Genomic DNA, 57,671 nt, shown 5'->3' on the forward strand with positions numbered 1-57,671 from the left:
AGAGAAACTTAAATCTGTTTTGACATTATCACCCAAAGCATCAAAGATAGAATCGAAACGAGTTAGAGTGGAGAGACTGGCTCCTTCATTAATGACAGCTTGTATGATTTGACGTTGACGTAATTGTCTGCCGAAGTCTCCTCTTGGATCCTCTTTACGCATACGTGAATAGGCTAAAGCTTTTTCTCCATTAAGTTCAAGAGTTCCTTCAGCAAAATGGTATCCCTCATAAGTAAAATCGAGATCATTTACGACCGTAACTCCGCCTACAGCATCTACAATTTCTTTGAAGCCTTCCATATTAATTTTTACATAGTAATCGATTGGAATATCGAGGAAATTTTCGACTGTATCCATCGACATTTCGACACCGCCAAAGGCGTAGGCATGATTTATTTTATCCTGTGTGCCTCTTCCAATAATCTCTGTCCGTGTATCCCTCGGAATACTTACCATCTTAACAGACTCAAGTATCGGGTTAACTGTAAGGACAATCATCGTATCTGAGCGTCCGCGATCTCCAGCTCTTTCATCTACTCCAAGTAGTAATACTGAAAACGGCGTTTTATCTTTTAAACTTACTTTTTCGGTCCTTTTGGATGACCCATCTCGTCCTGAAGGATCGTGCATATTGTTAACAGCACTGTTTAATGAATGATAAACGGTATAAGCATACACTCCACCGGCTACTAATAAAAGGCCAATAACGATGAATAGTACTTTAACCCAGGTCCGTTTCTTCTTCTTTCTTTTTTCTGTGCGCATACAGCAACCTCACGTTTTCATTAATTTTGTATATTTTTTATTATAATACATAACTTGATTTGATAATATATGTAAATTTATAGATTATCTTGTAGAAAAAAGGATAATGATATTACATTTAAAGCAATAAATAAAGAATGAGTCTTGTAGATGGTAGAATGGATGCAAGATTAGGCAGAAATATATGGAGCAGAATAGTATTTTATAAGTTTGATATATTAGAATTATGTTATGATTATTAATGTATATCTATTGCTGCAACTGAATGCATGCTGGTAGGTATATATAACTTTAAAAATAATAGCTGGTCATTAAATTGATGGATGGACATGGAATATTATATAAGTAACAGCTATTCGAGTCAGTGTGATTTACCGATTTATTTGTACTTATATATATTATTTGATATCATTATGCCCATAAAATAAATAATCTTTCTGTAGAATCAAGTTGAATGCAGAGATAAAAGTCGACCATGTATATTATGTTTCATACTATCTTATAGGGAGTGCATATAGTTGAAAAAAAAGTTAAAAGTTATGACTGTATTCGGAACAAGACCAGAAGCAATCAAAATGGCTCCATTGGTTAAAGAATTGGAGAAATATACTGATAAAATTGAACCAATCGTAACAGTAACGGCACAACATAGACAAATGCTCGATCAAGTATTGGAGATTTTTGAAATTAAGCCGGATTATGACTTGAATATAATGAGGGACAAACAAACTTTGACTGGTATAACTACACGTGCATTGGAAGGTTTGCATAATGTAATGGAGGAAGTTAAACCGGATCTTGTGCTCGTACATGGTGATACTACGACAACTTTTGTTGCTGGACTTGCAGCTTTTTACCAATCAATTTCAGTGGGTCATGTCGAGGCTGGTTTAAGAACACATAATAAATATTCTCCATATCCTGAAGAAATGAACCGCCAGCTTACTGGTGTATTGAGTGATTTACATTTTGCTCCTACTCCTAAATCAAAAGATAATCTCTTAACTGAAAATAAAAAATCAGAAAACATATATGTAACAGGCAATACAGCAATTGATGCTTTGTCAACTACTGTCAGGGATACATATTCTCATCCTATCCTGGAGCAACTTAATGGGGATAGATTGGTATTAATGACAGCCCACCGCCGAGAAAATCTGGGTGAGCCAATGCGACATATGTTTAAAGCAATCAAAAGGTTAACGGAAACTCATGAAGATATTCAAGTAGTTTATCCAGTTCATATGAATCCAGTTGTACGTGAATTGGCTAATGAAATTCTTGGCGATAATAACCGTATCCATTTAATTGAACCATTAGATGTGATCGACTTCCATAACTTTGCTTCAAGAGCTTATTTGATTTTAACAGATTCCGGTGGTGTTCAAGAAGAAGCACCTTCACTTGGAGTACCAGTATTAGTGTTACGTGATACAACTGAGCGTCCAGAGGGTATTGAAGCGGGAACTTTAAAACTTGCAGGTACAGATGAAGATCGAATTTTCGACATGGCAAATGAGTTGTTAACAGATGAAAATGCTCATGCTAAGATGTCAAAAGCATCTAATCCTTATGGTGATGGACAGGCTTCAAGAAGAATTGTAGAAGCTATTCTGTATTCTAATGGACTAATTGAAGCTAAACCGCAGGATTTTACGATTGAAAAATAAGCGAAATATTAATTCTTAATAATGTAGTAATAAGAACACCTACCCAATGTTGCTGTATCCAGTGCAATGGGTAGGTGTTTTTCCTTTTCTGTGTGACGGCAGCATTAATGTTTTACTCGAAAGTATTGGGGAGAATAAATAGAAAAGCTGCCTTAGTTCCAGAAAATCTGGTTCTAGGCAGCCTGATTGAGGACTAAGAAATAATTAGGTGAATTCACTAAGTGAATTTCCACTTTTATTAAATGATTTCATCGTCCTTTAAGAATTGAACAATTCTATCTGTATTTTTTCCATCATGGAATGAATTGATCATTCTATATTTCTGGATATATTCATCTTCAAGTTTATAATTACGTGCGATGGCGTGTTGAACTAATTTCATCAACTCATTCACATCCCAAGCAATAGGACCTGAAGCTGTTTCTTCATTTAATGCAGGTATGGCTTTGTATTGCTCAATTAAATAATCTCTTTCTTCCCAATAAAAGATTGGATATGCTCCCCTGTATTGAGCATCATAAATAGCAGAAGAATAATCTGTTATGAAAATCTGCGCTTGTTTTAATGCTTCAGAAGGGTTATCGCTAATTATATTTTCATACTCAGGCATATTTTTATAAATAAACTCTGAGAATTTATTGTGAGGTACAATTAATAATCGATCTAAGAGACCTGCCTTTTCAAAAGCACGAATAACCTTGATTATAGCCTTATAGTAGCTAGTGTTTTCGATATTATTATTATAAATTAAGGACTCTTCCCAGTAACGGTAGGTTGGCATATAAGCGATTTTATTAGCATCTTCATTAAGCTTGGCATAATCAAAGGTAGCTAGCCCAGTTAATATTAGATCTTCAGGGTCGTACTTCATTTTGTAAAATTCCCCTGCTTCCAATTCGGAAGAAATGACATTTTTGTATATATTATAAGCATTTTTATCTTTATGGAACCCAAAAGCCATCGGGTTATCTACAGGTTTTGCAAACATGATTCCATGTTGTAAGAAAATCAATGGAGTAGCCATCAATTTACTGCGAATACTATCTATATAAAGTCTATCATTTAATAAATGATTAGATAATTCGCTGGAAATAAACATGTTAGCTTGAAAAACAGAGAAATAATGTTTGAAACTATACTTTTCTATAACATTTTTACCATACTTTTCTTTTAAAGCTGGATAATGCTCAGATTCTTGGTTTATAACGAAATAGTTACTTGATTTAAGATCTTTTTCAGACATAACCTTTTCAAATACCCTGAATCCGGACTCATCAGCTTTAGAGCTTTTTTTCTCAAAGTATAAATTTACTTTTCTTTGAGACTTATAGAAAAATGATAGTACACGAGCTGCATTTATTTTTAAACGGTTAGCTAACGTATACTCGGGTGCCATAGGAATTATAGTGGAAGAAATATTTCCGGCTAAATTTGTACGTAATACATGGATATTTTCATTGTTTTGTACAACGTTTAAAGTTTTAGCCTTTTTATCTCTAGATTTTCTGTGTAAATTATGAATAATATTCTTCTCATTCCCGATATGAAAGTTATTATGAATCCTATCATTTATGCATAAGCTATCAATTGGGAATTTAAAATATCCAAACCTTTTCAAAAAGCGGATATTTGCGAATGGTCTTTTGAATTTAGCTATATGATTATCGCTATTATATAAATAGAGATGCTCAAATTTTTGGCTGGCATTGTATGAACGATGTACCATTACTCCAAAGATAAAAATATTCTTTTTAGTAGCCATTGTTTTTAAGTAACTTCCGTATCGGGTAGCGCGTTTACCATTACTTTTAATGATATAGATACCGCTTTTCCTCAAGAATACAAAATAATTAGTTTGGTTAATTGTATAAAAACCAATGATATTTCCACCCTTGAAGTGGGAGAGTTCATTTTCGTCAAATAATTTAGTAGCTTTCTTTTTACCAATCTTCGTAAATTTAACTACTGTGGAATTACCAGTTATATTATTTGTGATAGCTAAATCATGGCGATTCTCTAGATTCACACTTAGATTCTTGTGTTCTTCCTTCACTTCTAACATAACTTTATAGAAGTTGATTTCCTTTAAGAAATCATCATAAACCGCAAAAATATTATACCTATCATAAGAGATCTTACCTACAGGTAAAAAGCGAGTTCGGTTGTTTTCCAAAAATAATTTAAATTCCACTATTCCTGTATTTATTTTCCTCGATAAAGCCTCAGTATATGTCCCGATAATATTGTTCTCTGAATCGATACAATTTATTTTAATAAGACCTTCTTGTTGGAGAATTATATCTTCTCTTTCTAACTCAATCTTCAGTGGGAAAGTTGGATTATCATGTAAATAACCAACGCTAGTACTGTCCTCGAATAAAATATAACAGGAGCCGTTAAAGGAATATAAATAGATTGAACTTGTTTCGCTGACATTATATTCGAATAAAATCTGATTAGGCTCTTCTGTCTCATAAAGTTTCATGGGCTGATTTGATGTAAGATTAGCCAATTCAAAATAAATATCTTCGCCGCTTTCTTTGGAATATACATGAAAAACTGTTTCGTTTATATTCACTACTTCCAAACAGGTGTTGTATACTTTATATTTACTTTTATGATCTTCATCTATTATCAAGTCTTTTTTTAAAATCTCATCTTTAATTAGTTCAGACATATTATCCTCCTTGATGTTCGCTCGTGTGATGCCATGATATAATTTTGCATCAGGCATATTTTATAATACCATTTTAGAATATCTTAATAGAGTATAATAAGCAATATTCCTCAATAATGCAAAAAAAGATACATTAATGATGCTGAATCCCTGGTTATTTCCTCTTTGATTTAAATTGTAATTAATAGAATTCCTTATTTCTGAAAGATCTATTTACAAACTATTAATCAATCTATTTCTTAGATAAATCATAATAGAGGGATGAGAATATGCTCTTATTATATATTGTTTTGTATATAAATATGCTATGTCAATAATTGTAATTAATAGAAGGTTTTTGCGGGGATTTTGAAGACCAAACCATTTTATGGTTTGGTATAATGAGTGCGTTTAAGAACAAGTTAATTAAAAATGAATTGATCAACGGCAAAGCAAAAAGCCACAGAGAAAAGTGTTATTTTTTATAACAGATTTTCAAAAATGATCGAAAAATAGTGCTCGAATGATCATGAGCCACGATTATGGTTTATTCTGAGCGTATCTGATTATTGCCTGGGCTATTTATTCAGGAGACAGAGGAAGTGGAATTGCAATTAAAAAACTATCCAACAGCTGGATAGTTTCAGTTTCAATCTTTTAAATTATTTATTTACTGCAAATAAGTCATCTTTAATTTGAGATGTTGAGATACCAATTGTACGTGGTAAATACACGACTTCACAGTATTCCTTAAGGAAATCGAATTTACCTTCCCAATCATCACCCATGACAAAGATATCAATGTCATGATCAATAACATCCTGCACCTTTTGTTCCCAAGTGTTTTCAGGGATTACTTCATCTACATATCGAATTGCTTCAAGTATCATTTTACGATTTTCAAAGCTATGATAGGATTTCTTATTTTTTAATTTATTGAATTCATCAGATGAGATAGCTACAACCAGGTAGTCGCCCATTTCTTTTGCTCTTCTTAATAAATTGATATGTCCCCAATGCAGCAAGTCAAATGTTCCATATGTGATTACTTTCTTCATTGATGGGTCTCCTCCCATGTTCGTAGTTTTATAATCCAATCATTGTATATATAACCAAAAGCCAAGAGACGAAACCAAGTCAAACAATTATATAAACTTATATCAAACTCTGCCAATTTTTGCAAGTGATACTATACTAAATTAACCCTATATTACATATAATATTTATTTTAGACGGTTTCAAGTCTATTGTCTATGTTAGTAAATGGTAAAAAAGCACCGTAATCGGTGCTTTTTGAATGTATATCCTATTAGTAAAATCTCTTAAAGCTTGAAAAATGCTTCTTATAATAAGAATTACTCAAACTGACGATTCTGACTCCGCTGTTATCAGCATTAATGAACTGATTGTTCCCGATATAAATGCCTAAGTGAGAAATTCCCTTTTTATAGGTGTTTTCAAAAAAGACAAGATCACCTGGCTGCGGAGTGTCTACATAATAAGAACGGTCATAATAACCTGCAGCTGAATAGCGATTGATGCTATGTCCCGCTTTGTTAAACACATAATAGATGAACCCACTGCAATCGAATCCCTTAACAGTAGTTCCTCCAAATACGTATTTAACACCCAATACCTTTTTGCTCTCTTCGATCAATTTCTTTGTAAAGGCAGACGATCCAATTAACTCATCCTTTTCCTTTGTCACTGGAGTAGCAGGTTTTGTGACTGCCCCACTTGAGAGAATCAGTTTTTGACCGATATAAATCATATCAGATTTAAGGTTGTTCAACTGCTTTAGTTTGGCAACGCTTGTACCGTATGTTTTACTGATCCGCCCTAATGTATCCCCTTTTTTGACAATATAGCTTGCTTTTGAGGTTGGTGGTTTAGCAGGCTGAACGTTAGGGGTCGGTGCAGGTTTAGGTACCGGTGCAGCAACCGGCTTAGCTTTAGTAGTTGAATTAGACACCTTAAGCACTTGGTTAGGATAGATAACGGTGCTTTTTAGATTATTCCAGTTCATGAGATTGGTTACTGTGATTTTGTGCCTAGATGCAATTTTGGATAGATTATCACCGGCAATGACTTTGTAGGTTTTGGCTTTGGATGTATTTACAGGCGAAGTTTTTTTCTTTGGTTTCACAGTTGGATTTGGGCTGGTTTTACTTACAATTAGTACTTGATTCGGATATATCAGATCTGATTTCAGGCTATTTAGCTTCTTCAATGCTGCGACTGTTGTCCCACTTTTATTAGCAATGGCAGACAAAGTGTCTCCCTTTTTGATTGTATAGGTATGGGAATCAGCGGAAGCAGAATCAGCGTAAGAAGCCGCTATAATTGCTGCTGCTGCAAAAGCAACTGCTTTCGTTTTCTTCAATGTAACCTCTCCCTTTCTACTAATCTCCTAATATATAGTAACACAGGAAAAAGCAGTAAGACATACATTTCGACATAAAAATGGTAAATTAGGAAGAATTTAGAAATGAATATGTGGTAAAATGAGGGTAATTACAGAAGTTATGGAAAGGAACTAGAAATGAAAAAATTAATCGCTTTTGTCCTATTTTTGTCACTTGTTATTAGCCCGTTAGCGCAGGTGGATGCATCAGGAAAGGCTCAACAGTCAGCGGAAGCTGATGAACGTGTAATTGTGAGAATGGTAGACTCTAAGATTCTCAATCAATTTTTGAAGTTTGGTGCTCAATATTTGGAGAAGAAATCTAATTTAATTACACTGGATAAACCAAAGAATAAATCTATGCAATCATTTTTAAAGGAAATAAAGAGAAATCCAGGTGTGCTTTATGCTGAACCTGATTATAAGGTTCAACTGCTTGCGAATCCAACAGATCCAGAATTTCCTAAGCAGTGGCATCTAAATAAAATTGGAGCAAGCCAGGCTTGGGATTCATCAAAAGGGTCAAAAACCACTGTAGCTGTATTGGATGATGGATTTGACTTACAGCATCCTGATCTGAAGGATCGCTTTATTAAACCGTATGATGTTCTGACTGGATCTAAAACATCCATGCCTGTTAGTCAACATGGTACTCATGTTTCCGGAATTATCGCTGCATCCATAGATAACGGTATTGGCGGTACAGGTGTAGCACCAGAGACAAAAATCATTCCGGTTAATGTATTCTTCAAATCAATGGCTTTTACATCAGACATTATTAAAGGCATTAAATATGCAGTGGATTCTGGTGCTGACATCATTAATATGAGTCTCGGGACAAGTCAGTATTCAAGAGCATTCGATGAAAGTATTCAGGCTGCCTATAAAAAAGGAGTCCTCATAGTAGCTGCCTCGGGGAATGATTCATTTGCGGAGTCGAATTATCCAGCAGCTTTCAAGAATGTGCTTTCTGTTGCAGCAACAACAAAAAATGATACAAAAGCATATTATTCAAATTATGGAGCAACGATTGATATTGCAGCACCGGGAAGCGAGATTATCTCTACTTTGCCTAAAGGAAAATACGGGAAAATGTCAGGAACATCAATGGCTTCGCCAGTGGTCGCTGGCGTAGCTGCATTAATTTTGGATAGAGAGCCTCATTTGACGAATGAACAGGTGGCTTACAGGTTGAAACAGACAGGCACTGCTATGAAACATCCAAAAACGAACAAAACTTATCACTATAAACGAGTGAATGCTCAAAAAGCACTAATGTATCGTTTGTTGGCGTCCCCGCAGGTAAGTCAAATCACGGATAAGGATACTAAAGTTACCTTATCTTACAAATCAGCTTTTAAAGGAAGTATTTTGGTTTCTGGCAAAAAGTTAATAACCGTTGATTATAAAGGACCTTTCTCAGTCAAGCTCAGTATTCCTAAGCAAAAAGCCAATCAGGTTGTTTCAGTCAAGCTGGTGGATGAAAAGGGAAATGAGAGCTGGCCGGTAAACAGGAAGGTAAAGGATGTAACCGCACCTAGTAAACCAACTGTAAGCATGGTGAAGGATAATAGTAAAATCATTACAGGTAAAGCGGAAGTGGGAGCATCCATCACGGTTAAAAAGGGCAGTATGGTTGTCGCTGAGGGAAAAGCTAATAATAAGGGTGCTTTTAAGACTTCAATGAAATCCCTTTTAAAGGCTGGTACGAAGCTAACCATTCAAGTAACAGACAACGCTGGTAATAAAAGTCCAGCAGTAACCGTAACGGTTAAAGATAAGACAGCTCCAAAGCTTAAGCAAGTGAATAAATTTACGAATCAATCAACCTCAGTAAAAGGCACATCGGAACCGAATGCTAAGGTCACCGTTAAGGTTGGAAAAAAGGTAATCGGCTCAGGAAAGGCAGCTAAATCTGGGGTGTTTTCCGTTAAAGTAAAACAACAAAAAGCCAACACGACTTTACATATTTATTTGAAGGATTCGGCTGGTAATACAAGCAAGGCCATTAAATTAAAGGTTAAGAAAAAATAGATATAGAGTAGATGTATTACCTAAATTTAAATGTTGAACTATAGGGGGAAGAACATGAAACGTGTCATGGCGATTTTTGTAATGTTTACAGTGTTAATGGCTTTTATAAAGCCAGATGTCAGTTTAGCGGCTAGCAAGGAAGCAGATTTAGAGGCGTTTAGTAAAGCTGAGGGCTTCAAGAGTGCTGAAGAGTTCAAAAACTATTATCTGCATTATTTCTATGATTATGAATTAGAAGAGATCTCTTCTGTTGAAGAGTTAAAACGAATCTTAGGTCCAAGGCTTACCGAAGCCAGTGTAGAAAAGCTTATATTTGAGTATGGATTTAATGATCGTGAAGAACTGACTGAGATGTTGATCGGATATGATGAACTGGAAAAAGGGAAAACAATTGAGGAAACCTTTATTTACTTGAATGCGCTGAACGGTATTTTGTATTTCTTCGAAGAGAGACAGACTCCCATCACAGAAGAAAGTCTAAATGAATTTTTGGATACTTTCGGGTTGACTTTGGAAGAGTTAAAACAACTTCTGGCTACAAATGGGGATAGCCTGGATAACTACGAGTACATTGAAGATTTAGAGGCAGCATACATTAAATATAGCAGTTATGATGAAGTTGCTGGCGGTCTGGAGGAGCTTGGACTGACAGAAGATGAGATCGAAAAGTTACTCAAGCACATTCTCTCAATAGATTTTGAAGATCCTGCTTTAGAAAAGCGTATGATGGCACTTTTAGAAAGATTAGACTCACTTCCTGACTTTGAAAGTGCATCTGATTTAACTCAAGCTCAAATAGAAGAAATTGCTTCTGTTTTCACAGAGCTTTTGGATATTGTTCAATTAAAAGCAAAGTACTATTTAGTAAAAGGTGAGGAGAGAACAGCTCTTTCTTTAAATGAATTGATTGTATTGGAAACAACGAATGGTGCTGACTTATTGGTTGAATTATATAGCACAAGCGGGAATTTTCTAGCAGACATCATTATTACAGCGGAAATGTTCGGTTCTGAATTGATTATAGAAGATGTGCAAGAGATTGCAAAACCGATTACAAATCCTGTGAAAAATCCTCCCAAAAAAGTGAACAGGACCATTAAAGGTGGTAAATTGCCAAATACAGCTGGGAATTATGCTGGAGGGATTCTCGCTGGTCTTCTATTAATTGGTGTTGGTTCTAGCCTAATCATTAAAAGAAAAAGGAATGCAGCCTAATGAAAAGAAATAGATTATCCTTCTCTCTGGCACTCTTGCTCATTTTATCTGGGATTGGGCTGGTTAGTAAGTATAGTCTCCCTTTTTTTAGAACGACAGATTCACCAAAAGAGACGGTGGTATCTGAGCCGATAGTTGTCGAAAAGAAGAATGAACAAAAGCCTAAACAAGAGCCTAAACAAGAGCTTTATAAGACCTATCCGGAGGACGGTGAAACCTTTGGTGAGCTGGTTATCCCAAAAATCTCTGCTACCTTGCCTATAGTGGAGGGAACGGATGAGGACGAGCTAGAAAAAGGTGTAGGTCATTATGCTGATAGTGTACTCCCTGGTGAGGATGATAATTCAGTACTTTCGGGACATCGTGATACGGTTTTTCGCAAGCTAGGTGAAGTAGGAGTTGGAGATAAACTGATTGTCAAAACATCAGCGGGGGAATTTATCTATAAGGTCCATAAAGTACGAATCGTTGATGCTGACGATCGTACAGTGATTGTTCCTAAACCACGTCCGACATTAACTGTAACGACTTGTTATCCGTTTGATTATATAGGTGATGCGCCTGATAGGTATATATTGGTAGCTAATCTGGTAGATGAATGATAAAAAACCACTTGGAAACAGAGAGTTCCAAGTGGTTTTTTAACGACCTATATGTAAAAAAAATTATAGACATGTAGATGTAACAAAAAAAATAAATTTACTGTATCCAATAAAAAGGTTACAATTGGAGTTGATAAAAAACTGGATAACACTTTTTTACTATAGATGAAGGAGAAGGATGATGCAAAATAGGCATACAGTACGTCGTAAAAGACGTAAAAAATTAAAAAAACGTCGCATTCTGGCACTGATATTAATTCCTGTTCTTTTGGTTGTTTTAGCTGGAGGAGGCTATGCAGCATATTTATACTATAAAGCTTCAAACGTTCTGTCTGATTCCTATGATGGTACTTCCAGTGAGCGCGGTGTAAACCCGGCAAAAGATAATGTTTCAGTGTTATTTATGGGCGTTGATGATAGTGATGTAAGAAACAACGCTAAAGGATCCAGAACGGATGCGCTAATGCTGGCAACGTTTAATGATAAAGATAAAACCGTGAAACTTTTAAGTATTCCTCGGGATTCATATGTCTATATTCCAGGAAAAGATACAAATTCAAAAATCACACATGCCCATGCGTATGGCGGTGTAAAATATACAATTGATACTGTTGAAGAATTGCTGGATATACCGGTAGACTATTATGTAAAAATGAATTTTAACGCTTTTGTTGACGTCATCGACGCATTGGATGGAATTGAAGTAGAGGTGCCATACACATTCTCTGAGCAAAATTCCAAGGACCAGAAAAATGCTATTAAGCTCGAGAAAGGTTTGCAAACTCTCGATGGAGAGGAAGCATTGGCTCTTGCTCGTACGAGAAAGCTGGACAATGATATCGAGCGTGGGAAACGTCAGCAGGAGATTTTGAAAGCAATCGCAGCAAAAGCAGCATCTGTATCTTCCCTTACAAAATATGCAGATGTCATAGAAGGTATCGGTAAAAATATGACAACAAATATGACGTTTAAAGAAATGAAGAGCTTTACCAGCTATGTCATTGGTTCCGATGGATTAACGATTGAAAACGTAAATCTTAAGGGAGCTGATGCTTATATTAATGGAGTTTATTATTATAAGTTAGATGAAGCGTCTCTCGAGTCGGTGAAAAACGATTTACAGGTACATTTGGATATTAAAGAAGATACAGAATCAACTACTGGGACACCAACTGGTAATAAATCAGAAGAACTCGATAATACCACAACAGTTGAATAATATAAGACAAGGCTTCCCGTTTTGAAATGGGAAGCCTTTTTTGCATTAATCGTATGTAATGGGGCAAACTATTTTTACAAAAAAAGCTGCCACACTTCAAGTGGCAGCCTATCTATTGAACTTGTTATATTTATGATCGATTTTTTACATTTACGAAAAAATTGTGAAGCGGTCGGTAATCCTCTCCCAGCAGACCAATTCGCTCTACAAGTAACTCCAGGCAGATCAGTAAGGCGGCAATCAGGAATATTGCACCCCATAAAGTAGCCATACTGAAAATGAATGCTGCTACTCCAAAGGAAGCTGCCATCACATAAATCAAAAGAACCGTGGTTCGATGAGAATAGCCTAGTCGCAATAAGCAGTGATGCAAATGTGATTTATCCGGTGCAGAAATTGGTTTCTTATGAAGAGCTCTTCTTACAATCGCATAGAATGTATCAGAAATTGGAACACCCAAAATAACGATTGGGATAATTAAAGAGATTACTGTTACATTTTTGAATCCCATCAAGGAAAGCACAGAAATCATAAAGCCAAGGAACATGGCGCCTGTGTCACCCATGAATATCTTGGCAGGATAGAAGTTGAATTTTAAAAATCCAAGTGTACTTCCTGCTAATACTAAAGCAATTAATGCTACGAACATATCTCCAATTTTAAAGGCGGCCATACCGGAAATGGTAAGAAGTGCAATAGTGGAGACTCCGCCTGCTAAACCGTCCAACCCATCTATTAAATTAATGGCATTTGTTATCCCAACAATCCAAAGTACAGTTAACGGTATAGCTAAGTATCCAAAGTGAATCTGCTCACCAAAAGGGGTGTTGATAAAGTTCAATTGAATTTTGCCGCCAATTACAATAATGAGAGCAGCAAGTATCTGACCTATAAGCTTCATCTTTGGATTAATCTCATAAATATCATCAAAAATGCCAAGAATAATGATTACAGTCGCACCGAGCAAGATAGCTGAAAAAGTGTTAGAGCTTGCAAGGTCCGGAGTAAAAATGGGCATGGTAATTACAAAGCTTAAAAATATGGCGAGTCCACCCATGCTTGGCATAATCTTAGAATGTACTTTTCTATTATTAGGTTTATCGGTTGCACCGATTTTAAATGCTAATTTAATAATATAAGGGGTGAGGAGAATGGTTAAGCATATGGCAACTAAAAAAGCTGCGATTAACAACAATATATCCACCCTCTGTCTTTATATGTCTGAGGTATACTTACCCATGACATTTAATGTTAAAACGAGATCAAGAAATTATTTTGATGATTACATTCATGTAGAATGTACGCATACATATCTCATTTAACAATTATATACGGTTTGAGATAAAACCTCTACTAAAAAATAAAAATAGGATTATATTTTTACAAAATATACCATAATAAATGAGTTTGTAGTGGTTTTAATAGATTTTTGGCTGATAATGATTATCTAAAGTATACATACTCACCATATGTATGCAGAAAAAAAGAATATATTCTTAGTGTTTTACTTTGGAATAAAATGATAGATACGACCTTTTGTAGATCCGCTCTGCTGTAAACCAATAGAGGTAAGTAAACGATTAGCAATATGACGAGAATTTATTTGGGTGAAATTTCTGAATTGCTGATTAGTAATGGAGGGCTGTATAAGGAGGAAATATTCTTGAAGGGCTTGAATGTGAATGTTTTTTGAAGTGGATTTACATTTAGGACATTGCCACTTTCCGTGAATATGCTGTACGGGGTTATAGGAACAACTTGAGCAGATAATACCAGTGATGATCTCTTCTTGAACTATATTGAATTTCTTTAGTATGTCTATATCTAAAGGAATATGTGTTTTGAGCAGAGTTCTATGTAGTTTTCTTCTGACTTTTGTTGAAATAACTTCATTATTATACTTGTTTTCTATCCAATTAATTTTTTGAACTAATTTAACTGAGTGGCAAAGTTTTTGATAGTGAGTTGAGTGGCTAGTTTTTATTATTGTGGAGGGATTAGCGATGATAATTAGAGTTTCTACTGGAATGATTGGCAGCTTTTGTTGTTGGAACCATTTTTGTAGATGGCGGCTTTGTTGGTCCACTTGCGAAAAAGGATCTGGAAATCCTTCCTCTTTTCCATCTACATTAGTTCGGATTAATTGGTTGAATGTATGGTCAAAATGAAGTGTTCCTGAGATGTTTTTGACTTCAATGATAAGAGCGAAATGATTGGATAAAAGTAATGTGTCGATTTGAAAGTAGTGGTTGTTAAGCGGCAAGCGAATATCGTGAAAAATAGAATAAGATTCATCCTCTAATTCCTTTAAATAATAATCAAGGGACTCCTCGCCTCTTAATCCAGCTCTTCGCCTTGCTAAATCCTTTTCTATCTCAGGACGTTTATGATGCTGTTCGGGTATTCTTCTTAATAAAGCCTCAAGCTTCAGAATTGTTAATGGGATCTCTCGTTCTTTAATAATCAACTGACTCGCCCTTCCCTTTAGATAAATATGTAAATTACATCTTATTAAGTATAACAAATAAGGTGCACTGCTTTTATGAACGATTTGGGAACCTTTAGCTATATTACGGGTTGTTTGATGGAGGCGGGGGGGGCGTGGTTTTTAAAATGGACAAATTTACGTTCTTTGTCTTCAAATTTAGTGAATAAGTCAGGGAAAAGAAAAATTAGCCTATTTTGAAGAAGAGAAGGATTTCGATATGATTGGATTTTGGATTTTTTGAGAAGTTTTGAGCGAATTCTGAGATAAATGAGCGAATTTAGGAATAATCGAGCGAATTTGGCTAAGGATTGAGCGGAAAATGAAATAATTGAGCGAAACGCATTTTAATTGAGCGGATATTATGCTAATTGCGCAATTAAATCCATTATTGAGCGAATATCATGCTAATTGATCGGAAATATACTAAATTGAGCGAACTCTACAAGCGAAAGTTGTTTATTTTTTATTTTGAAATTATTGGGTATTTGTATTACAATTTTTGCCATAAGGAAAAATAACTACCACAACCTGCACTACATTTATCTACAAAAGACAAAAGAGCTTTACTGCTGATTACACGAACCTTCAACATGAGATGACATCTTATGCATATAGTATACATCTCACTCCTACGTTTTATAACACTTCAAGAGCATTTACCCTATTAACAATAGAAAAAGCCAAAATTCAAAATAGAAGCGAAAATTGGAACCTTCCTTAAGGATCCAAACAAAACTGTCAGGCCTAATCCTTCATAAGGAAATAAATACAGCTATCCAACATGAACGTGATTTTTTCATCCTAACATCTTTGGTATGTAAGTTAGGCTGAGAAATTTACGTTTTTTTATTAGTTTCTAGACTGAACATGGATTAAATAAAGACTCATTAACTCATAGGATGATATTCTTCATGTGAGTTTGTTACACAATTTTAACCAAAACCCTAATATAGGCACAACAATGACCGATACATAGATTGTTAGTAATTTTGAAAATAGAAAATTGAATAACAAGATGTCATTTGAACTGTTTTATATGAAATATGCAAAATAAAGGGGGATGTCCTATTGGATAAGCGAAATAGAATCTCGGCCATTGTTGTTAGTACTATGCTTCTTTTATCTGCAGGATTTACAGCGGGGGAACCGGTTAAAGAAACTACAGGGATAGGCGGCACTCAAGTGGAGGCAGCTGCAGCAACCTATTATAAAACAACAGACAAGTTGAATTTGAGAAGCGGAGCGAGTACAAAAAAATCTATTGTAACTACCATTCCTAAAGGAAAGCAAGTTGCGTACATTTCTAAAACTGGGGACTGGTACAAGGTTAAATATGGTACTAAAACCGGGTATGTCAGCAAAAAATATTTGATTAAGGCAACAAATTCATCTTCATCAGTAGCCAAATCGTTATCAAATGTCACATCGAAAACAACTTATCAAACAACCGCCAATGTAAATTTGAGGAAGAGCCCATCTACTAAAGGAAAGGTTCTGCTCACTATACCGAAAGGCAAAACGGTTACCTATAAATCGAAATCAGGTAGCTGGTATAAAGTAAGCTACAAATCCAACACCGGTTATGTAAGTTCTAAATATATTAAAAAGACAACTACAAAAACCACAAAAACAGTCAAAACAACAAAGATAGCAGCAACCAAATTTAAAACAACAGCCAAATTGAATATGCGCTCCACCTATTCAACAAAGGGAAGAGTCCTAGTTACCATTCCAAAGAACAAAATTCTGTCTTCAGCCGAAAAGAATGGCAGCTGGTATAAGGTGAAGTATGGATCAAAGACCGGCTGGGTCAGCGGCTCCTATATGAAGGAATACTATCAATATACAACAACGAAGACAGCCTATTTATCTACTAAAAAACCAAGTTCGTTACATTCCAAACCAGATACCAAAAAAGCAAAGGTATACTCGATACCTACTAATAATGTATTTACATCTACCCAAAGAATCGTAAATAGCAAAGGGGAAAGCTGGTATCGAGTATCTTACAAAGGCAAGAATTATTATATTATTTCCAGCTTAGTTAATAAGGTAACTCCTGCAAAAGTGACTGAAACAAGCTATCAGGCAAAGGTGAATACTTTCTTATATAAGTCCACAGGAGCCACCCATGGCAGTCTGCTGACTGTAAATAAAAATACTATCGTGAAAAGTAATTATCGCGTGGGCAACTGGTATAAGGTGACCTATAAAGGGAAGACAGGCTATATCGATATCAGTAAATTTGCTAAATATACGACGCCAGCAAAAATTCCAACACCAGAGCCTGTCCCTGATTCTGACCGGCCGGAAGGTAAGGTGATTACAAAGGTCAATTATAGAGCAGCAAAAGGTTCTAAATTCTATGAATCTGATTTTGTTGCTAAGGAAAATGGCAAGGATATAGGAGTAGAAATTCCTGAAGGAAAAGAGCTGAGCAGCACATATCGTACGAAAAAAGGGTGGTATGAAATAACGTATAATGGCCTAAAAGGATATATATCTTCAGCGAATTTAATAACTCAAAAGGAAATGGACAGGGTTAACGAGCTGGAGAAAAATAAAAAAAACTATTTATTTATGGATTTGCGAACTAAGTCATCGGTGACAGCTAAGCAAATCGATACTTATATTGATAAGGGTGTTAACGGTAGGAAGAGTGTTTTGACTAAAAAAGGCCAAGTTATTATTGATGCAGCAGATAAAAATGGTGTAAAAGCTTTGTATCTGGCAGCCCATGCCATTCATGAAAGTGCTTATGGAACTTCTGTCATTTCAAAGGCTAAAAATAATTTATTTGGCTTTGGTGCATTTGATTTGGCTCCGTATGTAGGTGCGTACCGATTTTCAACTGTAGACGAAAATATCTACTATATTGCTCAAGAGCTGAAGGCAACCTATTTAAACGAAGGAAACTGGAAGTACAATGACGCCTATCTTGGTTATAGCGTGAAAGACATTAATGGTGACAGAGTAGATAGCATGAGTAAAGGGATGAATTTTTACTATGCGAGTGACTCCGAGTGGGGAGTGGGAATTTCCAGACATATGTCCGGGATCCTTGCCTACGACAAAGAAGGGGCGAAAAACCAATTACCAAATGAAAAAGTTTTAGGGAAACCAGCAACGCCAAACGGAAAAGACACTTTTCCGCCAGGTACAAAAGCGGTGGCAAATGCCGATATTAAAGTTTATGCCGATGAAGATTTAAAAATAGTCGCTGCACCAATCAAAAAAGGAAAAACCTTCAACCTCCTGGAAAAACGAAATGATTCTAGGTTGACGTTGAAATATGGCGGTAAAACATTTTATACAAAAGCGGTAAGTTTAGATAAATATAATGAACATATGACAGTATTAAATCTCGCTCACAGTACGAAAGATTATCAATATATTGAATTAATCTTGGACAATAAAACGAAAAAGCCATTAATTACAAACAATATGTATAAGGTCAAGTATTTAAATGGTAAGACCGGCTTGGTTTCTAAAGCTAGTATTTCAATTGATTTAGATATAAGTAAATAAGCAACAAAAGAAGACAACTGAGCTGTTCAGTTGTCTTCTTTCTTTATTTGTAGATACAAGGTTGAAGACTGCTATGTTTCAATGTTGCCATTAACAGGATTTTAGAGGTATATCAGCTTGATGTAAATTACCATTAAAAGACCATTTAAATGCACAGAAATATTAGTTTAAAATAATAAAATACTACGTGATTCAAATATATAAATTATTAATATCGATTCATAAAATTAAATATTAATATATTAGAATAATATTTATGTCCGGTATTCATTTGAAAAGGAGATTTTTATGAATAAAAGAAAAACGCTGCCATTCAAGGTCATGGCAACATCCGTTCTTTTATCTACTGGCTTGGTTTTGGGAAGCGGTATTGGACCAGCAGCTAGTATTACGGGTATTCAAGTAGTTGAAGCGGCTGATGTATATTATAAAACGACTGACAATTTGAATATGAGAAAGTCGGCTAGTGCAAAGGCGCAAAAAATCACAACAATACCAAAAGGAAAGAAGGTCACTTACATATCTAAAAGTGGAAGCTGGTATAAGGTGAAATACGGAACAAAAACCGGATTTGTCAGCTCTAAGTATTTGAAAAAAGTGACGAGTTCAACTGTATCATCTCCTGCATCTACGACAAATACTTCTGTATATACAACAACGGACAAGTTGCGTTTGAGGGAAAAAGCTTCAACTAGTTCAGCCACGTTATTGACCATTCCAAAAGGGAAAACAGTCACGTATATATCTAAAAGTGGAAGCTGGTATAAGGTTAAATATGCATCAAAAACAGGATATGTTAGCTCCAAATATATAAAAGTTACTAAAAAAACAAGTTCCTCAACGTCTACATCTACATCTGCTACGATGAAGGCAACTAAATACAAAACAACAGATAAATTAAACATGAGATCCAAAGCATCAACGAGCGGTACACGGATTCTCACTATACCAAAGAATAAAGTTGTCACAGCTACTGCAAAATCAGGTTCTTGGTACAAGGTGTCCTACAGTGGTAAGACCGGCTGGGTAAGCGGATCATATTTAAAGGAATACAATCAAACTACGACGACAAGTACAACTTACTATAATACGAAAGCTGCAAGCTCCTTGTATAGTGCTCCTAATACAAATAAAAAAGCTGCTTATTCCATTCCAAAAAATAATGTATTCACTTCTACGCAACAGGTCGTGAACAGTATAGGAGAAACCTGGTACCGAGTTTCTTATAAAGGGAAAAACTATTATATTCAATCCGGATCAGTAAGTAAGGTGACAGCAGCCAAGATTACAAGCACTTCCTATACGGCAAAAGAAAAGACATATTTATATTCTTTTGCAGGAGAAACACATGGAACTTTGGTTACTATTCCAAAAGGAACTAAAATAACTACCAATTATAAAATCGGAGATTGGTATAAAACTACCTATAATGGGAAAACGGGTTATGTTAATTTAGCTAAATTCTCAAAAACGGTTACTTCAACTGAAACTTCGATTAAGGCAACGAAATATAAGGTTACGGCTAATTTGATTTTACGTAAGACAGCTTCCGATTCCAGTGCGAAATTAAATACAATCCCTGCGAATACTGTTGTCACAGCTACTGCAAAATCAGGCTCCTGGTACAAGGTCTCTTACAGTGGCCAGACCGGTTGGGTAAGCGGCTCGTATTTACAAGAATACAATCAAACTACGACGACAAGCACAACTTACTATAATACAAAGGCTGCAAGCTCCTTGTATAGTGCTCCTAATACAAATAAGGCAGCTGTTTATTCTATACCACAGAATAATGTGTTCACTTCTACCCAACAGGTCGTGAATAGTATAGGAGAAACCTGGTATCGAGTTTCCTATAAAGGAAATAACTATTATATTCAATCTGGTTCAGTAAGTAAGGTGACAGCGGAGAACGTTACGAGTACTTCTTATACGGCAAAAGAAAATACTTACTTGTATTCCTTTGCTGGAGCATCGCACGGAACTTTGGTTACAATTCCAGAGGGAGCTAAAATAACCACTGATTATAGAATTGGTGATTGGTATAAAACATCCTATGGCGGAAAAACAGGTTACATTGATTTGACCAAATTCACAAAAACAGTCACTTCAACGACACCGTCTTTTACGGCTACGGAGTTTAAAACAACGGCTAATGTAAATTTACGTGAGACACCTTCTACAACCGGTGGAATACTGGACACAGTACCTGTTAATACGGTTGTCAAAGCCACAGCACAATCAGGTGATTGGTATCAAGTTACCTACAATGGCCATGAGGGCTGGGTAAGTGGTGCATATTTGACAAAGTATACGAGTAACCCCGGTAATAATAACACCGGTGATCAAACAAATTTACCGAGCGGTTCTGTTATAACTGAAACAACATATTTGCCAATCGGTGAATTGAATATCCGTGCTTCCGATTCAACTTCATCAGCTAAAGTTGGTTCAATCCCTAAATATACGCAGGTGAAATCTACCTATAAAACTAGCAAGGGCTGGTACCGAGTGACATATGGTGGAGTAACAGGTTTTGTATCGGGAGAGTATTTAATTACAAAAGCGAATTACGATAAAATGAACTCTTATGAATCTAATAAGAATTCCTATATGCATATGGATTTACGTACAAAATCCTCTGTGACGGCTGCACAAATTAATGCATATATTGCAAAGTTTGCAACTTCTGCTAATAGCGTTCTCTATAATAAAGGGGAGGCATTTATTTCAGCAGCTAATAAATATGGTGTGAATGCTCTGTATTTAGCGGCCCATGCCATTCATGAAAGTAACTATGGGAAATCTACAATTGCGTTAGCAAAAAATAACTTGTTTGGTTTTGGATCCTATGACATTACGCCATTTGTGGGCTCTGTTAAATTTGCTTCTATTGAAGAGAATATTGCCTTTATTGCACAAGAAATGAAAGCCACCTATTTAAATCCATCTAACTGGAAGTACAAGGGGGCGACACTTGGATATACAATTAAGGACGCTAATGGAAATCGTATCACTGATTTAAGTAAAGGAATGAACTTTTACTATGCCAGTGATTCTGATTGGGGAAATAAGATTGCCAAACATATGTCCAACATCCTTGCTTATGGCAATGAAGGGGCAGTCAACCAAAGTCCAAATACAGCGGTACCAGCTAAACCAAGCTATCCAACCGGCAAGGATGTATTCCCGACAGGTACAATCGCTGTTGCCAATAAAGAAATTGGTCTTAGAAGCTCGAAAAGCAGCTCAGCGACTGTGGTGGCAAAGATTAAAAAGGGTGAGACCTTTAATCTGCTCGAAAAATGGAATGATTATTGGCTAACAGTCAGTTATAAAGGCAAAACGTATTATACAAATACGGTTAGTCTGAGCACATATAATACGCATATGACTGTGAAAAATTTAGCACGTGTCAATGGTGCCAGCACGTTGAATGTTCGTGCATCAGCTAATACGACGGCTGCTACAGTGGGAACTTTAAAAAATCATCAATATGTCGAACTTGTGGTAGATTCAAGCAATAATCCAATCACTAGTAGCGGATGGTATAAGGTTAAGTTATCTAATGGCACAGTTGGCTGGGCATCAGGTTCTTATTTAGCAAGAGAATTAAATAAATAAGGTTTTGGATAAGAGGTTGTTGACATGATCAACGACCTCTTTTTTTATTAAATACACTATTGGATAGAGAAAATTTAACTTTGAATGTATAAGTGAAAAAGAATAATCACGCTTGTTATATTATTTAAACATAATATAAACAAGCGTGATTATTTATGTATCTAGCAAATTATTTGATAATTTTAAAACTATATAAGAAAATTATTTTATATCAAAATAGTAATTTAGTTCGGTGTCTTATTTACTAAAGAGGGAGATTTTATTGCAATGAATAATAGGAATTATCAACCGCTTAAGGTTATGGCAACATCCGTTCTTCTATCTACTGGTTTGATTTTTGGACCTGCTCTTGAACCCAACGAGAGTTTTACGGGTACTAAAGTTGAAGCAACTGCTGGAACATATTATAAGACGACAGCCAATTTGAACTTGCGAAAGTCCGCAAGTAAGACTGCATCAATAATTACAACCATTCCAAAAGGAAAACAAGTCACATATATATCTAAAAATGGAAGCTGGTATAAGGTTAAATATGAATCGAAGACAGGTTATGTCAGCTCCAGCTATCTGAAGATTGTATCGAGTTCGACCGCTCAGTCAACAAGTACATCCGTATATACAACGACAGCCAATTTGAATTTACGCAAAACAGCTTCAACCCGTTCGGTAATTTTAACGACCATCCCAAGGGGGAAAACAGTCTCGTATCTATCGAAGAGCGGCAGTTGGTATAAGGTGAAATACGGAACAAAAACCGGTTATGTCAGTTCTAGCTATATAAAAGTTACGAACAAAACAAGTGGATCTACGTCTTCGTCAACAACGATTAAGTCGACTAAATATAAAACTACATCCTATTTAAACATGAGGTCCAAAGCTACAACGAGCAGTAGTCGGATCTTAACTATACCGAAGAATAAAGTTATTACAGCCACAGCGAAATCCGGCTCGTGGTATAAGGTCTCTTATAGCGGTCAGACCGGTTGGGTCAGCGGCTCGTATATAAAGGAGTACAATCAAACTACTGCGACAAGTACTGCCTACTATAAGACGAATACGACAAGCTCCCTGTATAGTGATGCCAATACAAATAAAGCAGCTGTTTATTCGATTCCTACGAATAATATATTTTCTTCTACCCAAAGAATAGTCAATAGTATAGGAGAAACCTGGTATCGAGTTTCTTTTAAAGGGAGAAATTATTATATTAAAGCTGGATCAGTAAGTAAGGTATCTGCAGCAAATGTTACAAGTACCTCCTATACGGCAAACCAAAATACTTACTTATATTCATTTGCTGGGGAAAAACACGGAACTTTGGTTTCTATTCCAAAGGGAGCCAAAATAATAACCAGTTATCGCATTGGAGATTGGTATAAAACAACGTATGGTGGAAAAACAGGGTATATCAATATGACTAACTTCTCGAAAACGGTAACCTCATCAAGCACGACTATTACGGCTACAATGTTTAAGACTACGGCCAATCTGAATTTAAGAAAGACAGCATCTACTTCCGGAGAGAAATTAGACACAATACCTAAAAATACGATTGTCACTGCTACTGCAAAATCGGGAGATTGGTATAAAGTGAGCTACAATGGTAAAACCGGCTGGGTAAGCGGTACGTATTTGGCTGCGTATAGTAGTTCCAGCAACAATACTAGCAGCAGCAACCCGAGCGATTCTGGTGTTACTGAAAACATATACTTGCCGATTGCTAAGTTGAATATTCGTGCCTCCGATTCTACAACATCGGCTAAAGTAGGTTCAATCCCTAAATATACTCAAGTGAAATCTACCTATAAAACTAGCAAGGGCTGGTATCAGGTTACATATGGTGGAGTAACAGGCTATGTCTCAGGAGATTACCTAATTACAAAAGCGAATTATGATAAAATGAACTCTTATGAAAATAATAAGAATTCCTATATACATATGGATTTACGTACAAAATCATCTGTGACAGCAGCGCAAATTAATGCTTATATTGCTAAGAATGCAACGTCCAGTAACAGTGTCCTCTATAATAAAGGATCGGTGTTTATCACTGCAGCTAACAAATATGGTGTGAACGCCCTCTATTTAGCAGCATATGCGATTCATGAAAGTAACTATGGAAAAGCTACAATCGCATTAGCGAAAAATAATTTGTTTGGTTTTGGATCCTACGATAGTACGCCATTTGTAGGCTCCGTCAAATTTTCTTCTATTGAAGAAAATATTGCCTTTATTGCACAGGAAATGAAAGCCACCTTTTTAAATCCATCCAACTGGAAGTATAAGGGTGCAACGCTTGGTTATACGATTAAGGACGCTAATGGAAATCGAATCACTGATTTAAGTAAAGGAATGAACTTTTACTATGCGAGTGATTCTGATTGGGGAAAAAGGATTGCCACCCATATGGCGAATATATTGGCTTATAGCAAGGAAGGAGCTGTCAGTCAACGTCCAAATATGACGATGCCAGCCAAACCAAGCTATCCAAGCGGAAAGGATGTATTCCCGACCGGTACGATTGCTGTTGCTAATTCTTCTATTAGTCTAAGAAACTCAAAAAGCAGCTCAGCGACTGTAGCCGCCACAATTAAGAAGCGTGAGACCTTTAATCTACTCGAAAAATGGAATGATTACTGGTTGAAAGTTAGTTATAAAGGCAAAACATATTATACAAATACGGTTAGCCTAAGCACATATAATAAGTATATGAGTGTTAAAAATTTAGCCCGTGTAAGTGTCGGTGGTACGAGTACCTTGAATGTCCGCGCATCCGCTAGTACGGCAGCTGCTAAAGTAGGATCATTATCGAATCACCAATATGTCGAGCTTGTGGTAGACTCAAGCAATAATCCAGTTACTAGTGGCGGTTGGTATAAGGTTAAACTGCCTAACGGAAAAGTTGGATGGGCATCAAGTTCTTATTTGGTAAGAGAGTTAAATAAATAGAATGAAGAAAAGAGGTTGTTGATTAAATCAACAATCTCTTTTTTGTTTGTAATCAGACAAAATTATTATGGAAAAATAATGAAATAACGATGGAAAAGTATGCTTTATTACAAAAAATGATTGATAATTTTATTTTTTTCAGTGTTTACCCATAGAAAACCGCTCTATTATTCGTAATTCTATTAAAGGGGGGATATGTGCTTATAAGAGAATAAATATGTATATCTAAATAATAGTTTAGTCCAGCGTCTTATTTACTATAAAGGGAGAGTTCAATGAATAAAAGCTATAGGCAACCAATTAGAGTTATGGCAACATCCGTTCTTCTATCTACTGGTCTGATTTTTGGACCTGAAATTGGATTGAAGGATCGTTTTTGGGAGGTAAAAGTAGAAGCAGCTGCGGAGACATATTATAAGACAACAGCTAATTTAAACTTGCGAAAGTCCGCAAGTAAAACTGCATCAATACTTACAACGATTCCAAAAGGGAAACAAGTTACATACATATCGAAAAGTGGCAGCTGGTATAAAGTAAAATATGGAACAAAAACGGGATATGTCAGTTCTAGTTATTTAAAAGCCGTTTCTCAAACAAGTACATCAGTATACACAACGAAAGCTAATTTGAATTTACGCAAAACAGCTTCAACCAGTGCAGCCATCTTAACGACCATCCCAAAAGGGAAAACGGTCTCGTATCTATCAAAGAGCGGCAGCTGGTATAAAGTAAAATATGGAACGAAAACAGGATATGTAAGCTCAAAATATATTAAAATCACTAAAAAAACGAGTTCCTCTGCCTCTGTTTCGATTAAGTCGACTAAATTTAAAACGACAGCAAATTTAAACATGAGGTCAAAAGCATCAACAAGTGGCACTCGACTCCTTACTATACCAAAGAATAAAATAATCACGGCTACGGCAAAATCAGGCTCATGGTATAAGGTCTCTTATAGTGGTAAAACAGGCTGGGTAAGCAGTTCGTATATAAAAGAATACAATCAAACTACGACTACAAGTACCACTTACTATAAGACGAATGCGACAAGCTCCTTGTATAGCGCTGCGAATACAAAAAAAGCTGCGGTTCATTCTATACCAAAGAATAATATATTTACATCTACTCAAAAGGTAGTTAATAGTATAGGAGAAACCTGGTATCGAGTTTCCTATAAAGGGAAGAATTATTTCATTAAATCCGGGTCTGTAAGTAAGGTGTCTGCAGCTAAGGTTACAAGTACTAGCTATACGGCAAAAGAAGCGACGTATTTATATTCCTTTGCCGGGGAGAAACATGGAACATTGGTTGCTATTCCTAAGGGAGTCAAAATAACAACCACTTATAGAATTGGGGATTGGTATAAAACAACGTATAGAGGGAAAACGGGTTATATCAACATTGCTAAATTCTCGAAAATGGTATCATCAACAGACACGTCAATTATAGCTAAAAAGTTTAAGACGACGGCCAATCTGAATTTACGAAAGACAGCGTCCACTTCCGGAGAAAAATTGAGCACCATTCCTGTAAATACAATTGTGACGGCCACAGCAAAATCAGGAGATTGGTATAAAGTGAGCTATAATGGTCAAACTGGTTGGGTTAGCGGCACTTATTTGGTTGCATATAGTAGTACCTCAAGCAACACTCCGAGCGGTTCGACTATTACTGAAACAATCTATTTTCCGGTTGCTGATTTGAATATCCGTGCTTCTGATACGACATCATCTACTAAAATCGGTTTAATCCCTGAATACACACAAGTAAAATCAACCTATAAAACCAGTGAGGGATGGTATCGGATAACGTATGATGGAGTAACAGGCTATGTATCAGGCGATTACTTAATTACAAAAGCGAACTACGATAAAATGAACTCTTATGAAAACAATAAGAATTCCTATATACATTTGGATTTACGCACGAAATCCTCTGTTACGGCTGCCCAAATCAATGCTTATATTGCGAAGAATGCAACGTCCAGTAACAGTGTCCTCTATAATAAAGGATCGGTGTTTATCACTGCAGCTAACAAATATGGTGTGAATGCCCTGTATTTAGCAGCACATGCGATTCATGAAAGTGATTTTGGTAAATCAACTATTTCTATGGGAAAAAATAATTTGTTTGGTTTTGGATCCTATGATCTTGCTCCATTTGTAGGTTCTGTTAAATTTACTACTATAGATGAGAATATTTTCTTTATTGCACAGGAAATGAAAGCCACCTATTTAAATCCGTCTAACTGGAAGTACAAGGGTCCAACACTTGGTTACACCATTAAAAATACTAATGGAAATCGGGTTGAGGATTTAAGTAAAGGAATGAACTTTTACTATGCCAGTGATTCCAATTGGGGAAGTAAGATTGCCAACCATATGTCCGAGATTTTAGCTTATAGTCAGGAAGGGGCAGTCAGCCAAAGTGCAAATACGACAGTACCAGCCAAGCCAAGTTATCCAATTGGCAAGGATGTATTTCCGACAGGTACAATTGCTGTTGCCAATTCAGCTATCAGTCTTAAAAATGAGACAATCAGCTCTGCGGCTGTAGCAGCCACAATCCAGAAAGGTGAAACCTTTAACCTAGTGGAAAAATGGAATGATTACTGGTTGACAGTCAGCTATAAAGGCAAAAAATATTATACAAATACGGTCAGCTTAAGCAAATATAATCAGTATATGACTGTTAAAAACTTAGCTCGTGTGAGTGTCAGTGGATCGAGTACCCTGAATGTACGGGCATCCGCAAGTACGGCAGCTGCTAAAGTGGGATCATTGCCAAATCATCAATATGTCGAGCTTGTGGTGGATTCAGGTGAAAATCCAATCACTAATGGCGGTTGGTATAAGGTTAAACTATCAAATGGAACAGTTGGCTGGGTGTCAGGTGATTATTTAATCAGAGAGTTAAATAAATAGGAATTATGGAAAAAGGCTGTCCGACAAGTCACTTAGTGGCTGTTGCGGATAGTCTTTTTTAGAAAAAGTAGCTTAGTAGATACTGTAGTGCTAGCAAGGGGTTTGGTGAAGTGTGTGGAATGCTATGTAAGATAAAATGATTAAAAGTAGAAATTTTATTTGGTTGATGACAGATCTTATGAATTTAAAGTAGTTGCTAGCTTAGGCTTGTATAATTGGCTCAATCAGGGTTTAAATTGCTTAATTAAAGATGATTTTGCTCATAAGAGATGCTTTTCGCTCAATTCGCCCTCTGAACGCTCAATTAAAATTCTATTCGCTCAATAATGGTCAGGTTTCGCTCATTTATTTTAAAGATAGCTCAATAATTCCATATTTCGCTCAATTATGTTTAAAATCGCTCAATACTTCCTCTAATTCGCTCAAAAACTTGTTCTTTTCCCTCATAAAAATGATTTACACATTGATTTCCTTTTCTTGAGGATGGATTAAGCAGCATTATTAGGTTTTTATTAGAGAAAGCTGCTTATTTTCATCTATTTAGATAGAATATTACCTGAATTTAATCATTGTTTTAAGTTATACCCATAATAAAAAATCTGATCCCAAGCTTATGCGAAGTATAGGTAAGGTATAATTAGAGATTTGAACCTAAAGTCAACTGCTATTCGGTAACCTTTATAATAATAGTAAACAACAGCATATGCCTGTGAAAGAATCATTTGTTTCTGCATAATCTAGAAGGGTATTATAGTAGCTGTTCTATTGATTAGACTTTGTTAAGGCTTTTCGGATTCATTCTTTTATATAATGCGCGAATCCATGTTTCCTTGTATTCACTAACGAAATCTTCTTAGATATGTAGTACAATGAAAAGGTTATTTGAAAGTTATTGAGCAGAGATATATAATAAATAGGAGATTTTGCGCACAATATAGTGGTTCGGTATCCGGGACTGTCCGTTTAAAATACCGTGTTAAGAATGGATGAACAAAAAACAACCACTCGGTGTGATCGATATAGCGAAATTCGGATATAAAGTTATTTACTGATAATTAAGTAATCCATTGTTTCATATCGAATAAAGATCCGTAATAGTGATATGCCTATATTTGTCATAAGTGTGGGTGGAGAGGGTTGCTTGATAACTAAAAAGTAGTTTAAATTTACTCCCACTCCGATTTTTAAGGCAAAAATATAAATTAGTGCATTACAGGTGAATATGGTTAGAGAATGGTTAATAGAGTTCTATTTACTCATAGTAAAGGTTGTTTTTTCTGTTTGTGGTCTGTTACCCCTTAAAGATAAAGTAACCTTCGTTGTTTCCTATGGCGATAATGCTCAGTATGTATATGAAGAAATGCGTAAAAATAATGTGAAGTGTGAAGCTGTTTTTTTATGTAAAGGTCAAAGTATAAATCATTTTCTAAAATATGAAGATACTTGTACATTGCCTCTAGATTGCTGGAACGCACTTTATTTTTTTCGTTCCTTCTACCATTTAGCGACATCCAAATACATCATGGTTGATGATTATTATGAGTTTTTACCATCTACTAAATTTAAAGAAGAGGTAGTGTGTGTTCAATTATGGCATGCATCCGGATCAATTAAGCGTTTCGGACTGGAAGAGGCCTCTATAAAGGTTTGTTCAGGCAGGTCTAAGAAACGTTTTCTTAAAGGGTGTAGCCGTTTTAATAAAGTTGTGGTTGGTTCAGATAGTATGGCCAAGTATTTAATCCAAGCTTTCAATGTTAAGGGAGAAAGTATTCTTAGGACTGGTATTCCCAGAACAGACTTTTTTTATGATACAGCTCTTAAAGAAAGTATTTTTAACCAAGTTGAGCAGGGAAACGAACTTCTATGGAATAAAAAGGTTGTTTTATATGCACCGACGTACAGAGAACATGACAATAAAACTTTAACTTTACAATTAGAATTGGATAGAATGAAAAAAAAGCTTGGGGATGAATATATTGTTGTGTTGCGCCTTCATCCAACCATTAAAATGAATATTGATTACAGCAAAATGTATCCTGGATTTGTAGTAGATTATTCCTCGGAAATCCATGATATTAAAGAACTCATGCTTATTTCGGATTATCTAATCACAGATTATTCATCGGTTATCTATGAATATGCATTGCTAAAAAAACCAATGATATTCTATCCTTATGATTTGGAAACTTATAAGGTAGACAGAGGTTTATGGTCTTCTTATGAAGAGACAGTGCCAGGACCGATAGCAAAAGATACCGAAGAGATTACAAATCTGATTTTAGAAGATCAGTTTGATATGAATAAGATTGATGAATTTGCACAAAAATGGAATAAGTATTCTAAAGGAAATTCAAGTGAAAATTTGATATCTTATTTATTTGATAAACCCCCTGTTTATTCATCTAAGCATAGGGCTCTATAAGATAGATAGACACATGCAAATACGCTATACTATATAAGTTGATTGTAAATTATGGGGAAGGATATTCTATTTATGAAGTCAATGTTTACAGTTATAAAAGAACAATTTAGCTCTTTCTATTTGATTCGCCGATTGTCTGCATTCGAAATGAAGAGCAATAATAATAATAATTATTTGGGAATGGCATGGGAATTTATTAATCCCATGATACAAATAGCCACGTATTGGCTTATTTTTGGTATTGGGATCCGTGGAGGGCAGGATATAGATGGTGTACCATTTATCCTCTGGATGATTTCAGGAATCAGCCTTTGGTTTTTTGCTAATCCAGCCATTTTAGATGGGACGAGATCCATTCATAAGCGAATTAATATGATTGCAAAAATGAGCTTTCCAATGAGCACCATACCAACGTATGTTATATTTTCAAAACTGTATCAACATTTGCTGATTCTTGCTGCAGTATTAGTCATTATGCAATTTAACGGGTATCCGGTATCGATATATTATTTGCAGCTGCCATACTATATAGCAAGTGCCGTTGTGTTTATGGTTGCATTAACACTCATTACATCCACCTTGGCTATGATTATCAGAGATGTACAAATGTTTGTACAAGCTATAATGAGGATGGTATTTTATATTACACCATTAATATGGTACAGTCCTGATTTACCAGGCCCATTATTAAATTTAATAAAAGCAAATCCATTAACATATTTGGTAGAAGGATATCGGGCTTCTATACTCGGCCAGTCCTGGTACTTTATTGATAATATTGATTACACCTTTTATTTTTGGGGAGTGACCATCGTCTTATTAATGATTGGTTCATCGCTTCATTTAAGATTCCGGAATCACTTTGTAGATTACTTGTAAAATGGAGTGAATGTAATGGAAGAAACCGTAATTGTAAAGAATGTATATAAGAAATACCGGATGCATAGTAAAACCACTGATAAATTACTCGATATTATTTTGCCGGGCGGCCGTGGAGAAGACTTTTATGCTTTGCAGAATATTAGCTTCACCGCAAAGAAAGGTGATGTCATTGGCTTAATTGGTGTCAACGGGTCAGGTAAATCTACATTGTCCAATATTATTGCAGGTATTATTCCGCCAACAACTGGCACGGTAGAAACAATAGGGCAAACTTCTTTAATTGCCATTGCATCTGGATTGAATAATCAATTAACAGGCCGTGAGAATATTGAGCTAAAATGTTTGATGCTGGGTTTTAGCAAGAAAGAGATTAAAGAACTTGAACCGGAGATTATTGAGTTCGCCGATATTGGAAAATTTATTGATCAACCTGTAAAAAAATACTCAAGTGGGATGAAATCAAGGCTTGGGTTTGCGATTTCTGTTACAGTGGATCCGGATATCTTAATTGTCGATGAAGCTTTATCCGTTGGTGACCAAGCATTCGCTGAGAAATCTAAAAAGAAGATGTATAGCTTCAGGGATAGTGGAAAAACGATTTTCTTTGTCAGCCATTCCATTAAGCAAATTAAAGATTTTTGCAATAAAGCGATATGGCTTGAATATGGAGAATTAAAAGACTATGGAACGATTGAAGAGGTTGTTCCAAAGTATGAAAAGTTCCTTAAAGAATATAAAGCTATGTCCAATGAAGAGCGAAAGAAATTTAAGCAGCAAGCGATGGAAAAGCAAGGCAAGCTGATTGAAGTAGCGAAATAATAAGAGGTATTAGTAATCTGGGGTTTTCAGGTAACCCCTATAGTTAGAGTTATGATTAAGCAGCTAGTTGGCTGGTGTGAAGACGGTATTCAACCGGACTCATACCAGCTAATTTTTTTTGTTGTCATAGTTGATGTATTTGCTAATTCACTTCTTTAATTCCTCATAGGTACATAAAGATTCTCCATAAAAAGGAACTATATCGGTGTGGCTTTCGTTTAAACTTATTCCCCTTTGATTCCTCTATTCTTCAACTCCAGTTATATCCCCTTGTACAATCTTGAATTTAAAGGTTTCGCTGTATTTAGTCATAATAAAACACACCTCTAAAGTTAGATTTTTGATTCTAACTTTTGGAGTGCACATCATTTCTTGGTATACTTTTGTCTTTTTTCATTATGGTGGAATGTTATTACAGATGATAGTGGGTTAATTAATTTGCGGAATAAGTAAAAAGAGCACCTTATCAACCTACTAAATATAGGAAAATATATTTTATACTTGATATTAATGGTAAAATTGTAAAAAATATAGATAGATTGTTGTGCAGAGGAAGAATCTTTATTTATATTACTGTAGCTATTTCCCGCAGTTCATCAATATACAGTAAGCAATATTAGCAATCATCCCAGTGTAAAAGGTTGGTATGAACTGCGCCCGGTGGGTACAGGCAGAGTAGGAATACAGAAATTGTTCAAGTGAGTGATGTTGACTATTAAGGAGGATGGAAATGAAGGGAATTATATTGGCAGGCGGAAGTGGTACCCGATTATATCCATTAACCAGTGCTATTTCCAAACAAATGCTGCCGGTTTACGATAAACCGATGATTTATTATCCTTTATCCATATTGATGCTGGCAGGTATAAAGGAAATCTTAATCATTTCAACTCCAGAAGATACATCACGTTACGCACAACTGTTAGGAGATGGTTCTAATATTGGCATAAGCCTTTCCTATGCTGTACAAGAAAAACCGGAGGGACTAGCACAGGCTTTTATTATCGGTGAAAGCTTTATTGGCGAAGATTCTGTTGCGCTCATTTTAGGGGACAATCTATTTTATGGACAGGGATTATCCAAAATGGTACAAAAAGCTGCATCGAAGGAGTATGGAGCTACTGTATTTGGCTATCATGTGCATGATCCAGAGCGCTTTGGTGTAGTAGAGTTTGATAATAAGATGAGGGCTATATCCATAGAAGAAAAACCGAAGAATCCGAAAAGCAGTTATGCTGTGACAGGTATCTATTTTTATGATAATAGAGTGGTAGAATATGCGAAAAGAATTGAGCCATCTGCCAGAGGAGAATTGGAAATTACAGATTTAAACAGCATCTACCTCGAAAATGGCGAGTTGACCGTAGAAATCATGGGGCGCGGTTTTGCCTGGTTGGATACAGGTACGCATGAGAGCCTGCTTGAAGCTTCCACATTCATAGAAACAGTGGAAAAAAGACAGCGGCTTAAGATTGCCTGCCTAGAGGAAATCGCCTATCGGATGGGCTATATTGATGCTGAGCAGGTCAGACAATTGGCTGAACCACTTTCGAAAAATGAGTATGGGCAGTATTTGATGAGGATGATCGAGCAAGACCAAATGATGCCTAAAGAAAAGGTGGAATTATGAATGTTATTGAAAGCCGGTTGAAGGGTGTTAAATTAATCGAACCTGCCGTTTATGGGGACCATCGTGGTTTCTTTACGGAAAGCTATAATGAAAACCTGTTTCATGAACATGGCATTCTTGATCGGTTTATTCAGGATAATCATTCCCTTTCAAAGGAAGCCGGCGTATTGAGAGGGATGCATTACCAATTGGAACCTAAGGGCCAAACCAAATTAGTACGTGTGGTAACAGGAGCAATCTATGATGTAGTGGTTGACATACGAAAAGGGTCACCTACTTTTGGGCAATGGGAAGGATTTATTCTCAGTGAATTTAATAAGCGCCAATTACTTGTTCCAAAGGGATTTGCACATGGATTTTGTACCATTACGGAAAATGTAAATGTACTTTATAAGGTGGATCAATTATATTCACCTGAACATGACCGGGGAATTGCCTGGAATGATGAGGAGCTAGCTATTAAATGGCCAGTTTCAGTTCCGATTTTATCTGATAAGGACCAAAAACATCCGAAGCTTCATGGAGCTGATTATAATTTTGTTTGGGAGGATGCCTAATGAACATTTTGGTTACAGGAGGGGCGGGCTTTATTGGAAGTAATTTTGTCCGTCATCTATTAACTACCTATCCTGATTATCGAGTTATTAATTTGGATTTACTAAATTATGCGGGTAATATACATAACTTGGATGATTTGATGGAGAATCAAAATCACTATTTTGTCCAAGGGAATATCACGGACCGTGAGCTAATCAAGAGCTTAATCGAACAACATGATATCCAGGCAATTGTTAATTTTGCGGCTGAGTCACATGTGGACCGCAGTATTTTGAATCCAGGAATATTCATTGAAACGAATATACAGGGAACATTGGCTTTATTGGATGCAGCGAAGGAATGTCATATCCAAAGGTTTTTACAGGTATCGACGGATGAGGTCTATGGATCGCTGGGGGAAACAGGTTATTTTACAGAAGAGACACCGTTAGCACCGAACAGCCCATATTCAGCAAGTAAAGCAGGAGCAGATATGCTCGTCCGTGCTTATCATGAGACCTATGGCTTGTCCGTTACTATCACGCGCTGCTCAAATAATTATGGGCCTTATCATTTTCCTGAAAAATTAATTCCATTGATGATAACAAATGGAATAGATGGGGACATGTTACCGATTTACGGAAATGGGGAGAATATCCGTGATTGGCTGCATGTAACCGATCATTGTGCCGCAATAGATTTAGTGCTCCATAAGGGGAAAAGTGGAGAAGTGTATAATGTTGGCGGTCATAATGAACGGACTAACAATGAAATCGTTCAAAAAATTGTAGAGCATCTTGGCCTCTCAAGTGACAGGATTCACTATGTAGAGGATCGGCTCGGGCATGATCTCCGTTATGCGATTGATCCCACAAAGCTCGAAACTGAGCTGGGCTGGAAGCCAAAGTATACCTTTGATACGGGGATTGTGGAAACAATTGATTGGTATGTTAATCATGAGGAATGGTGGCGTCCATTAAAGGAACGCGCCAAACTGGTGAAATAAGATGAAAATACTAGTAACGGGAGCGAATGGCCAACTCGGGACTGATGTTGTTACCCTGCTAAAGGAGGATGGGATACACACGGTATTCCCCTTTATTAAGGAAGAGCTGGATATATCTAATGAACAGGAAGTTTCCGAGACCATATCTTCCATTCACCCGGACTGGATTTTGCATTGTGCAGCTTATACGAATGTTGAAGCTGCGGAGGAAGAAGGCAGGGAAGCGAATTGGAGAATTAATAGAGATGGATCTGCTTATATTAGTAAAGCGGCAGCGGAGATAGGGGCTCGAGTTATTTATATAAGTACAGATTATATATTCGATGGAACAAAAGAGGCAGCTTATTTACCGTCAGATCAAACAAATCCTATCAATCAATATGGGGCGGCTAAACTTGCAGGTGAAGAGGCAATTTTAAAATATAGTCCTTCTGCCTATATCATCCGTACTTCTTGGGTATTTGGAGAACATGGCCGTAATTTTGTTTATACCATGCTGAATTTAGCTAAGAAAATGGATACGATTAAGGTGGTAAATGACCAATATGGAAAGCCGACCTATGCGCATGATTTAGCGGCATTCATGGTTTATATTGTGAATCATGAAGTCGAGGCAGGTGTCTATCATTTTTCGAATGATGGAGTGGCGACATGGTTTGAGTTTGCTAAAGAAATATTAAAAGGTAAACGGGTAGAGGTTTTGCCTGGGACATCAGCTGAATTCCCACAAAAGGCTGCAAGGCCAAAGCATTCTGTCCTGTCATTGGATAAAGTAAAGGATACAGGTTTTGTCATACCAACCTGGAGGGATGCACTAGAGCGTTTTATGAGGCAAAGAGTTCATTGACCGCTCTGGATGACAAACTAAAAAGCTGCGATTATCCTAAAAAACGGATAGTGCGCAGCTTTTTTAGTTCTGGTGATTTATTTACTCAAGCTTTATCTATTTGTGACCAAGTATTTGCTAGAAGTCTTAGAGGAAAATGGGAGAACTATTTTCTTTGTCAGCCATTCCATTAAGCAAACTATAGAATCAACTATAAAATGAGAGTGTTGATTACATGAGCTAGGCTATAAATACCTATACTTAATTAGAGTGCGCCTAAGAAGATACGTTTTCTTAGACAGCTAATTTAAGATCCTATAAATTAATAGTTATAGTACCCATCGTTATAGGCGTACTCGTATTTATTCCCCAGTTCATCCTTATAGGATAATACATACATTAAATCGATGTAACTATTATCAACAAAGAGATTGTCAGGTACAAGATAATTCAAGGTGTTTTGCCCTGTTTTGAATGTATATGTTTGCTGATCATAATAGCTACTAAGATTGCCGGAGTTATAATGATTATAATCATAGACAGTTAATTGCATCTCTGTATCTTTTGATAAGTTTGTTACTATATCGATGCCCGTATTATGTGTATCTACGGAATGACTTTGAATCCACTCTGGATATTCCTCATAATAATTGCTTAAGATAGAGCCGGTTACTTTTGTTTCTCTGCCCATCTCTGTTTTGGCTTTAATAACGTAATTGAGAGGTTCGTAATACCAATAATCGTTGCCATCGTCACTTACTCCATCCCACGTGAAATTCTGAATTCCCGCCTCTTGTTTTACATTTTTACTGATAGTCTTAACTAGAGAATCATCTCCGTCATAAATTTCAACCGTGACGGTAGCAGGATCAGAGAGTTTATAGAAGACCTCAATATCTGTTTCATAATACTCTTTAGATTTATTTTGTACGTGCTTCGGATACTCAACTTTAATAACTTGGCGATCCACATTAAGATTTGCACTGTAAGTTGCGTTATTTTTATACTTGTCAGATGCGTTGATTCTGTAGGTATAAACTCCATCTCCAATATACTCACCATTAGAATTGGTTCCATTCCAAGAGAAATCATAGCTGCCAGCCTTCTGGTCCTCATCTTTTAGGATTGTTTTTACAAGTGTCGAGCCTTTATAAACATTGATAGACACACTGGAAGCTTTAATGAGTGTATATGGAATAGCAACGTCCGTATTACCGGTGATATTCTTTGTTCCTTTGCCACTTACAAAATTAGCACGATGATCTTCGAGGTTGAAAGTTTTACTCTTAATCGTTTTTTTATTACCGATGAGATCTTTTAACTCATACTGAAAAACATAAATTCCTTCTGTAACAAATTTATTCTTACTGTCTGTTCCATTCCAACTATGTTGTATGGATGAAGGATCATACAATTTGTTAGTAACCAGTGTTTTTACTTTCGAACCCTTGCTATTCAAAACAGAAACAGTCATATATAGTTTTTCTTTGGATTTAAAGGTTGCATTCTGTTTATTCTTCTCTGTTGCTTTAAATGGGGTAGCTATATTATTTAGAGAGCCATTTATAGTCGTATCCACAGTGATACTTGATTTAACTGTTTTTCCTTTGACCTTCGTTAGAGAGATGGTTTCGAATGACAGTTTATAACTGCCATCCTTCACTAGCTTGTTACTGGAGTTTTTCCCGTTCCAAGTAATTGATTGTTTGCCACCTTTGATGGTCTTGCTCTTCATAATTGTTCCAACTGTTTTCCCCGTACTATCCAAAACTTTAACAGTTACTTTTGAATCTTTGTTAAGTACATAAGGAACTTTTATTGATGTAGTGACCTTGTGTGAAAAATTGGCAGCTTTACTGGTGACTGTTGGGGCTACATTATCCTTAACTGTCACAGTTTTGGTTTTATAAATGTTTTTGCTGCCTCTAGTCATTCTTGCAACAAGCGTATATTTTCCTGATTTGGCGTAGCTATATGATCCTGTCTTTCCGTCCCATGATGTGGAAATTTTCCCCCAACTCCACGGTTTATTGGAGACTAAACTTCTAACCAATTTTCCTTTGGAATCCTTTACATAGATTGATAGTTTTGACGAGCCATATGCGCTTACAGAGATGTTATGTTTATTTTTCCCTGTAGCAGTGAATTTTGTACTCGCGGTTATCGTTGATAACTGCCCAGGTGTATTTGACATTGCTTTGCTCGCATCAATTCGACCATATCCATATAAAGAATCCCAGCCTTTTTTCCCGAGGTCTTTGACAGATTTATTCATAATAATTTCTATTTGGTCTGGTGATAACCAAGGATTTTTAGAAAGCATTAGAGCAGCTACTCCACTTACTAAAGGAGCCGCCATTGATGTTCCATCCATATATTCATAAGAACTGCCGTTGACGGTAGAATAGATATCTTCACCAGGAGCTGAATAATTTATGTAGTTTCCAAAATTAGAAAAGTATGAATCGCTGTCTTTCTTATTAGTGGAACTAACTGCCAACACATGATTTAAAGCAGCTGGATAAGAAGTGTAGGAGGTGCTGTCATTACCTGCAGCTGCAATAATAATAGCGCCCTTCGAATGCGCATATGCCACTGCACTGTCTACATATGAACTGTAAGAATAACTTCCAAAGCTTAAATTCAATACTCTTGCACCATTATTGACTGCATATATAATTCCATCACCAATACTATAAGCGTCTGCATATTGCCCATTGAAAACTTGAACAGGCATGATTTTAACCTTTGGAGCTACACCTGATATACCGATTGTGTTCTGAGTAGCTGCAATGATACCAGCTACATGGGTACCATGAGCTGCCGATGTTATCGTCGAGTTGTTGCGTACAATATTTTTTTGCTTAGTAATTTTCCCTTTTAGATCTGGATGATTTATCTGCATTCCATTATCGATAACAGCAACTATGATCGAAGAGGATCCTTTTGATTTATCCCATGCTTTTGGCATATTGATTTTTGGTAAATGCCATTGTTTTTTATAATGTTTATCTTTTGGGGTATAAGCCGTTTTGTATAATATATTTGGTTCAACCAATTGAACGGATTTGTGCTTAGAGAGCCTTTTGGCAATAGAAGATAGGTCAGTATTTTTTACTACAGAGACTAAAGAATAATTTCCTGTTTCAGAAAAGGATAGCTCACTACCTTTAATGCTGTTGATGATTTGCTTTCGCTGACCCTTAGAAAGGACAGATTTAAACTTAACAATCAACTCTTGCTCTGTGTATTCTTTCTCATCCGCAGTACTGAATAATTTTATACCGCCTTTTTGAGCATTGTTCTGTTTTTGTAATGTTTCCGCAGCGTTTACATTGGCAGTGGAAACCATGAAACAAAACAAAAATACAATAAAGGCACTAATTCCTTTAATTAATGAATTCCTCATTCAATATCCCCCTAGTTTAAATGCATTAATTACAATAATCCCCTATTTATTATATCGGATAAATATGGTAATATTTAACTATTTTAATAGTTATACTTTGGATCTTTTTAATAGACTTTAATATGGATTCTTTTCTATAAAAATTGTTTTTAGTGGCTAATTGTCGAGTTAATAAAAAGTGTGGGTTGTATTTTGGCTTAGTTATTTTGCATTAGGTTGCTATGGTTAAAGTTAGCGGGGAAGTTGGCCTAAATTTTAATAGAATTGAAAATTATTTCATGGCGTATACAGTTTGAAGAATCTGTGCTGAAGATGTTGTGGATTTCCTGAGTTAAAACAGGAGTGGATATTTTTTTCACGTGTGCCTCTGCCGATAAGGAGGTTGCCAATAGACAGACAACGAGTACCGTGAGGCTGAATAGAACCTGGTATACTCTTTTCATAAATAACCCCTTCTTTGTCCAATATCGTATTGATTCATTTTACCTAATTGCAACTATAATTCTTGTTGTATTTTGTCGATAAAACTAAACTTTTTTCCTAAGATTTTAGACAAAGAAGGGGGAATTGAGTTCTTTTAGAATTAGAGGTCATGCTCGAGGTATAGCATTTCGCCTTCTTCTATGGATGCCTGTCCATTTGATAAATCCGTCATCCAGTCTATGAAGGCTTCCTTTGCGTCTTCCTCTGCGTAGGATTCAATCATGACTCGGTCCAGATAATGAATTTCTTTAATGGAATAGTGCGAATTTCGAAGTTCATTTTCAATTTTCCCGAGAAGTGTATAATCGAACGTGGATTTCATGATGCGCATTAATCTTCTTTCCACCACACCGGTTGCGTTAATTCCTTCAGAAGCTGCTCCGCTGTATGCGCGGATTAATCCGCCAGCCCCAAGTTTAATTCCTCCGAAATAGCGTGTCACAACCACCGCAGTGTCCTTCAAGCCCTTTTTCTTAATGACTTCGAGAATAGGGACACCGGCTGTGCCGCTAGGTTCACCATCATCATTGGCTTTTTGGATGAGGTCATTTTCACCGATCATATAGGCTGAACAATTATGGGTCGCATCCCAGTGCTTTTTCTTGATTGATTGAATAAATTGTATGGCTTCTTCCTCTGATTCCACGCGATTCACATAGGCAATAAAGCGTGACTTTTGGATGATTTGTTCAGATTCGCCATATCCCTTTACTGTTTTATATGAATTCAGCATTTAAACTGCCGCCTTTCTCTTTATATCCCTTCTAGTATACTTTATTATTCGGTTCGTACGACATCTTTATTACAGAAGAGTAATATGCTGTGATGGAGATGTGAAATAGTAAAAAGTAAAAAAAATACTGGTAATCGTGCTATAATTTAACTATTATGTAGTATTTCACTGGTATATTAACTTATTTACCCAATAATTTCTAAAAACACCCACAAAGGAAATTCGTGAAGACCGAACTATTTTATATGAATTGGTACAGAAGAAGCGGAGGATTCTTTTGCGTCAAACAGGAGGTAAGATTATGCGGGTACCTAAGCTGGATGGAAAGGCACTCGATAACATCCTTAATCATATGATCAGTACCGTGGACAATAGTAAGGGAGAAATATATGAAATAGGGGAACACTGTCAGCATGAATTTGCTCAACTTTCTTCTGAATTAGAATCTGTTAAAACAATGGTGCTGAAGGTCATTGCTGATGGGGATGAGCTTGATCAAAAGGCGCGTGAATCCCGTAAATGCTTATCAGATGTTTCCTCCCGTTTCAAGGAATTTACGGAGGTACAAGTGAGGGCAGCCTATGAACAGGCACATACGTATCAGGTTGACCTGACCATGAACAGAGAGCTGGAAAAACAGCTCCGTAAACGTCGAGATGACCTTGAAAGAAGGCTCATTAATCTAAAGGAAACTATTGATAGAGCTGAGAATCTCGTTTCGCAAATCACGGTTGTTCTGCATTATTTAACAAGTGACCTGCAGGACGTGTCTGAGGTTCTCGATATGTATAAACAGAAACAGGACTTTGGCTTTAAAATCATTGAGGCCCAGGAAGCCGAGCGCAAAAAGCTTTCTCGTGAAATTCATGACGGTCCTGCACAAATGCTTGCCAATGTGATGGTCCGTTCAGATTTAACGGAGCGGATATTCAGGGAACGCGGTCCTGAGGAAGCGTTGCTGGAAATAAAATCTCTGAAGCAGATGGTTCGGAGTGCGCTGGCTGAGGTTAGGCGAATTATCTATGACCTGCGGCCTATGGCCTTGGATGATCTTGGGCTTATCCCGACTCTGCGTAAGTATTTGCAAACCATTGGTGAATACAATTCAGAGATTGATTTTAAATTTCAGATTTATGGACAGGAAAAAAGACTTGAGCCGAATTATGAAGTTGCGTTATTCAGGCTTGCCCAGGAAGCAGTCCAAAATGCAATCAAACATGCGAATGCCAGCCTGATTCAGGTTAAACTGGAACTTTTGAATGATAAAGGGACATTGACTGTACGGGATAATGGCCGTGGATTTGAGCCGCATAAACAAAAGGAAGGTTCCTTTGGAATCATGGGAATGAATGAGCGTGTTGAGACACTTGAAGGAGAAATGACCATTCAATCAAGTGTGGGTGGAGGTACGCTTGTCTATATTCAGATTCCATTAAAGGCATCAATAATTGTGTAATTTTTTTATAAAATAGTTTTTTAGTTATATTTATTGTAAATGTTTGGAGTTTACTAGTAGTCAAGAATATAATTAGGATAATGACTACTTACTGTAAAAAGATGGGGGATGAGAGATAATGACAACTACAATTGCAATCATAGATGATCATCAATTATTTCGCGAAGGGGTTAAACGGATTCTCGATTTCGAATCTTCTTTCTCGGTAATCGCTGAGGGGGACGATGGCAGCGAGGCGATCTCAATTGTTGATACATATCATCCGGATGTTATCATCATGGATATCAATATGCCAAACGTCAACGGGGTTGAGGCAACAGGCCAGTTGATTGAGAAATTTCCGGATTCCAGAGTAATTATGCTTTCAATTCATGACGATGAAAACTACGTAACCCATGCTTTAAAAACAGGTGCCCGCGGCTATTTATTAAAGGAAATGGATGCGGATGCCTTGATTGACGCTGTTAAAGTCGTTGCAGATGGTGGTTCCTACCTGCATCCGAAGGTTACTCATAATCTAGTACGTGATTACAGAAGATTGGCAACGGATGAAGCAGCAAATGGCGATAATGTCATGAATGTCGAGATTCGCCGTCCATTGCATTTGCTGACAAGACGTGAGTGCGAGGTCCTTCAATTATTGGCTGATGGCAAAAGTAATAGAGGAATCGGTGAGACTTTATTTATCAGCGAGAAGACCGTTAAAAATCATGTAAGTAATATCCTTCAAAAGATGAATGTAAATGATCGTACTCAGGCGGTTGTATATGCGATTAAAAACGGCTGGGTTGAAGTTAGATTATAATAGATGATAGATTTAAGCGCCGACCAATTGGTTGGTGCTTTTTTAATCGGGATGGATTCTGTCAAACTGTCAGTTTATATATTTTTTTCAATAGTGTATATACATTTTTCATATTTTGTTAAAGTTTTTAATAAAGATTAGGGTAGGAGAGGAGATATTGTGAATCAACCGTATACAATTAGAGATGCTAAAGAGAAGGATTTAGCACGCATCGTTGAAATTTATAATTCTACTATTCAGAGCAGAATGGTGACAGCTGACACGGAAATGGTGGATGTAGGAAGTCGCTTGGAGTGGTTTTTGAATCATACCTCTGAGAAAAGGCCTTTATGGGTTATGGAAAATGATGGTATTATTATAGGGTGGCTCAGTTTTCAGGATTTCTATGGACGACCTGCTTATCAAGCTACTGCTGAAATCAGTATCTATATTGACCCGGCTTATCGAAAAAAAGGAATAGGAGCAAAATTTTTAGACTATGCAATTAAGAATGCTCCCATCCTCAGGATTCATACATTGCTGGGATTTATTTTTGCCCATAATGAGCCAAGCATACGTCTATTTAAGCAATTTGGATTTGAAGAATGGGCTCATTTGCCTAGTGTAGCAGAATTAGATGGAGTGCAAAGAGATTTGCTGATTTTGGGTAAAAAAATATAGATTGAAAAGTTTAAAAATTACCATTTTAACCAATGTAATGCAAACAGACTGATTATGATTTAAAATGGAGAAGATAATAAGGAAAATCTCAATAATAAGGATGGTTTTCAATAATGAGAACTGCAATAGTTACAGATAGTACAGCTTATATACCAAAAGACCTGCGAACGCAATATGATATACATATGATTCCGCTAAGTGTAGTGTTTGGAGATGAAGTGTATCAGGAGGAGAATGAAATAACTGCTTCTGACTTTTATGAAATGGTCGAGCGTTTGGATATGCTTCCAACGACCTCACAGCCAGCAACCGGAAAATTCGTTGAAAAATATGAAGAGCTTGCGAAGGACTATGATGCTGTGATCAGTATCCATTTATCGAGTGGAATTAGCGGTACCTATCAAGGTGCTATTACAGCTGGAGAAATGGTAGATGACATTAAGGTTTATGCTTTTGACTCCGAGATCACTTGCATGATTCAGGGATTATTTGTACTCGAAGCAGCCAAAATGGCGAAGGAAGGCAAACATCCTGATGAAATCATCGCACGCTTGCATGAACTCCGCGAATCATCTAATGCTTACTTCATGGTAGACGATCTATCCAACCTGCAAAGGGGCGGCCGCTTAAATGGCGCTGCAGCTCTAATTGGCAGCTTGCTTCAAGTGAAGCCAATCCTGCATTTTGAAAACAAAGTGATTGTCCCTTTTGAAAAAATCCGTACGAAGAAAAAGGCATTAAAACGTATAGTCGAGCTTTTTGAGCAGGAATATAAAAAAGGTGAGCCTCTTCAGGCTGTTTTAATCCATGGCAATATTGAAGAGGAAGCGACTGAAATGTTAAATGAGCTAAAAGAGAAATTCCCTGAAGCGGAATTTAGACTAAGCTATTTTGGCGCAGTTATTAGTACTCACTTAGGCCAGGGAGCAACGGGACTTGGCTGGACAAAACGATATAATTAACTAGTAATATGGGGCTTGGCTGTTTGGCCGCCCCTTTTTATTTAAAAGGAGGTTTTCAATTTGAACGTGAAAGCATCCAGACACTCAACAGGATCCTCACCTATATCTCTGCAACAGCTCCTAATTGGTAAAGAACTCCTCATAACTGAAATTCCAAATGAATTAAAGGAACAATTGGATTTAAATGAACAAATTTATTCTGTGAGAGGGATTGAGAATGGTATATGCAGACGCTGCGGCAATACGGATTCCCGTTTGTTTGCAACATTCCCCCACAGTGCGTGTGGTGAAAACTGTCTGTATTGCCGCCATTGTATTATGATGGGCCGAATCAGCTCCTGCTCTACTCTTTTTGGATGGAAGGGGGAAATGCCTCGCTGGAGTCCTGAGTTAGCCCGGCTTCGTTGGGATGGTTCACTTTCCTTCTCCCAAAAGGAGGCTTCAGAAAAAATCATGGAAGCTGTCCGAAATCAAATGGATTTACTCATTTGGGCAGTATGCGGAGCCGGGAAGACAGAGATGATCTTTGCCGGTATAGAAGAAGCTCTTTTCTCAGGCAAAAGGGTTTGCCTGGCGACTCCTCGTACAGATGTTATCCTTGAGCTTGCTCCAAGGCTGCGCAGCGTATTTCCAGATATTCCAATCGTAGCCCTATATGGTGACAGTCAAGAAAAACAGCTTTTTGCTCCATTTGTCTTATCGACCACTCACCAGCTAATGCGTTATGCCGATGCCTTCGAAGTGATGATTATTGATGAAGTAGATGCGTTCCCTTATTCCTTTGATCCTCATCTCCAATATGCGGTTCAAAAGGCGTGTAAGAAAGATGCTGCTGTTATTTATTTGACGGCAACGCCTTCAAAACAGTGGCAGCTCGAATTTCAACAGGGTATAAGAAATGGAATTCTCCTCCCTGCCCGTTTTCACAGACACCCTATTCCTGTCCCCGCTATGAAATGGGTTGGAAACTGGCAATCATCCATTCAGAAAAATAAACTCCCCAATCCTCTCTTGTATTGGCTCAAAACTGCTATCGAATGTAAGAACCCCTTTCTTATTTTTTTCCCGAATATCGCATTAATGGAAAAAGCCCTTCCTCTCTTTCAAGGCTATGCTCCTGAAATTCTTTCTGTCCATGCAGAGGATTCGGAACGTAAAGATAAAATAATGAAGCTGCGCAGAGGTGAGATTCAGGGCTTACTGACAACCACGATATTGGAAAGAGGCGTTACGATTCCTAAATTGAATGTAGCGGTGATTGGGGCTGAGGATGAAATCTTTACCGAGTCAGCACTCGTCCAAATTGCAGGACGGATTGGAAGAAGTAAGGACCATCCTCGCGGTGATTGTGTATATTTTCATTATGGAAAAACTAATGCCATGCTTGATGCGATTCAGCAAATCAACCAAATGAATAGAGAAGCTGTCAAAAGGGGGCTGCTGGATTGAAGATTTTCCAATCATCACTTTGTCTATATTGTCACAGCCCTATTCGTGAGAGTGCAGGCTGGGCGAATATCTTCTTTTTAGAGGAGGTTGATTTGCTCTGTCTGGCCTGTCGCTCCAGGCTTATTTCGATTCAGGGGAATACGTGTGTGATTTGCTGTAAACCGCTTCAGACGGGAGACAAATGTCCGGATTGTGAAGAATGGCTGGTGGATCCCATGTTTGGTCAAGCACTTGATTATAATGTCTCCTTATATACCTATAATCCGTTTATGAAGGATGTGATTGCCCGATTTAAATATCGGGGTGATTATGAATTGGCACGTATATTTGCTGCCGAACTGCGTAAAAAAGCGCCGAAGGCTCATTTTGTCATTCCGATTCCGCTGAGTGACGAGCGCCTGAACGAGCGTGGGTTTAATCAGGCTGAAGCAATCGGTATGATGGCTGGAATGGTCTTGGAAAATGGGTTAGTTCGTGTACATGGTGAAAAACAGTCTAAGAAGAGTCGGTATGATCGTATCCACACTGAACAGGTCTTTCGTATCCATCCTAAAGCCTCAGATTTTCAGGACAAAACGATTCTTATACTGGATGATATTTATACGACAGGCACCACCTTGAGGCATGCTGGTGCGCTTTTAAAGGAGGCGGGGGCAAAAAGGATCATTTCTTTGACGATTGCACGATAATCTTTATCTTTGAAGAGAATATCCGATAAGTAATCTAAGAGCATTTCCTGAGGAGGTAAAGAATATGAATGAATTGACCAACTGTCCGACTTGCCAGGCTCTATTCGTGAAAAATCAATTCAGAGATGTATGTGAGAGCTGCTATAAAAAAGAAGAGGCCATTTATAATGATGTATACCATTATATCCGTAAGCGAGAGAACCGCACGGCAACGATTGTTCAGGTGGTGAAGGCAACTAGTGTAGATGAATCTTTATTAATGAGATTTATCAGGAGTGGAAAGCTGCGTATTACATCCAACCCTAATTTGGGCTATGCCTGTGAGCATTGCGGTTCCCTCATTCGCGAGGGCCGCTTTTGTGCAGACTGCAGGGATGATCTTCAGGCAGACCTTGTGAGGCATGAACGGGATGAGGTACTCTATAAAGAGATAGAGGAACGTGAGCGCCAAATGACCTATTACCGAAAAACGCACTAAAAATAAGCATTTAGACCTGTTAAGTCCTTTTTGAATATTGCTTTTTTGTATGTCATAATTTTCATCACAGACAGTAAACAAATCACCCTTGTTGTCGATACTAACAGTAGATAAGCATGATGGTCTTCTGATGATCTGCCTGAGACATAATATGACTTAGATTAAAAGATCAACATAGACCTTGGAAGCTAGTGTGACGGAAGGGAAAGTGAGGAACGCGAAATGAAAATTAATCATCTTAATCAATATGGCGTAAATCCGTACCAAAAGGCAGTTAATAAAGCCGATACCTCCATGAAGCCTTCTCAGCTTGCCGATAAAGTGGAAATTTCCAGTAAAGCGAAAGAATTGCAACAGCTATCGAGTGTAGAAGTTGAGCGTCAGGCTAAAATAGACGAAATTAAAAAGCAGGTAGAGAACGGCACCTATCAAGTGAATGTCAATGAAACAGCAAAAGGCGTATTGGATTTTTACTCAAAAAACTAAACCTGAAGCCAGTATGAGGCTTGTGCTGGCTTTCTTTTTTTATATGGGGTGAACTAATTAATGTCAGCTCAATCTATCATTCAAACTCTTCAGCAGCTGGTCGATCTGCACAGAGAATTGAACAAAATGGCTCAGGAAAAAACAGAAGCCATTAAAGCGGAAGAGTTAAAGTCGTTAAGCAGCCTGCTTGTTCAGGAGAGGAAGCTAGTCGTTGCGATTGAACGGCTTGAGAATGTGCGGCAGAGTGATGTACATGCCTTTCTTAGAGAAAAGGGCGTACAGGATGGAACTACACTCTTATCAGAGTGTATTCAATATGCTTCGGAAAACGAGCGAACAGAACTTACCAGGATGGGCGCTGAATTGCGAGAAGAGCTTATGAGTTTAAAAGAGCGGAATGAATTAAATCAGAAGTTAATCTATCAATCTCTTCAATTCGTGAATCTGAATTTAAATCTTATGTTACCAGAGAATGAGAGCTATACATACGACAGGCCACAGGATCCAGAGGGTGCAAGAAAACCAATTAAATCGCTATTTGATTCAAAGGCCTAAAAAGAAACAGGGGGAGCATTTATGACATCAACCTTTCATGGGTTAGAAACAGCCAGGCGCGGACTGACGACTCAGCAGGCAGCTTTATATGTAGTGGGCCAAAACGTTTCCAATGCGAATACACTCGGATATTCACGCCAACGGGTTAATATGGCAGCGGAAACGGCTTACCCAAACCCGGGTATGAACCGCGAACAAATTCCTGGTCAAATGGGTACCGGTGTTAAAGCGGGCTCCATTCAGCGGGTTCGTGAAAGCTTTTTGGATGTTCAATATAGAAGCGAAAGCACGAAGCTAGGATATTGGACGGGGAGAGCGGAAGGGTTAAGCAAAATAGAGGATGTCATGGACGAGCTTAAGGGAACAGGGCTTAGTGATTCCATTGATTCATTTTGGCAATCCATACAGGACTTGGCCACCAATTCTGTCAACTCAGGTGGTAAAGCTGTTGTACGTGAGCGGGGAATTGCGCTGGCGGATACGTTCACCTATCGGAGCAGCTCCCTAAATATGGTCCGCTCCGATTTGAAGAATGAATTGAATGTGACGGTTGAAAAGGCCAATAGCATGCTGGGAAGCATCGACCAGCTTAATAAACAAATTGCAGCGATTGAACCGCATGGCTATTTGCCGAATGATTTATACGATTCCCGTGATTTGTTGATTGATGAACTATCCTCCATGATGAATATAAAGGTCGATTATGTGAAAAACGGCGGTAATTCAGAGGCGCAGGCAATGGGATCGGCTGTAATAAAGCTAAATAACGGCACGGCTGAACCGTTGACTTTGGTTGATTCTACTACAGTTAATCCTATTGCTTTAATGTTTAATGGGGAGGATGGTGCGGTGGATACCATTTCAATTGGTGGGAATGCAGTACCTACTGCTACCTTTATCTCTGAGGGCATGCTGCTGTCCCTTTTGCAAACATACGGATATACAAATACAGAAGGAAAACTGGCAGGGGATTTGCCGGATATGATTAAAGAACTTGATCATATGGCTTATACCTTTGCGACAGAGTTTAATAAGGTTCATAAGGATGGTCTAAGTGCGAAGGAGCTTGCAGCCTGGAAAACAGCTCTCGAGAGTGATCCAGCTGCGAAGATAGAAGATTTTAATGAAGATATTCTGTTTTTTACTGATGAGTATAATGCTGATCCTCAGAACGTCAAGGGCTTTGCCAGCCGCATTCGAATATCCGATGAAATAAAAGAAAGCTACGATTATATTGCTAATGCGTCCGTTGCTACTCCTAATGATTGTGATGCAAGCAATCTATTGAAGCTTGCGGATGTCTTTTATGAAAAGTTCAATTATAAGGATGCATTAGCTGACTCTTCTCCAGCTGCTGAAAAAGAAAGTTTAGGCGCTTACCTGCAAAGTGTTATCGGAACATTGGCGGTTAAAACGGAACAGGCTGACCGATTATCTGTGAACAGTGCGACTTTGCTGCAAAATGTCAGCGACCGACGTTCTTCCGTCAGTGCAGTTTCATTGGATGAAGAAATGACCAATATGGTTCAATTTCAGCAGGCATATAATGCATCAGCACGAATGATTACAATGATTGATGAATGTCTCGATAAAATAATCAACGGCCTTGGGGTCGGTGGCAGGTAGGTGAATAGGTATGAGAGTCACACAAAGTATGGTTGCAGCTAATTCTTTACGGAATATTAATAAGAGCTACGGATCGATGGCGCAGTATCTTGAACAGCTATCAACAGGTAAAAAGATTACAAAGGCCTCTGATGATCCAGTGATTGCCCAAAAGGGGATGTATTATCGGACAAGCCTCAATGAAGTAGAGCAATATAAGCGCAATTTATCAGAGCTATATCTTTGGATGGACAACTCAGAGGCTTCAATGGATCAGGGAAACAAAAGTTTTCAGCGTATCCGTGAATTGATGATCCAGGCAAAAAATGATACAAACGAAACGGCTGACCGGGAAGCCATCGCAAAGGAAATCGCTCAGCTGAAAGAGGACTTAGTATCCGTAGCGAATACGCAGGTTGCCGGCCGTTATATTTTTAATGGAACGAGTGTGAATGCAGCACCTGTTACCTCCGATGCAAATGGTGTCGTGGTCAATTCAGAGAATGATCCCTATCTGGTGGAAGTATCAAGAGGAATTCAATTGAAGGCAAATGCAGATCCTTCTCAGCTATTCAGTCAGGAATTATTTAATACAATTGGAGAGATTGAGAGAGAGTTATCAAAGGATGATATGGATCTTGATTCTTTACTCCAGAAATTCGATGGTTTGGTCACTACCTTTTCAGCTGAACGCTCCGACCTTGGCGCCCGCTATAATCGCCTGGAGCTATTGGAATCCAGAATAGATAACCAGGAGGTATTGGCGAAAAAGGTACTGAGTGAAAATGAAGATGTAGACATGGAAAAGGTCTATACGGATTTTATTACGCAGGAAAGTGTGCACAGAGCTGCTTTACAAATGGGAGCGAGCATCATTCAGCCAAGCCTGGTTGATTTCTTACGATAAAAAAGGAGAGTTGACTCTGGTCGCCCATTGACCAATTGGGTCAACTCTTTTTGTATGTGAAGAGGAGGAGAGACTATACATGCCTATTGCCCAATTGCAAATGAACTCAACATCAGTGCAGCTCGGCTACCAAATCAAACCTATTAATCAATCAATTGAACAACAGATTCGAAATGAATATATAGGGGTGAAGCTAACGTGAAGCTGACAACAAAATATCATGGTGAGCAAGTAATCGAAGAAAAAGATATCATTACCTTTGATGAAGGTATTCCCGGTTTTCCGAACGAACAGAAATTTGTGCTTCTTCTATTAACAGATGATCAATCCTTCTTAGTGCTTCAATCTGTGAAGACAATGAATCTAGCATTTGTGGTAACAAGTCCGTTCTTAACGTACCCCGATTATGAATTTAAATTAGATGATGAAATTGTAGAATCATTAGGAGTAACAGAGGAACATATTACGGTGTTTTCAATTGTGACGGCAAAGGATCCTTTCGAGGAGTCAACGATTAATCTTCAGGCTCCGCTTATTATTGATACGAATAAGGGTAAAGGGAAACAAATTATTCTGAATCAAACAAACTACCAAACCAGAACACCTTTATTTCCAAAAGTAGAAAGCAAGGGGGAGTAAAGCATGCTTATTCTATCGAGGAAAAAAGATGAATCCATATTAGTAGGTTCCGATATTGAAATTACCGTTGTTTCTGTACAGGGCGATCAGGTTAAGCTTGGCATTAAAGCCCCAAAACAAGTCGACGTCTATCGGAAGGAACTATTAGAGGAAATCCAGCATGAAAATGTAGAAGCAGCCGAGATTACGGTTAATATTGGTGATTTGATTAATAACTCTAAAAATAGGACAAAAGACTCATAGAGAGCGATTAAAATCACCCGATACAAATAGTGTACAAGAGAAGGAAAGACGGCCGCTTTTCATCTCTTGTACACAAAAAGGACCACATGGACGTGATCCGTTAAATCAGGGAGGATTTTTTATTATGATTATTAATCACAATATCGCAGCAATCAATACGCACCGTCAATTTGGTGTAGCGAACAACGCACAATCCAGTTCAATGGAAAAATTGTCTTCAGGTTTACGTATAAACCGTGCTGGAGATGATGCAGCAGGTCTTTCTATTTCCGAAAAAATGCGTGGTCAAATCCGTGGTTTAGAGCAGTCATCTCGTAACGCTCAAGATGGTATTTCTTTAATTCAAACAGCTGAAGGTGCTCTTAACGAAGTACATGCGATTACTCAACGTATGCGTGAACTAGCAGTGCAATCAGCGAATGATACAAACGTTACTGAAGACAGAGCGGCATTGAAAGATGAGTTTGATGCATTGGCTACAGAAGTCGGACGTATTAATACAGATACAGAATTCAATAAACAAAAATTGCTTAATGGTACTGCTGGTACTAATGGTGTTCTATCTATCCATGTAGGTGCCAATAAAGACCAAGTGATTGAAGTTGATTTAACTAGCGTGAAATTAAATGATATTCATACAGCAATCGCAGCTGGTGATATCAGCACACAAGCTGGGGCAGAGGCAGCAATTGAAACCTTAGATACAAACATTGCTTTGATTTCTACTGGACGTTCTAAGCTTGGTGCTTACCAGAACCGCCTGGAGCATTCTATTGCGAACTTGGACAATGCTGCAGAGAACTTGACTGCTGCTGAATCCCGTGTTCGTGATGTAGATATGGCGAAAGAAATGATGGAGCAAACAAGATCATCCATTCTATCTCAAGCAGCTCAAGCAATGCTTGCACAGGCTAACCAAACACCGCAGAACGTGCTTCAATTGTTGCGTTAATTTTACTGAAATCGGAATCCTCTTTGGGTTCCGATTTTTTTTAATATAAAAATGTTAAAATTTTATATTAAAACTATTAAATGTTAAAATAAATTTCCGATATAGATTATGTAAGGAAAACAACCCGAAAAATTTCATACTGAATACTCAGGACGAGTAAATATTTCTTATTGAATCTTCGCAGGACGCGAATGTGAGATAGGGGATGTTTACTTTTTTTATGTGTACTAAAGCATAAGGAGGGTAATGTTCTCTATGGGGGTCTTACAAACTGATCACTTTTCTCAAGGAGGAGGACCACAACTATGCTAGTACTTGGTAGAAGACCTGGTGAGTATATCAAAATTGGTGATGACATCACTGTAAAGGTCGTTAAAAGTGAAGATGGACACCTTCGCTTAGCTATTGATGCCCCCAAGCACGTAAAAATTACACGTGGGGAACTATTAGATAACCAACAAAACAAATAGATACCTATTTGCTCATGGACGAGCGGAACTGACAAAGGATGCATGGAAGCATCAAAGATCAGCACCGTTCGTCTTTTTTTATCTTGTTATTACTGGCGACTCCCATCCTAGGCAATGGGTAAGTTTCCATTAATATATAAATTTAAAGTAACAGGTGGAAAAGGAAGTCCACCTACACATTCCAAGGAGGAAAATTAAATGATTATCAATCACAATATTACAGCGTTAAACACACACCGTCAGTTGGGTGCGGCGACAAATGCACAATCTAAATCTATGGAGAAATTGGCTTCTGGTCTTCGTATTAATAGTGCAGCAGATGATGCTGCGGGTCTGTCTATTTCAGAAAAAATGCGCAGTCAAGTTCGTGGTTTGGACCAGGCGGCTCGTAATGCACAAGATGGGATCTCATTAATTCAAACAGCTGAAGGAGCATTGAATGAACAACATGCTATTCTTCAACGTATGAGAGAACTTTCAGTACAATCATCAAGTGGTACTTATGAAACTGATGATTTAGCTGCTATTAAGGCAGAGGGAGATGAACTTTTAGCGGAGTTAGATAATATTTCCTCAACTACTAAGTTTAATGGTATTGAAGTAATATCAAGCGGAGCAGCAGATGTTAATATTCAAATTGGTGCAAATGCAGATGAAACTCTTGCTTTGAAATTATCTACAACAAAGTCAGATTCAGCTACCTTGTCTATTGATGGGCTAGATGTTTCTGCAGGTGGTGCTTCAACAACGGCTCTTGACGCCGCTATTGCAATTGTGAGTAAATCACGTTCGTATTTGGGTGCTAATCAAAATAGATTAGAACATACTATTAACAATTTAGGCACAACTAGTGAAAACTTAACAGCATCTGAATCCCGTATTCGCGACGTAGACATGGCGAAAGAAATGATGGAACAAACTAAAAACTCTATCCTTTCTCAAGCAGCTCAAGCAATGTTGGCTCAAGCTAACCAACAACCACAAGGAGTTCTACAACTTCTTCGTTAATTATCATAAAGGTCCGGGTTTCCTTAATGGAAAGCCGGATTTTTTATTTAGAGTAAAGAGTATTTTATCCTCCACTTATTTATCCTTTTTCCTTGAAATTTCCTCCCATCCTACCGATATACCTAATAACAGTGAACTGAATAGTTGGAGGTGCGAGATGGTGAATGGTATTTCGGCTGATGTTGGTCATTTGGCTCCACAGTCTTTTACTAAAAGTTCTGTTCCTATAAAAGAGCAGGCTATGGTTCAGAACGTTATTCCTCAACAAGAACAGTCACCTATGACAGATGTACAAATGAAAGAGAAGCTTACAGAAACGACGAAGCTATGAATAAATTTATAGGTCCGATGCATGCGTCTTTAAAATTCGAGCTTCACGAGGATCTAAATGAATATTATGTAACCGTGGTTGATGATGTAACAGGCAATGTGCTACGTGAAATTCCTCCAAAGAAGATGCTTGATATGTATGCAGCTATGGTAGAGAACATGGCTTTGTTTGTAGATAGAAAAGTTTAAGGATGTGAAAGAATGCGTATTTCCGGTTTAGCTAGTGGCATAGATACAGATACAATGGTTAAACAGCTAATGCAGGCTGAAAGAATCCCTTTAGATAAATTAAAACAAAATAAACAGACACTTGAGTGGAAACGTGATGATTACCGTTCTATCAATACACTGTTAACGAATTTTCGCCAAGATGTATTGAACATGAAGCTGAGTTCTTCCTATCGTTCCAGAACGACAAGCAGTACGAATGATGCAGCGGTTACAGCCACCGCAACATCTGGCGCGAGCGCAACCAGTTATCAATTATCCGATGTTAAGCTGGCCAAAGCGGCTTCTCTTACAACTAAAGTATTGTCCGGTACAAATCCTAAAATAGATTCCAGTAAACCCCTGGAGTCCATGTCGGGCAACTTTTCTTCAGCTATCGAATGGAAAACAGGTGTGGTAGAAACACAAAAGTTTACGGCCAACGGGTCACCCGTTGATCTTAAATTACCTGACACTGTAACTATTCAAAATGATCAAGTACAAATTAAAGTGGCAGGAAAAGTGTTGGAGCAATATTCGAAGGATGCCGATGGTAAGGACGTTAGAAATTATTCAATTGATAAAGGAATTATTACATTCGAAAATAATATACCTGCATCAGGGTCAGCCATCGAAGTAAACTATGTAACCAATAAAAAGGTAGAAAAAATCTCTATAGCTAAAGATGCCACAAGCTTTCAACTTTCTAAAGTAGCCATTAATGAAGGGTCTATGACCCTGAAAGTTTGGGGTAAATCTGTTACGGTTGACGAAAATGGAGACTTTAGTGTTGGTACTATATCTGGTACGGTAAATTTCAAAACAGGTAAGGTTGATCTTAAAACTGCTGCAAGTGAGGATATAGAAATAGAGGCTGAGTATACGAAAAAATATACTGCCATGAACATGAAGACTACAACCTCAAGTGGAGAGATGAGTGAAACATTCTTCATTACTTCTGATCAATCTCTGGATAACGTAATCAGTAAAGTGAATTCATCAAAGCTTGGATTAAACATGTTCTATGATTCATTTACAGACAAAATATCTATGACAAGAAAAGAAACAGGTACCTTTTCCACAGATTTGAAGGATATTCAAATAGATAATTCATCATTAGCTCAAGCCCTTCAATTGACTTCAGCTGATTACAAAGCAGGTTCCAATGCGTTATTAAAAATTAATGGTTTAGAGACTCAGCGGGCAAGTAACACATTCACTATGAATGGTGTCACATTCACGCTTAAGAGTGAATTTACTGAAGCGGTTACGGTTGGAATTAACAATGATACTACTAAAGTGTACGACAACATAAAGGGCTTTGTAGATAAATACAATGAATTAATTGCAACAATCCAAAGTAAGGTCAGCGAGGAACGTAACCGAAATTATTTACCTTTAACTGATGATGAACGTGATAGTTTGAGTGAAAAAGAAGTTGAGAAATGGGAAAATATTGCGAAGACAGGAATGCTACGCAATGATTCTATTTTGAATGGAGCTTTAGATTCCATGCGGGGGAGCTTTTATAGCTCGGTTAATACATCAACAGGTATGTATTCATCCTTAAGCAGCATCGGAATCACGACAACCTCTGATTACATGGCAGGCGGTAAACTCGAAATCAATGAAACCAAATTAAAACAGGCTTTAGAGAATGATCCTGAAAGTGTAGAAGCTTTATTTGCTTCGGAGGATGGGATTCTATCAAAGCTGCAGAACAATATATCTGCTGCTACTGACCAGCTGAAGACAAGAGCGGGAACATCGTTGTCGACCAATGCTACGTTTACGATGGGTAGAGATTTAACCAATATTGATGATCGTATCAGTCGATTTGAAGACAGGCTTGTCCAGGTAGAGAATCGCTATTATAAACAATTCACTGCGATGGAAAAAGCAATTCAACAGGCAAACAGCCAATCAGGCTATTTATCATCGATGTTTGCGACTGGTTAATAAAAAGGAGTGTACGTATAAATGGCAATACAAAATCCGTATCAGGCTTATCAAACGAATACTGTTACCACTGCTTCCCCGGGAGAATTAACACTTATGCTGTATAATGGCTGCCTGAAATTTATTAAAGCCGCACGAGTTGCGATGGAGTCGAAACAAATTCAAGTCAGACATGAGAATCTTCTAAAGGCGCAAAATATCATTAGTGAATTACGAATCACTTTAAATATGGATATGGCAATCTCTCAAAATATGATGGCAATGTATGATTATATCAATAATCGGTTAATAGAGGCGAATACTAAAAATGATCCAGCTATGTTGGGCGAGGCCGAGGAAATGGTTTTGGAGTTCCGTGATACATGGAAACAGGCCATTCAACTTAATCGACAAAAGCAATATTCCACAGGCGTACAAGCCTGATTTATCTAATATCAAAAGAAAGGGCCGAAAGATGAAGTAGAATGTTCATCTTTCGGCCTTTTTTATTTATTCGGTAATATCTTGATTATCTATATGAGTGATCCATAAGTGATGAACACTATTAATAATACCAATCATGAGAATTTGCACTGATCCAAGAACCGCTAAGTTCAATCCTTCTAATCTTCCAGATGTATAAGAATAAATGTTAAATAAAACTAACCCAATCAGTATGCCATTCAATATATGGATACTTTTAACCCTTTTCATTTCGCTGCCTCTTTCCATCATCATTTAAAACCCTTTTATGTTAAATATATCCATATGGATAGTATGACCTATTTTTACCAATAAATCAAGCGATAATATTCGTTAATTAATAACTATCTGTTCTTTTTAACGAATTGTAATGGGGAATAAGTCTATTTCCTCATTTTCAGCTAATCTTTCATTCTAATTTACCGATAAAAAGATTAAGGAATTTGGACGGAGAGTGAACGCAATGCAGATTCAAGCAATCCATTCGGGGCAAAGCTTAAACGGAAGAAGCAATCAATATTCAG

The 57,671-nt window shown here is 37.3% G+C and carries 46 protein-coding genes and 1 pseudogene (2 of these 47 running past the window's edge); 38 read left to right on the top strand and 9 right to left on the bottom strand.

Going from position 1 to position 57,671, the window contains the following annotated elements; all coding sequences use genetic code 11:
* On the bottom strand, positions 1–765 hold the 5' portion of the coding sequence (gene tagU, locus AC4BHA_RS10725) for a polyisoprenyl-teichoic acid--peptidoglycan teichoic acid transferase TagU (RefSeq protein ID WP_490558571.1). 171 nt of this gene lie to the left of the window's left edge; the window shows 765 of its 936 coding nt (coding positions 1–765); it begins with the start codon at positions 763–765; its stop codon lies off the left edge, out of view.
* A gap of 518 nt (positions 766–1,283) precedes the next feature.
* Between tagU and wecB the strand changes: the two genes are divergently transcribed.
* Positions 1,284–2,435 (top strand): non-hydrolyzing UDP-N-acetylglucosamine 2-epimerase, encoded by a 1,152-nt coding sequence (gene wecB, locus AC4BHA_RS10730; protein ID WP_490558572.1) that lies wholly within the window; start codon positions 1,284–1,286, stop codon positions 2,433–2,435.
* Between the two features lie 238 nt (positions 2,436–2,673).
* Here wecB and AC4BHA_RS10735 read toward each other — a convergent pair whose 3' ends face one another.
* From AC4BHA_RS10735 to AC4BHA_RS10745, 3 genes are all read right to left on the bottom strand, one after another.
* Positions 2,674–5,112 carry a CDP-glycerol glycerophosphotransferase family protein gene (locus tag AC4BHA_RS10735; protein ID WP_490558573.1) on the bottom strand — a complete coding sequence of 813 codons (2,439 nt, stop codon included), beginning with the start codon at positions 5,110–5,112 and terminating at the stop codon, positions 2,674–2,676.
* A gap of 641 nt (positions 5,113–5,753) precedes the next feature.
* Complete coding sequence (gene tagD, locus AC4BHA_RS10740) at positions 5,754–6,149, bottom strand: glycerol-3-phosphate cytidylyltransferase (protein WP_490558574.1); 396 nt, start codon at positions 6,147–6,149, stop codon at positions 5,754–5,756.
* A 251-nt stretch (positions 6,150–6,400) separates the two neighbouring features.
* Positions 6,401–7,474 (bottom strand): C40 family peptidase, encoded by a 1,074-nt coding sequence (locus tag AC4BHA_RS10745; protein WP_490558575.1) that lies wholly within the window; start codon positions 7,472–7,474, stop codon positions 6,401–6,403.
* Between the two features lie 159 nt (positions 7,475–7,633).
* On the opposite strand from AC4BHA_RS10745, the gene AC4BHA_RS10750 reads away from it, so the two are divergent.
* The 4 genes from AC4BHA_RS10750 (at position 7,634) to AC4BHA_RS10765 (ending at position 12,565) form a co-directional block, all read left to right on the top strand.
* Positions 7,634–9,529, top strand: coding sequence for a peptidase S8 (locus AC4BHA_RS10750; RefSeq protein WP_490558576.1), 1,896 nt, complete (start codon positions 7,634–7,636; stop codon positions 9,527–9,529).
* A gap of 54 nt (positions 9,530–9,583) precedes the next feature.
* The gene (locus AC4BHA_RS10755; RefSeq protein ID WP_490558577.1) at positions 9,584–10,744 is read left to right on the top strand and encodes a processed acidic surface protein; all 1,161 of its coding nucleotides are present in this window, start codon (positions 9,584–9,586) and stop codon (positions 10,742–10,744) included.
* Complete coding sequence (locus AC4BHA_RS10760) at positions 10,744–11,346, top strand: class D sortase (protein ID WP_490558578.1); 603 nt, start codon at positions 10,744–10,746, stop codon at positions 11,344–11,346. Before AC4BHA_RS10755 ends, AC4BHA_RS10760 begins: the two co-directional genes overlap by 1 nt.
* 181 nt (positions 11,347–11,527) lie before the next feature.
* On the top strand, positions 11,528–12,565 hold the full coding sequence (locus AC4BHA_RS10765) for an LCP family protein (protein WP_490558651.1): 1,038 nt from the start codon (positions 11,528–11,530) through the stop codon (positions 12,563–12,565).
* A gap of 130 nt (positions 12,566–12,695) precedes the next feature.
* On the opposite strand, the gene AC4BHA_RS10770 is transcribed toward AC4BHA_RS10765, so the two are convergent.
* A complete protein-coding gene (locus AC4BHA_RS10770; RefSeq protein WP_490558579.1) occupies positions 12,696–13,757 on the bottom strand; it encodes a glycosyltransferase family 4 protein in 1,062 nt (353 codons plus the stop codon).
* Positions 13,758–14,069: 312 nt separating this feature from the next.
* Positions 14,070–15,032 carry a nuclease-related domain-containing protein gene (locus AC4BHA_RS10775; RefSeq protein ID WP_490558580.1) on the bottom strand — a complete coding sequence of 321 codons (963 nt, stop codon included), beginning with the start codon at positions 15,030–15,032 and terminating at the stop codon, positions 14,070–14,072.
* Positions 15,033–16,121: 1,089 nt separating this feature from the next.
* Here AC4BHA_RS10775 and AC4BHA_RS10780 point away from each other — a divergent pair.
* The 11 genes and pseudogenes from AC4BHA_RS10780 (at position 16,122) to rfbD (ending at position 36,221) form a co-directional block, all read left to right on the top strand.
* Positions 16,122–18,581 carry an SH3 domain-containing protein gene (locus tag AC4BHA_RS10780; protein ID WP_490558581.1) on the top strand — a complete coding sequence of 820 codons (2,460 nt, stop codon included), beginning with the start codon at positions 16,122–16,124 and terminating at the stop codon, positions 18,579–18,581.
* Positions 18,582–18,869: 288 nt separating this feature from the next.
* Complete coding sequence (locus AC4BHA_RS10785) at positions 18,870–22,205, top strand: SH3 domain-containing protein (protein WP_490558582.1); 3,336 nt, start codon at positions 18,870–18,872, stop codon at positions 22,203–22,205.
* Positions 22,206–22,472: 267 nt separating this feature from the next.
* Positions 22,473–25,154, top strand: coding sequence for an SH3 domain-containing protein (locus tag AC4BHA_RS10790; protein WP_490558583.1), 2,682 nt, complete (start codon positions 22,473–22,475; stop codon positions 25,152–25,154).
* A 275-nt stretch (positions 25,155–25,429) separates the two neighbouring features.
* Positions 25,430–28,078: an SH3 domain-containing protein gene (locus tag AC4BHA_RS10795; protein ID WP_490558584.1), complete on the top strand. Its 2,649-nt coding sequence runs from the start codon at positions 25,430–25,432 to the stop codon at positions 28,076–28,078.
* A 1,222-nt stretch (positions 28,079–29,300) separates the two neighbouring features.
* Positions 29,301–30,500 (top strand): CDP-glycerol glycerophosphotransferase family protein, encoded by a 1,200-nt coding sequence (locus AC4BHA_RS10800; RefSeq protein ID WP_490558585.1) that lies wholly within the window; start codon positions 29,301–29,303, stop codon positions 30,498–30,500.
* A 72-nt stretch (positions 30,501–30,572) separates the two neighbouring features.
* Positions 30,573–31,379, top strand: a complete 807-nt coding sequence (locus AC4BHA_RS10805) for an ABC transporter permease (protein WP_490558586.1) — start codon at positions 30,573–30,575, stop codon at positions 31,377–31,379.
* A gap of 15 nt (positions 31,380–31,394) precedes the next feature.
* Positions 31,395–32,174 (top strand): annotated as a pseudogene (gene tagH, locus AC4BHA_RS10810) (teichoic acids export ABC transporter ATP-binding subunit TagH); the annotation flags it as partial.
* A gap of 757 nt (positions 32,175–32,931) precedes the next feature.
* On the top strand, positions 32,932–33,831 hold the full coding sequence (gene rfbA / locus AC4BHA_RS10815) for a glucose-1-phosphate thymidylyltransferase RfbA (RefSeq protein ID WP_490558587.1): 900 nt from the start codon (positions 32,932–32,934) through the stop codon (positions 33,829–33,831).
* Positions 33,828–34,388, top strand: coding sequence for a dTDP-4-dehydrorhamnose 3,5-epimerase (rfbC, locus tag AC4BHA_RS10820; RefSeq protein WP_490558588.1), 561 nt, complete (start codon positions 33,828–33,830; stop codon positions 34,386–34,388). The genes rfbA and rfbC overlap by 4 nt, the downstream gene beginning before the upstream one ends.
* Positions 34,388–35,374 (top strand): dTDP-glucose 4,6-dehydratase, encoded by a 987-nt coding sequence (gene rfbB, locus AC4BHA_RS10825; protein ID WP_490558589.1) that lies wholly within the window; start codon positions 34,388–34,390, stop codon positions 35,372–35,374. The genes rfbC and rfbB overlap by 1 nt, the downstream gene beginning before the upstream one ends.
* Before the next feature lies 1 nt (position 35,375).
* Positions 35,376–36,221 (top strand): dTDP-4-dehydrorhamnose reductase, encoded by an 846-nt coding sequence (gene rfbD, locus AC4BHA_RS10830; protein WP_490558590.1) that lies wholly within the window; start codon positions 35,376–35,378, stop codon positions 36,219–36,221.
* A gap of 301 nt (positions 36,222–36,522) precedes the next feature.
* Here rfbD and AC4BHA_RS10835 read toward each other — a convergent pair whose 3' ends face one another.
* Positions 36,523–39,609 (bottom strand): S8 family serine peptidase, encoded by a 3,087-nt coding sequence (locus tag AC4BHA_RS10835; RefSeq protein WP_490558591.1) that lies wholly within the window; start codon positions 39,607–39,609, stop codon positions 36,523–36,525.
* A 583-nt stretch (positions 39,610–40,192) separates the two neighbouring features.
* Positions 40,193–40,825 (bottom strand): YigZ family protein, encoded by a 633-nt coding sequence (locus AC4BHA_RS10840; RefSeq protein ID WP_490558592.1) that lies wholly within the window; start codon positions 40,823–40,825, stop codon positions 40,193–40,195.
* A 301-nt stretch (positions 40,826–41,126) separates the two neighbouring features.
* Here AC4BHA_RS10840 and AC4BHA_RS10845 point away from each other — a divergent pair, with 301 nt between their 5' ends.
* From AC4BHA_RS10845 to fliS, 21 genes are all read left to right on the top strand, one after another.
* Positions 41,127–42,281 carry a sensor histidine kinase gene (locus tag AC4BHA_RS10845; RefSeq protein WP_066106003.1) on the top strand — a complete coding sequence of 385 codons (1,155 nt, stop codon included), beginning with the start codon at positions 41,127–41,129 and terminating at the stop codon, positions 42,279–42,281.
* 118 nt (positions 42,282–42,399) lie between these two features.
* Complete coding sequence (locus AC4BHA_RS10850) at positions 42,400–43,086, top strand: response regulator (protein ID WP_066106006.1); 687 nt, start codon at positions 42,400–42,402, stop codon at positions 43,084–43,086.
* Positions 43,087–43,245: 159 nt separating this feature from the next.
* Positions 43,246–43,746 carry a GNAT family N-acetyltransferase gene (locus tag AC4BHA_RS10855; RefSeq protein ID WP_490558593.1) on the top strand — a complete coding sequence of 167 codons (501 nt, stop codon included), beginning with the start codon at positions 43,246–43,248 and terminating at the stop codon, positions 43,744–43,746.
* 113 nt (positions 43,747–43,859) lie between these two features.
* Positions 43,860–44,708, top strand: coding sequence for a DegV family protein (locus AC4BHA_RS10860; protein WP_066106009.1), 849 nt, complete (start codon positions 43,860–43,862; stop codon positions 44,706–44,708).
* A gap of 66 nt (positions 44,709–44,774) precedes the next feature.
* Complete coding sequence (locus tag AC4BHA_RS10865) at positions 44,775–46,157, top strand: ATP-dependent helicase ComFA (RefSeq protein ID WP_490558652.1); 1,383 nt, start codon at positions 44,775–44,777, stop codon at positions 46,155–46,157.
* Complete coding sequence (locus AC4BHA_RS10870) at positions 46,154–46,846, top strand: ComFC family protein (RefSeq protein WP_490558594.1); 693 nt, start codon at positions 46,154–46,156, stop codon at positions 46,844–46,846. The genes AC4BHA_RS10865 and AC4BHA_RS10870 overlap by 4 nt, the downstream gene beginning before the upstream one ends.
* A 64-nt stretch (positions 46,847–46,910) precedes the next feature.
* On the top strand, positions 46,911–47,324 hold the full coding sequence (locus tag AC4BHA_RS10875) for a TIGR03826 family flagellar region protein (protein WP_066106015.1): 414 nt from the start codon (positions 46,911–46,913) through the stop codon (positions 47,322–47,324).
* Between the two features lie 222 nt (positions 47,325–47,546).
* Entirely contained in the window at positions 47,547–47,810 is a 264-nt protein-coding gene (gene flgM, locus AC4BHA_RS10880) for a flagellar biosynthesis anti-sigma factor FlgM (protein WP_490552643.1), read from the top strand.
* 60 nt (positions 47,811–47,870) lie between these two features.
* The gene (locus AC4BHA_RS10885; protein WP_490558595.1) at positions 47,871–48,365 is read left to right on the top strand and encodes a flagellar protein FlgN; all 495 of its coding nucleotides are present in this window, start codon (positions 47,871–47,873) and stop codon (positions 48,363–48,365) included.
* Positions 48,366–48,386: 21 nt separating this feature from the next.
* A complete protein-coding gene (gene flgK, locus AC4BHA_RS10890) occupies positions 48,387–49,991 on the top strand; it encodes a flagellar hook-associated protein FlgK (RefSeq protein WP_490558596.1) in 1,605 nt (534 codons plus the stop codon).
* A 10-nt stretch (positions 49,992–50,001) separates the two neighbouring features.
* Entirely contained in the window at positions 50,002–50,877 is an 876-nt protein-coding gene (flgL, locus tag AC4BHA_RS10895; RefSeq protein WP_490558597.1) for a flagellar hook-associated protein FlgL, read from the top strand.
* Between the two features lie 79 nt (positions 50,878–50,956).
* Positions 50,957–51,079 carry a hypothetical protein gene (locus AC4BHA_RS10900; protein ID WP_490558598.1) on the top strand — a complete coding sequence of 41 codons (123 nt, stop codon included), beginning with the start codon at positions 50,957–50,959 and terminating at the stop codon, positions 51,077–51,079.
* Complete coding sequence (fliW, locus tag AC4BHA_RS10905; protein ID WP_490558599.1) at positions 51,076–51,516, top strand: flagellar assembly protein FliW; 441 nt, start codon at positions 51,076–51,078, stop codon at positions 51,514–51,516. Before AC4BHA_RS10900 ends, fliW begins: the two co-directional genes overlap by 4 nt.
* 3 nt (positions 51,517–51,519) lie before the next feature.
* Entirely contained in the window at positions 51,520–51,759 is a 240-nt protein-coding gene (gene csrA, locus AC4BHA_RS10910; protein WP_490558600.1) for a carbon storage regulator CsrA, read from the top strand.
* A 124-nt stretch (positions 51,760–51,883) separates the two neighbouring features.
* Positions 51,884–52,711: a flagellin N-terminal helical domain-containing protein gene (locus tag AC4BHA_RS10915; RefSeq protein WP_490558601.1), complete on the top strand. Its 828-nt coding sequence runs from the start codon at positions 51,884–51,886 to the stop codon at positions 52,709–52,711.
* 305 nt (positions 52,712–53,016) lie between these two features.
* Positions 53,017–53,181 (top strand): carbon storage regulator, encoded by a 165-nt coding sequence (locus tag AC4BHA_RS10920; RefSeq protein ID WP_490558602.1) that lies wholly within the window; start codon positions 53,017–53,019, stop codon positions 53,179–53,181.
* A gap of 198 nt (positions 53,182–53,379) precedes the next feature.
* Positions 53,380–54,189: a flagellin N-terminal helical domain-containing protein gene (locus AC4BHA_RS10925; protein ID WP_490558603.1), complete on the top strand. Its 810-nt coding sequence runs from the start codon at positions 53,380–53,382 to the stop codon at positions 54,187–54,189.
* Between the two features lie 157 nt (positions 54,190–54,346).
* The gene (locus tag AC4BHA_RS10930; protein WP_490558604.1) at positions 54,347–54,520 is read left to right on the top strand and encodes a hypothetical protein; all 174 of its coding nucleotides are present in this window, start codon (positions 54,347–54,349) and stop codon (positions 54,518–54,520) included.
* A complete protein-coding gene (gene flaG / locus AC4BHA_RS10935) occupies positions 54,517–54,708 on the top strand; it encodes a flagellar protein FlaG (RefSeq protein ID WP_490558605.1) in 192 nt (63 codons plus the stop codon). The genes AC4BHA_RS10930 and flaG overlap by 4 nt, the downstream gene beginning before the upstream one ends.
* 12 nt (positions 54,709–54,720) lie before the next feature.
* Positions 54,721–56,685, top strand: coding sequence for a flagellar filament capping protein FliD (gene fliD / locus AC4BHA_RS10940; RefSeq protein ID WP_490558606.1), 1,965 nt, complete (start codon positions 54,721–54,723; stop codon positions 56,683–56,685).
* Positions 56,686–56,706: 21 nt separating this feature from the next.
* Positions 56,707–57,108 carry a flagellar export chaperone FliS gene (gene fliS, locus AC4BHA_RS10945; protein ID WP_490558607.1) on the top strand — a complete coding sequence of 134 codons (402 nt, stop codon included), beginning with the start codon at positions 56,707–56,709 and terminating at the stop codon, positions 57,106–57,108.
* 66 nt (positions 57,109–57,174) lie between these two features.
* Here the strand turns inward: fliS and AC4BHA_RS10950 are convergent, their stop codons facing one another.
* A complete protein-coding gene (locus tag AC4BHA_RS10950) occupies positions 57,175–57,378 on the bottom strand; it encodes a hypothetical protein (protein ID WP_490558608.1) in 204 nt (67 codons plus the stop codon).
* 232 nt (positions 57,379–57,610) lie between these two features.
* Here AC4BHA_RS10950 and AC4BHA_RS10955 point away from each other — a divergent pair, with 232 nt between their 5' ends.
* A protein-coding gene (locus AC4BHA_RS10955) for a hypothetical protein (RefSeq protein ID WP_490558609.1) crosses the window boundary here: on the top strand, positions 57,611–57,671 show its start. Its footprint extends 2,156 nt past the window's final position; 61 of the gene's 2,217 nt are visible here — the first part of the coding sequence; it begins with the start codon at positions 57,611–57,613; the stop codon falls past the right edge of the window.

It is taken from the genome of Pradoshia sp. Z3_51, assembly GCF_058215915.1.

Bases quoted from the DNA above. Each gene is read 5' to 3' on its own strand.
- AC4BHA_RS10735 (WP_490558573.1), bottom strand. From the start codon at position 5,112: ATGTCTGAACTAATTAAAGATGAGATTTTAAAAAAAGACTTGATAATA.
- tagD (WP_490558574.1), bottom strand. From the start codon at position 6,149: ATGAAGAAAGTAATCACATATGGAACATTTGACTTGCTGCATTGGGGA.
- AC4BHA_RS10750 (WP_490558576.1), top strand. From the start codon at position 7,634: ATGAAAAAATTAATCGCTTTTGTCCTATTTTTGTCACTTGTTATTAGC.
- AC4BHA_RS10755 (WP_490558577.1), top strand. From the start codon at position 9,584: ATGAAACGTGTCATGGCGATTTTTGTAATGTTTACAGTGTTAATGGCT.
- AC4BHA_RS10760 (WP_490558578.1), top strand. From the start codon at position 10,744: ATGAAAAGAAATAGATTATCCTTCTCTCTGGCACTCTTGCTCATTTTA.
- AC4BHA_RS10765 (WP_490558651.1), top strand. From the start codon at position 11,528: ATGCAAAATAGGCATACAGTACGTCGTAAAAGACGTAAAAAATTAAAA.
- AC4BHA_RS10785 (WP_490558582.1), top strand. From the start codon at position 18,870: ATGAATAAAAGAAAAACGCTGCCATTCAAGGTCATGGCAACATCCGTT.
- AC4BHA_RS10790 (WP_490558583.1), top strand. From the start codon at position 22,473: ATGAATAATAGGAATTATCAACCGCTTAAGGTTATGGCAACATCCGTT.
- AC4BHA_RS10795 (WP_490558584.1), top strand. From the start codon at position 25,430: ATGAATAAAAGCTATAGGCAACCAATTAGAGTTATGGCAACATCCGTT.
- AC4BHA_RS10800 (WP_490558585.1), top strand. From the start codon at position 29,301: ATGGTTAGAGAATGGTTAATAGAGTTCTATTTACTCATAGTAAAGGTT.
- AC4BHA_RS10805 (WP_490558586.1), top strand. From the start codon at position 30,573: ATGAAGTCAATGTTTACAGTTATAAAAGAACAATTTAGCTCTTTCTAT.
- rfbA (WP_490558587.1), top strand. From the start codon at position 32,932: ATGAAGGGAATTATATTGGCAGGCGGAAGTGGTACCCGATTATATCCA.
- rfbC (WP_490558588.1), top strand. From the start codon at position 33,828: ATGAATGTTATTGAAAGCCGGTTGAAGGGTGTTAAATTAATCGAACCT.
- rfbB (WP_490558589.1), top strand. From the start codon at position 34,388: ATGAACATTTTGGTTACAGGAGGGGCGGGCTTTATTGGAAGTAATTTT.
- rfbD (WP_490558590.1), top strand. From the start codon at position 35,376: ATGAAAATACTAGTAACGGGAGCGAATGGCCAACTCGGGACTGATGTT.
- AC4BHA_RS10835 (WP_490558591.1), bottom strand. From the start codon at position 39,609: ATGAGGAATTCATTAATTAAAGGAATTAGTGCCTTTATTGTATTTTTG.
- AC4BHA_RS10840 (WP_490558592.1), bottom strand. From the start codon at position 40,825: ATGCTGAATTCATATAAAACAGTAAAGGGATATGGCGAATCTGAACAA.
- AC4BHA_RS10845 (WP_066106003.1), top strand. From the start codon at position 41,127: ATGCGGGTACCTAAGCTGGATGGAAAGGCACTCGATAACATCCTTAAT.
- AC4BHA_RS10850 (WP_066106006.1), top strand. From the start codon at position 42,400: ATGACAACTACAATTGCAATCATAGATGATCATCAATTATTTCGCGAA.
- AC4BHA_RS10860 (WP_066106009.1), top strand. From the start codon at position 43,860: ATGAGAACTGCAATAGTTACAGATAGTACAGCTTATATACCAAAAGAC.
- AC4BHA_RS10875 (WP_066106015.1), top strand. From the start codon at position 46,911: ATGAATGAATTGACCAACTGTCCGACTTGCCAGGCTCTATTCGTGAAA.
- flgM (WP_490552643.1), top strand. From the start codon at position 47,547: ATGAAAATTAATCATCTTAATCAATATGGCGTAAATCCGTACCAAAAG.
- AC4BHA_RS10885 (WP_490558595.1), top strand. From the start codon at position 47,871: ATGTCAGCTCAATCTATCATTCAAACTCTTCAGCAGCTGGTCGATCTG.
- flgK (WP_490558596.1), top strand. From the start codon at position 48,387: ATGACATCAACCTTTCATGGGTTAGAAACAGCCAGGCGCGGACTGACG.
- flgL (WP_490558597.1), top strand. From the start codon at position 50,002: ATGAGAGTCACACAAAGTATGGTTGCAGCTAATTCTTTACGGAATATT.
- AC4BHA_RS10900 (WP_490558598.1), top strand. From the start codon at position 50,957: ATGCCTATTGCCCAATTGCAAATGAACTCAACATCAGTGCAGCTCGGC.
- csrA (WP_490558600.1), top strand. From the start codon at position 51,520: ATGCTTATTCTATCGAGGAAAAAAGATGAATCCATATTAGTAGGTTCC.
- AC4BHA_RS10915 (WP_490558601.1), top strand. From the start codon at position 51,884: ATGATTATTAATCACAATATCGCAGCAATCAATACGCACCGTCAATTT.
- AC4BHA_RS10920 (WP_490558602.1), top strand. From the start codon at position 53,017: ATGCTAGTACTTGGTAGAAGACCTGGTGAGTATATCAAAATTGGTGAT.
- AC4BHA_RS10925 (WP_490558603.1), top strand. From the start codon at position 53,380: ATGATTATCAATCACAATATTACAGCGTTAAACACACACCGTCAGTTG.
- AC4BHA_RS10930 (WP_490558604.1), top strand. From the start codon at position 54,347: ATGGTGAATGGTATTTCGGCTGATGTTGGTCATTTGGCTCCACAGTCT.
- flaG (WP_490558605.1), top strand. From the start codon at position 54,517: ATGAATAAATTTATAGGTCCGATGCATGCGTCTTTAAAATTCGAGCTT.
- fliD (WP_490558606.1), top strand. From the start codon at position 54,721: ATGCGTATTTCCGGTTTAGCTAGTGGCATAGATACAGATACAATGGTT.
- fliS (WP_490558607.1), top strand. From the start codon at position 56,707: ATGGCAATACAAAATCCGTATCAGGCTTATCAAACGAATACTGTTACC.
- AC4BHA_RS10950 (WP_490558608.1), bottom strand. From the start codon at position 57,378: ATGAAAAGGGTTAAAAGTATCCATATATTGAATGGCATACTGATTGGG.